Here is a 57,671-nt window from a genome sequence, read left to right as displayed (position 1 = left end):
TAAATAATTTTTGTTCTGAAGGTGCCTCGCAACCTCTCTAGCCTGCCAAAGTGCAAGTGCGGAATTTCTCGTTCCGATTCTAATGCTTTTCATTGAATTCGTTGTTTGGTTGTTCAACTAATATTTCGTGCATTAATTTACTAATTTCTTCGGCTTTTAAAGGGTTGTCAATGATATATTTTGCAAAACGGTTGGTGATTTTCTGGATCATTTTGTCAGAAAGTTCCATGTCCGTGATGTTTATGTATTTATTCTTTCTATAAAAATTATGCATTTCATTGCGTTCCATATTCTTTAAAACTGCTTTGAAATGATGAATATTGGGTGCCAGTTTTCTCTTTTTCTCCCATTCAATAAATTCTTTCATCAGTTCCTTGATGATTTTTTCAGCTTTTGGAATTTCTCTTTCACGCTGTTGAATCGTTTCCTGGATCTGTTTTGAAAGCTCATCCACATCAATCAATGTTACATTTTCATTTTCGGTAACATTTTTTTCAACATTGTGCGGGATGGAAAGGTCGATAATCAGAGTTTCTTTTCCGTTCGGGAAATGGGACTGGTTGACAATAGGATGTTTGGCTCCTGTTGCCACAATAAGAATATCTGTGTTTTTTAATTCCTTGTCAAAATCAGAATAATCAACATGAGGAATATTATATTTCTGGGAAATCTTTTCAGCTTTCTCCTGAGTTCTGTTGGCAATTTTGATTTTTGGCTGATAGACGTGTTTTACCAGATTTTCAACAGTATTCTGTCCAATCTCACCTACCCCCAAAAGAAGAATGTTTTTCTCAGCAATTCTTTTCTGGCTGTTTAAAATATAATGAACCGCCGCATAAGAAACAGAAGCTGCTCCATTGGAAATACCGGTTTCATTTTTTATTCTTTTCGAAATCTGGATCGCTGCATTGATGGCTCTTTCCAGATATGGATTAGAATTTTGTCTCTCTTTTTTGAAACGGCTGTATGCTTTTTTGATCTGACCGATAATTTCAAAATCTCCGATAATCTGACTTTCAAGACCAGCCGCTACTCTGAAAAGATGGATAAGAGCCTCCTCTTTAGTTAAGATATTGGCAAACTGAAGGAAATCCGTAAGATGTACTCCAATGGTTTTACAATACTCTTCAGCCACTAAAAGATAATTGGGAGAAGTGGTATAAATTTCGGTCCTGTTACAGGTAGAAACTACAAATGCATCACCCAGGTCTTCGTTATGGACTCTGGATACAAAGTTTTTAATGTTTTCATCAAAGAATGCAAACTTTCCTCTCGTTTCTACATCGGCTTTCTCGTAGCTTATGGAAAGCACGGCAAAATTCGACGTTTGATGGATGTTGGAATACTGTAACATAAGCAGTCGCAAATTTACGCTTTTTTTAATTAACCATTCTCAGATACTGTATATGATAATTATCGTAAAAAACTATAAGAGGGAAGCAAAGACGTATGGCCGAAATTCAAAATGTAAAATGGTAAAATAAATTACTTTTTAAATTCAATTCGAAATATTTTGCGAGTTTGATTTTGTGCTTATCCCTACTTTTTAAGCTTGAATTTCTCAACTTTTTTTAGCCTTTTTAGCCTTTTGAAACTCCGCTTTTTAGCCCTTTTGATGCCCCATTAATTTTAGTTGAAATCAAACTCTGTAAATGTCTAAACCAAAAGTTAATAAAGAATTATAAATTTTAATAAAATTTTAACCAAATTAAGTTGGTGGGAAATTTCTTTAGTAGTGTTAAATTTATATCTTTGTAAACTTAAAATCAGAAGAAAAATATGAGTTTATTTGATATGTTTACGCAAGAAATTGCGATAGACCTTGGAACTGCTAATACCCTAATCATCCATAATAATAAAATTGTTATTGATCAACCTTCAATTGTTGCAATTGAACGTTCATCGGGTAAGCCGATTGCCGTCGGAGAGCAGGCCAAGCATATGCAGGGTAAAACTCACGAGGATATCAAGACAATCCGTCCTTTGAAAGATGGGGTTATTGCTGATTTCCACGCTTCTGAGCACATGATTAAGGAATTCATCAAGAAAATTCCTGGAATCAAAGGTAAATTCATTCAACCGGCATTACGAATTGTAATCTGTATCCCTTCTGGTATTACTGAAGTTGAAAAAAGAGCGGTAAGAGACTCTGCTCAGAAAGTAAATGCAAAAGAAGTAAGATTGATCTACGAACCAATGGCTGCTGCAATTGGGGTAGGGATAGACGTACAGAAGCCTGAAGGAAATATGATCATCGACATAGGTGGTGGTACTACGGAAATTGCTGTAGTTGCTTTAGGAGGTATCGTATGTGATAAATCTGTGAAGATTGCCGGAGACGTATTTACCAATGATATTGCTTATTACTTAAGAACTCACCATAATCTTTATATCGGAGAAAGAACAGCTGAAAGAATCAAAATTGAAGTAGGTTCTGCAGTAGAAGATCTTGATGTAGATATCGAGGATATCCCGGTACAAGGTAGAGACCTTATTACAGGGAAGCCTAAAGAAATTATGGTTGGATACAAAGAGATCGCACGAGCATTAGACAAATCGATTATCAGAATTGAGGATGCCGTAATGGAAACATTATCTCTTACACCACCGGAATTGGCAGCGGATATTTATAAAACAGGTATTTATCTTGCCGGAGGAGGAGCGTTATTAAGAGGTCTTGCGGACAGAATTCACAAAAAAACAGGTCTTCCTGTATTTGTGGCTGAAGATCCGTTGAGAGCTGTAGTTCGTGGGACAGGTATTGCTCTTAAGAATATGGATAAGTTCAATTTCTTAATTAAATAATTTTAACTTTTTACGACTTTATATCTGAATGGGATTTTTGCTGAGATTATTTTCGAAGAATACTCTTTTCGTCTTCTTTATATTCCTGCAAATTATTGCTCTGGTTTTGATATTCTCCAGAAATGCCATGCAGAAATCCTGGATAGCGGGGCAGACGGCTGCTTTTAATTCCTGGGTTTCCGGATATATTGATGAAGGAGTTTCTTATCTGAAGCTAAAACAGATCAACGAAGATCTTGTAGTTCAGAATAAAGCCCTTATGACTGAACTCTACGGAAAAGACGGAGCAAAAAATCCTGTTTTCAAAAGAGTTCATGATACCATTGGTGGAGGGCAGATCTATACTTTTGTTGATGGAGAAATTGTTTTCAACAGTATCAATAGAAGAAATAACTATTTTACAATCAACCGTGGGCGTAGAGACGGAGTTTTTCCTCAAATGGGGGTAATGGCGCCAAGAGGTATTGCGGGAATTGTAATCAATTCTACAGACAGTTATGCATTAGTTCAGTCAGTCTTAAGTGTAAACAAGATCAGAATTAATGCAGCACTCAAAAACTCAGGATATTTTGGTACTTTAACATGGAATGGAGATAACTCCAGAGTGATGCATCTTGCAGACATTCCAAAATATGTCGCACTGAAAGTAGGAGATTCGGTTGTTACTGACGGTAAATCCGCCATCTTTCCTAAAGGTGTTACCATTGGTACTATTGCCGGATATTCTGTAGATAATAAAACCGGCTTCTGGGATATTTCCGTAGAGCTGAGTGAAAAAATGGGAGCGTTGAATAAAGTGTATGTAGTGAAGAATCTTAAGAAAGCAGAAGTGCAGAAGATTCAGGACACTATGCAGGCTGTAATAAAAAAAGAAAATGATTAGCAGGACTTTATTTACCGATATATTGATCATGATTTTTCTTGTGGCATTACAGATATTTGTTTTGAACAGGATTACGCTTTTCGGGAAATATACTCCGGTATTATATCCTGTATTTGTCATGTTCTATCCATTTTTTAGAAATAAATTTCAGTTTCTGGCATTGAGTTTTCTAATAGGACTTTCTATTGATGGTTTCCTCTATTCGTGGGGGATCAATGCATTTGCCACAACGTTGATTGCTTATTTCAGAACGTTGATCTTCAGGACTTCCACAGATACGTCTACAGACTTTTTCTCTTTTCAGTCCCTTCAATGGGCGCAGTTTTTGCTGTTTTTATTTTCAAGTATTTTCCTGCATCAGCTTTTAGTACAGTATATCGAATTCTTTAAGTTTAGCAGGTTTTTTGAAATATTATTTAATGTGTTGGTAACAAGTGTAATTTCATTTATCTTTATAGTCATCTACGCATTAATATTTAAAATCAAACAAAAAGTTTGAACACACGTTATTTTAAAATTTTTTCCATCCTCGTTACCATCGCCCTTATTTTTGTGGCGAGGCTTGCTTATTTGCAATTGTTTACAGACCGCTACGCCTTAAATGCTGCCAATACCTCCATCAAAACAGAATACATTATTCCGCAGCGTGGAGTGATATTTGACCGCAACGGTAAAATCATGGTAGGAAACCAGCCTGCATATGAAGTTTCTTTTACACAGGCTTTGATGCGCCCTGATTTTGATACGCTGGGATTCTGTAATTTGATGAAGATCACCAAGGCTGATTTTATCAAAAGAATTGAGGTTATTAAAAAGGAGAAGTATTATTCTAAACTTACTCCCATGACATTCTTGAAGGATCTGAGCAGAGAAGACATTGCAAGAGTTCAGGAAATTATTTTTAAATACCCCGCTTTTAATATTGTACAAAGACCTCAACGTCAATATGAAGTTTCCACTTCAGGTAACCTTCTTGGGTATACCAGCGAAGTAAATGAGCGTGAAATTAAAAAAGACTCTACGTACTACTTACCGGGAGATTTTATCGGGAAAACCGGAGTTGAAAAGTCCTATGAAAAAGAACTTCGTGGAATAAAAGGAGTGAAATACATTCAAAAAGATATCAGACTCCGAAATATTGGTTCCTACAAAAACGGATCTTTGGATAAGGATGTGATTACAGGTAAAGATATTACCTTAACCATTGATTATGATCTTCAGAGAACGGCAGAGGAAATGATGATCAATAAACATGGTGCTATTGTTGCCTTAGATCCTAATAATGGAGAAGTATTAGTTGCAGCAACAGGACCGGACATTGATCCGAACCTTTTTACCGGACCTTATAAATCAAAAAACTTATACGCTCTTTCAAAAGATACTCTTTACGAGAATAAACCTACTTTTGACCGTTCTTTACAGGCAGGATATCCCCCGGGATCAACTTTTAAACTATTAACAGCCCTGGCAGCAATGCAGATGGGAGTAATGGATGAAAAGACTATTTTTCCTTGTGGAGGTGGATTTTTCTATAAAGGGAAAAGAATTAAAGGCCATGGTGGAGCAGATCCGCTTATTCCTTCCATTCAGGTTTCCAGTAACTGTTTTTTCACCTATGCATTTATAGCTATTATCAAAAAATATCCGGGAAATCCTTCAAAAGGTGTTGATGAATGGAAGAAGATCATGAGCAGCTTTGGTGTAGGGGAATTTCTGAATAATGACTTTGCTGTAGGGGCGAAAGGAAGAATCCCTTCAGGAGATTTTTACGAAAAAAGATTTAAAGCCATCATGAAAGCCAGTGGTTCTCAAAGAACTGATTTTAAAAACTGGGATGAAATGTCCACCGGTGCTATTTACAATGGGATGGGGCAGGGAGATGTTTTGGTAACGCCTATTCAATTGGCGAATTATGTAGGGGCTATTGCTAACAGAGGATGGTACTACACCCCTCACATTGTAAAAGCGATTGACGGAAAACCCAATCCTGATCCTAGATTTAAAGTTAAACATAAGACTTTGGTCGATCCAAAACATTTCGAACCAGTTCTGAAAGGGATGGAAGCCGTGGTTTTGAGAGGAACAGCAAGAGGTTTGAAATCCAATGATTTTACACAATTAGCGAAAACAGGTACAGCACAGGTTCCACAAGGGAAGGATAACTCTATCTTTGTATTAATTGCTCCCGCTGATAAACCAAAAATTGTTGTCGTTGCTGTAATGGAGCATGCCGGATTCGGAGCTACATGGGCAGGGCCGGCTTGTACAGTAATTGCTGAAAAATATATTACAGGTGATTTGAAAAGAGAAAATCTTTACAAAAAATGATCACTTCGAGTTTCATGCCTGAATACAAAAGACAATGGATTGCAGATTTAAAACGCAAAGGATTATATATTGATCCTAAACCTGATTCAATTAAACAAAAAAGAATAAAGGATAGTCTGGAGCTGGTAAAGCAGCAAAAAGCGAAACTGCAAAAGAAGATAGAAGAGGAAACTAAAAAAAATAATACTGCTAAAAAACCTGTAAAGCAATGAAATGGACAGAAGGAATAGATAAACTGGGCCTTGGGCTGTACTTCCTGCTTTGCATTTTTGCGATTGCAAATATCTACAGTGTTGACCAGAAGTTAGGTGAGAAACAGTTAATCTTTTTCTGTATCTCTTTATTCGTTGGACTTATCATCTTCTTTAGTAGAAGTAAGTTTTTTGAGAATATGGCGGGTATCATTTATATTGGCGGTGTTTTGCTGTTGATAGGACTTTTCCCGTTTGGTAAAGAAATCCTTGGGCAAAAGAACTGGTATAAATTTGGAAGTTTTACCATGCAGCCTGTGGAGTTTGCAAAGATTGGTACAGCATTGATGCTGGCGAATTATGTTTCCGGGCCAGATTTTAATCTTAAAAATAAAAAGTCTCTATGGACGACTTTAGCCATTATTGGTATTCCGGCAGCAGTGGTTCTTGCCATTCCGGATGTAGGTTCCATGCTTGTATTTATTGCATTCTTCATTGCGTTATATAGAGAAGGGCTTAGTGGTCTTTTATTTACTGTTGGTTTTATTTTTGCCGGAGTTTTTCTTGTTTCGTTGGCAATTCCTCCTGTTTATGTGGCAGTAGCTGTTTTAATCATTGCCGGAGTTTTGATTGCTATGAACTATCATAGAATGTCCTGGGATGTGATTACAATTTCAGGAATTTCAGGATCTATTTTGTTGTTGTGCGGACTGGCTTTCGGGTCTCCTTATATTTTAGAAAAATTGCCTAAACACCAGAGAGAAAGAATTGAGGTTCTTTATAAAGGTGAAAAAGCATTCAGAGATACTTCGGGTTACAACTTGTTATATTCCAAAACAGCTATCGGATCCGGAGGAGTCTGGGGGAAAGGGTACCGCGAGGGATCAGTTACCCAAGGGAAATTCGTGCCGGAGCAGGAAACCGACTATATCTTTTGTACCGTAGGAGAAGAATGGGGCTTTGTAGGAAGTGCAGTTCTTATCCTGTGCTACATGATTTATATCGGAAGAATATATTATCTGGCAGAACAGCAGAAATCTACTTTTAACCGCGTATTCGGATATTGCTTTGCGTCGATTCTGCTGATGCACTTTTCGATCAATTTAGGGATGGTTATGGGGCTTTTCCCGACCGTTGGGATTCCGCTTCCGTATTTCAGTTATGGAGGAAGTTCTTTATTGGCCTTCTCGATGATGACTTTTATTTTCTTTAAACTTAATTATTCAGATAAGAATAGCTTAGTGTAAAAGAGGAGGGTTAGAAGCTGGATGATGGAGGCTTGACCAATTTGCAAAATCCACGCAAGAAAAAATCAATTTCATCAATATAATTTTTATGAAACAATCCTATTTCTCAGACGAAAACTTTGAGAACAAAGATTTCACGCAATATCCTTTTGAAAAGTGTGAGTACGAAAACTGTATCTTCAGAAACTGTAATTTCGAATATGCAAATCTATCTGGTTTCATCTTTACAGACTGCGAATTCATCGAATGCAACCTCAGCATGGCAAAGCTTGTAAAGACGGCGTTTCATGATGTAATTTTCAAAGAATGCAAAATGTTTGGACTTCAGTTTAATGACTGTAATCCATTCGGCCTTTCGTTCAAGTTTGAAGGAAGTGCTTTAAATAATTCAGTTTTTTATAAGACCTCCATTAAGAAAACAGTTTTCAAGAATTCTAAATTAATTGAAGTAGACTTTGCTGAATGTGATTTATCAAATGCAGTCTTTAGCAACTGTGATCTGTCGGGCACTGTTTTCGATAGTACAAACCTCGAAAAGGCAGATTTCCGAACTTCGGTTAATTATTCAATAGATCCGGCTTTAAATAAGCTTAAAAAGGCCAGATTTTCACTTTCCGAAATCTATGGACTCTTGTATAAACTGGATATTGACATTGATAAAAACAGCTGATCTCTCCGGCTATTTAATGATCATGTATAAAAATACAGATATTGAATCAATAGGAGCGGGTTTTAACCCGCTTTTTCTTTAAATATATTTCCCATTGGCTTCAGCCGAAACTTAATTTAAATAGTACACATAAAAAAGCCATCAGAATTCTGATGGCTTCATTATTTAAATCAATTATTTATAAAATTAAAAATTTGCGGGTGTAGGAACAGTAGCGGCTGCTAAGTTATTGTAAGCTTCTCCTTCTTCGTTGATCACTCTTTTTGCGAATCTGAATTTAGGCCCCCAATAAGAATCATTCAGTGAAGAAATCATTACTCCTTTTGATGTTGCTGCGTGGATAAATTTAATCTCTCCCTCTTCAGTAACACTTTCTACAATACCTACGTGAGAAATTCTTCTTCCATGAGAAAAGAAGATTAAGTCTCCTTTCTGTAGATCTCCTTTTTCAATTCTTTCACCTTCCTGAGCCTGAGAAGCTGCTACTCTTGGTAAGCTAAGCCCTGCTGCTGCCCCGAATACAGAAAGAACAAAAGCTGAACAATCTATACCGTTTCTGGTTGTCCCTCCGTATCTGTAAGGAGTCCCAAGGTATGTTTCAGCTTCTTCAAGGATACCGTCAATGGTTTTATTATGTTTGATTACTTTCGCAATCTCAGAATTTTTAATTGCTTTTTTAGCACTAGCGATAGATGCAGCCTTTTCAGCCAGGAAAGAGTCGATAAGTTTTTGCTTATCCTGCTCCATTTTTTTGTTATCTATAGAAGCTAGTTTGGCATCTGTTTTGTATTCTTTTGTGTAAGTTGCTGGTTTTGAAACCACATAATTTGTAGCACACGATTGCAATGATACTGTAGTAACTAAAGCAACTAAATAAAACAAAACTCTTTTCTTCATATATATTTGATTATCCGTGTTAAAAAGGAATATTTATTTTCAAAAGCATTACAAAAGTAGAGATTCCAAGCAAAAGAGACCTGTTATGATAATTGTCAGGTTCTTACTTTAACACATTTTAACATATTATTTACATATGTTAAAGAAAAATAAACCGCAACAGCCTATTTTTGGTAAGTGTGCGGTTTTTTTATTAAGATTCTTTAACAAACTTATTTCAGTTTATCCTGAATCAGTACTCTTTTTAAATTTTTAAGTCTAAAAAAGACCTTATAATTTTTGTTAATAAATAGGTGATTATAAGCCTATTTCGGGACTTTAATTCTAATATTCTGCCCATCACGGATTTCTTCTGATGCATTCTTAACGATCACATCGCCAGGAGATACCGGGCCTATAATTGTGGTAGTCTCGCCATTGGCAATCCCTGATGTCACAGGAACCCAATGAGCCGTATTTTTTCAATTTTAATGACGAATACTCCAAGAGTAGAATTAAGCACTGCAGAAGTAGGGACAGACAATGATTTACTGTTTTCGCTTAAAGGAAGAATAACGTTGGCTACCATTCCTGGAAGAAGTCTTTTGTCTTTGTTATAAACATCCATTTCTACCCATTGAGAGCGTAATTTGTTGTCTAAAGCTCCTGCGAATCTTGATACTTTTGCTGTGAAAGTTTCACCAGGAATAGACTGAATAGAGAATTTAATATCTCCGTTTTTATTCAATAATCCGGTATAAGATTCCGGAACATTTACAACCAGACGAAGTCTATCTTGTTGTACAAGACTGAACATCGGAAGATCAGACCCTTTTCCTGAAGGTCCTACATAAGCACCTGCGCTTACATTTCTGATGGCGATATTTCCACTGAAAGGAGCTCTGATCTGCAAATAGTTTTTAACATCTGCTACTTCACGATAGGATGCTTTTGCCGCTTCCAGTTGAGCAAGGTCAGATTTTTGTGCTGCTAAAGCCTGCTCCAGATCAAGTGCTGAAATGGTTCCGGGGGTTTTGCTTGTTTCCTTTAGCCGATTATATTTCGCTTTACTCGCAATATAAAGGGCTTCTTTTGATTTTAAAGCTGATGAGGCAGCGCTTTGCTGAGAATTGATCTCCGGAGCTTCTAAGGTGGCTAATAACTGACCTGCTTTTACTTCGTTTCCAACATCCACGTACAATTTTTTAACAAAACTGCTTACCTTGGCATAAACATCCACTTTCTGGTAAGGCTGTAATTCTCCCGGAATAACAGTGGATGAAGAAAAGTCTTCCTGTTTAGGATTTACGGTTTCAATTTCCGGAGATGATGATTCAGCAGGCTTTTTAGCTTCCTTCTTTTCCTCATGACCACAGCTTTGAAGGCTGAAAATCAATACTGCCGGAATTAAATATTTATATAATTTGTTCATCTTTTATTTTTAATAGCTTAATGTTATTTTACAATTTCAGGAATAAAATGAATGCTTTCTTCATCTTCAGGATCAAGCGAAACACTTTGAGTAGTAGCTTTCCCTTGTCCCCATGCAAATGCAAGCGGAAGGATGAAAAGGGCAGCGAATGTAGAGGCTATCAAACCTCCGATTACCGCTCTTCCCAATGGTGAAACCTGATCTCCGGCTTCTCCAAGTCCTAATGCCATAGGTATCATACCTACAACCATTGCCAATGCGGTCATTACAATAGGTCTTAACCTCAACGCTGCGGCTTCTCTGGCAGAAAGTAAGGCATTTCCATTATGCTTTCTTAATTGTTCCGCATTAGTAATCAACAGGACAGCGTTTGAAATGGAAACTCCAACAGACATGATGATTCCCATGTAAGATTGAAGGTTAAGTGTGGATCCACTGATCATTAATAATGCTAAAGATCCTACCAAAACCGCCGGTGCAGTCACCAATACAACGCCTGAAACTTTGAAAGACTGGAAATTGGCAGCAAGCATTAAGAATATGACAACAATAGCAATGATCAGACTGTATTGTAAGCTGCTTAATGTTTCATTTAAGGTTTGGCTTAAACCAATTAATTGGAGATTGAGCCCTCTCGGAAGTTCTCCGATATGATCAATTACTTTTTGAACATCCTTTGAAGCGGTTCCTAAATCGGTATGATTAAGATTGGCGGTAACAGTAAGGGTTGGCATTGCGCCAAGGTTATCGGTTTCTCCATACGTGAAGCTGTTTTTAATGGTAGCCACATCGCCCAGATTCGGTCTGTTGGCATTTTTCTGCAATGGAATTCCCGCAATTTCTTCTTTGCTGTTCATTTTATTTTCAGGAATCTGAACCTGAACATTATAGCTGTAACCTGCTTTTTCATCTGTCCAGATATTTTTTTCTGTAAATCTTGATGATGAAGTGGATGCTACCAATGAACGCGAAACGTCTGACATATCAATACCCAGCTGAGCGGCACGAATACGGTCAACATTGATGTCAAGCGCAGGGTATTTTATAGACTGACCTATCTGAACATCTCTTAAATAGGGAATCTTTTTAAGTTCGGCTTCTATTTTTTTAGCATAAGCTTCGTTCACACTTTTATCTCTTCCGGATAATCTTACTTCAATGGGAGTAGGAGATCCCTGGCTAAGAATTTTTTCCGTTAATTCAATAGGTTCAAAAGATAATTTCATATCAGGATTAATGCTTTTTGCCTTATCTCTTATCTTGTCTTTCAAATCATCCATATTGGTGTGATAGTCTTCATTTAGACCAACCTGTAAAACAGTTTCGTGAGAACCTGCCATCCAAAGATAAATCGGGCTTACCGAGAAAAGAGTAGGGTGTGTTCCTACATATGCAGAGGTAATTGAAACATTGTCTTTCCCAACAATTTCTTTGATTCCGTCCAATAACTTTAAGGTTTGAAGTTCATTCTTTTCAATCCTTGTTCCGTCAGGAATTCTTGTTCTAACCTGAAATTGATTCCCGTTTACCTGTGGTAAAACATCTCTTCCGATACTGTTCAGGAATAAAGCAACCATGGCCATCATCAGTATAATATAGGAAGAAACCAGGATTTTTCTGTAGGGCATTATTCTGTCTAAAAATTTTAGATAGCGGAACCTGATTTTTTCAAACAAGCTTACTTTTCCGTCGCGGTTGCTGTCTTCGTTTTGCAGCAATATTTCTTTCTGACTCCATGTATCACTTTCATCGCTTAATCCTGCTCTTTGAAGTTCTTCAGAATCTGATAGGATATGACCGTCTTTTGCCTTGTGGTGTTTCACTTTCATAATCCAGTTTGCCATTACAGGAACAAAAGTCTGTGCAAGGAAATAGGAAACAATCATACTGAATCCGATGGCCAGTGCAAGAGGTAGGAACAGGGATCCCGGAATTCCTTCCATGGTAAATGCAGGTGCAAAAACAGCCAGAATACAGAATAGAATTAACAGTTTCGGAAAGGCAATTTCTTTACAGGCATCCCAGACGGCAAGAGATTTGGGTTTTCCCATGTCGAGATGTTGGTGAATATTTTCTATGGTAACGGTACTTTCATCCACGAGAATTCCAATGGCGAGGGCAAGCCCGCTCAATGTCATGATATTAATGGTCTGGCCGAAAAGATTTAAAAATAAAACAGCAGAAATAATAGAGGTAGGAATGGTAAGGATTACAATCAAAGCTCCTCTGATATCACCGAGGAATAAAATAACCATCAATCCGGTGAGTACAGCTCCGATAGTTCCTTCACTCAGTAAACTCTTTACGGAATTGATTACATAGGTAGATTGGTCGAATTCAAAGCTGACTTTCACGTCATCCGGAAGGTTAGACTGAATTTGTGGTAATTGTTTCTTTAAATTCTGAACAACATCCCATGTGGAAGCATCGGCACTTTTAGCAATACTAAGATATACAGAACGGCGGCCGTTTACCAGTGCATAACCGGAGGTCATATCCGCTCCGTCGGTCACAGTGGCGACATCCCTTAAATAAAGATTCTGAACACTGCCTTTGTATAAAGGAATATTCTCAAAATCTTTTACGTTTTTAATCATCGTATTGGTGGGAGTAATATAATATTTGTCTCCAATCCTCACATTTCCGGAAGGTGCAGTCTGGTTGTTCAAACGCAGTGCCTCTACAAGCTGATCAGGCGTCATATTGTGCTGCCGGAGCAAATCTGGATTGGCATTGATAACTACTGTACGGATATTTCCCCCAAACGGAGGAGATGAAACAATCCCCGGAATTGAAGTAAATGTCGAACGGACATAAACGTTGGCTAGATCGAGCAGTTCATTGTTTGATCTTTTATCACTGCTTAATACAAGCTGTCCCACCGGAAGGGTAGAAGCATCAAAACGAATGATAAAAGGAGGGTTGGATCCAGGAGGAAAAGCTGCCTGAATTCTGGTGGAAAATGAGTTTAATTCTGCTGCGGCCTGAGCCATATTGGTTCCGGGATAGAAATTAATTTTCATTAATGTCAGTCCCTGAATATTTTTGGTTTCAATACTTTTAATCCCATTCACAAACAGGAAAATATTAATGTATTGTTTGGCGAAAAATGCTTCCATCTGCTGTGGGGTATACCCGCTGAAAGGGTGCGAAACATAGATCACCGGTAAATCCAGTTTTGGAAAGATATCGACTTTAATAGAGTTCATAGACCGGATTCCGAAGAAAAACAGCCCAGCGACAATCACTAAAATCGTAATGGGTTTTCTTAATGCAAATCTTATTAAGTTCATTGAGATACTATTGATTATAATTGATATTTATCTTACAGTTCGTTTTCAAATACAGAGAAATCGCCCATTGCAGCTGCTTTTAATAATAAAGCATTCCAAACGTTGCTTATGGCAATGTCTCTGTCGGTTTCGGCTCTTACCAAAGCATAAATAGCTTGAGATAAATCAACCAGATCTGTCAATCCGTTTTTGTATAAAACTGATCTTTGGATGTAAGCATCATTGGCAGACTTGAGCTGAACAGGAACCTGATCATAAATCAGGATTGCATTTTTCCATTTATTATCAGATAAATCCAACTGGGCTTTTAACTGTTGCTCTGCAAGATCATATTCATGCTTTAAACCTTGGCTTACATAATCCTGAGCACTAATTTTCTTTGAGAGTCTGTATGTTTGTGTAAAATTCCATGAAACACCAATTCCAAGAAGATAGTTGCTTCTTGTAGGATGAATTCCGTCCCAGTAAGAGGAGGAATAATCGTTCTGATTTTGGGCATAATTGTTTCCAAATCCTGAACCTCTTGACTGAATAATACCTACCATTGAAAATGATGGATAATATTGTGTTCTAAGGAACTGCTTTTCCTGCTCGCTGACATCAATCCTGCTTTTATATAAGGCCAATAATGGATGGCTTTCCAAAGAAGAACTCTTTTCTGTAGGGAAATCTGTCGGAATTCTTTTCAGTAAAGTGCTGTCCAGTACAAATTCCTGAGCAGGAATTCCCAATAGCTGGGCAAGCTTGTTTTCCTGTTCCTGTTCGTTGTCCTTTGCTTTGGTGTAAGTAATCATTGCATTGGCGTAATCTGCTTTTGCAAGAGATAAATCAACACCGGGAACGATGCCGTTTCTTTCTTTAACCTCAACAATTCTTCTGATCGTATCTGTTCTTCCCAGATTTTGGGCGTAAGAAATTTTTAATTTTTGTGCGGCTAGCACATTCAGATAAGCAGCGGTTACTTTTACTTTGTGCTGAAAGATTTCATCAGATAAGTCTTTGGTATCTCTCTGGTTTTTAAATTCAGCAACTTTCACTCTTTGCTTGGCTTTTCCAAAAGAGAAAAACTCCCAGTTGACATTAGCCAGATACAAAGCTCCGAAAGAAGCATTCCAGTTCTGATCAGGGAGAGGAAGTCCGGATGAAGAAACTCCGTATCCTCCGAAACCATACAAAGGACCGTTTTGTCCGTTGACGGTTCCGTAATCCTGTTGAATACTGATGTTAAGATTAGGCAGGTATTGCCGTTTTGCCAATTCTATCGATTCCTTCGATGATAGCCGATAAGATTCTTTGGCTTTGATGGATCCGTAATTTTGAACAGCTGTTTCCAACGCAGATTGAAGGGTGAGAATCTGCTGTGCTTTTGTTGTGTTCGTAAAAAAGACGGATAATAATGCGAGAATAAAAACTCTTGAAAGCATCTAACGTATTTTTCTTTTTTCAAAGTAAAAAATACATTTTGAAGCAAATTTGAAGTTATTAAAAATAATTAAAACGGAGGTTATTTAGCAAAATTTACCATCTGTTCTACGGGCTCAAAAGCTATTGTGTTTTCGGTCAATATTTTTTCAGAAATGGAAGATTCGTGCATGTGGGTATTGTCAAAATAAATGGTAATGCTGTGCCATCCCTCTGTAAAATCATAATGAACAGTAAAGGCATTGACCTCACAAATTTGTTTCACAATAGAAAGCCCAAGTCCGATACTTTCCTGAGACTGGTTGCTTTTTTTGAATCGTTTGAATAACTCCTCTGTCGGAACATGGGGAGGAAGCCCGGTATTGTTGATCTGGAAATAAGTTTGTGTTAAGTTGATTTCAATTTTTCCTCCTTCAAGATTATGGCGGATCGCATTTGAAAGGAGATTGCTCAGTAAAATTTCTGCTAATGTAGGATGGATTTTGACGAAAACACTTTTCTCGCAATTCCTATTTAATGTAATGTTTTTAAGGGCAAGATGATCGGCGTACATGCATAGAGCTTCTCTTTCCACACGGCAGAATTTCAATTCTTCATTGGTAGGAAATTCGTTGTTGTTCAGTCTGGTTAAGAGAATTAATGAGCGGTTTATTCTGCTTAATTTATCAATGGAATTTTGAATATCTGTTAACAGAATAGCTTGGTTTTCATTGATCTCTGTTTCTGCAAGCAGTTCTGTTTTACTTTGAATAATGGCTAAGGGAGTCTGAACTTCATGAGAAGCATTTTCGGAAAATTCTTTTACAGAAGCATAATCTTCCAATGCTTTATCTGTCATAGTTTTCAGAAATTCATTGAGCTTTTTAAACTCTTTGGTACTTGTCTCTGAAAGCTGTAGTCTTTCCTTTTTCTGAATGCTGAATTGCTGGAGCTCATTAATGGCGTGATGAAAAGGTTTTAATATGAATTTAGATAAAATTCTTGCTGTAATAAAAACGATGAGTGTAATTAGTAATAATTTCCAGAAAAGGGCAACCAGCATTCCGCTCATGATCTGCTGTGTGGCAGAAACGTAGCCGTATGAAGAAATTTTATAAATTTTGTCATCAATTTTTGTGTAGGAATTAACCTGAATTTTACATTCATTATTGGAAACACCTTTGTTCTCCAGGCAGGTATGAATAACTTCCGGTTCTGCGGGAATATTTTTTTTAGTCTGTAAACTTATGGAAATTGGAAGTCCCTGAGATGTTTTTGAAGGATCTTCTCCTTGTTTTATTTGATTAATAACGAAGGTGTTGACATGCTTAAGTCGTTCTATTTCAACATTGTCCAGGCGCTTTTTTATGCTGGTGTATGAAATGTACATGCTTACGGGGGTAACGAGTAGTATAATGGCAATAAACCAGACAGATATTTTATTCAATAAATTCATGAACCGCTATATTTTAAAGCATTAAACTTGTAACCCAATCCGTAAATGGTTTCAATGTAGTCGTTGCCACGTGCTGCTCCGATCTTTTTTCTAAGGTTTTTAACGTGCTGATAAACAAAGTCAAAATTAGCTAAATTATCGGTATAATCTCCCCAAAGATGATTGGCAATAGACTGCTTAGATAATACACGGTTTTTGTTCACCAGAAAATAAAGCAGCAATTCAAATTCTTTTTGGGTAATTTCCAGTCTTGTTGTGTGAATGATAACTTCGTAAGTGTCTGTATTTAATGCAATTTCATTGAATTTAACTTCGCTGTAACCATCCATTTTTTTTCTGCGGTATACAGCTCTTAATCTGGCGTGTAACTCCGGTAAATGAAAAGGTTTTGTGATGTAATCGTCGGCACCTTTTTCCAGTCCGTTGATTTTGTCGTCCAATGCGTTTTTAGCGGAAATAATAAGAATTCCGCTGTTGATTTTTTCGGTTTTAATATAATTTAAAATGTTTAATCCGTTTCCGTCAGGCAGCATAATATCCAGTAAAATGCAGTCATACGAATTGAAGCTGAGTCTTTCCAGAGCTTCGTGGTAATGATAGGCACATTCGCAGATATAGCTTTCACCTTCAAGGTAATATTTCATACTTTGGGCAAGCTCATTGTTGTCTTCTATGATCAGGATTTTCATAATGAAAGCAAAAGTAGAATTAAATTCTGTATCAAATTTGAAGTTATAGAAGTCTTTGTCTATTAGTGTTTTAGGTTAAATAAAAAATTCCCCGGTTGTACGGGGAATTTAAACTAATATGGAACTTTACAGGACGTTATTTTGTAAACAACATTTCTCTGTATTTTGTCATCGGCCAAAGCTCATCGTCAACCATCATTTCCAATGCATCAGAAGCTTCTCTGATGGGGTCAAATAATGGTTTTACTTTGTTGCAATAGCTTTCTGCCTGTTTTTGGCTGTCTGATGTATTTTTTGCAATTTCTCTGGCTTTCAGAAGATCTTCAACACCAAGTTTAATTTTAGAAACATTTTCAGAAATGCTTGTAATTAAACTCATTTGTTCTTTTGCTAAAGCTTTGAATTCTTTATCACCAAAGATTTCTTTAAGACCTTTTACGTTTTCAATTAATCTATTCTGATAGTTCAAAGCAGAAGGAATGATGTGGTTTCTTGCGATATCACCTAACACTCTTGATTCAATATCAATAACAGTAGAATATTTCTCTAATTTGATTTCGTTTCTTGCTTCAACTTCTCTATGGTTGAAAATTCCCATCTCTTCATATAGATCTAAGAATTTCTTGTCCATTTCCTGTTTCAACGCTTCAGGAGTAGTTTTAAGGTTGTTCAATCCTCTTTTCTTAGCTTCTTTTGCCCAGTCATCAGAATATCCGTCTCCTTCAAACATAATGTTTTTACACTGCTTGATGTATTCTCTCAATACATTGAAGATCGCTTCGTCCTTCTTAAGTCCAGTTTCAATTAAAGCATCTACTTCTTTCTTGAAATCATTAAGCTGTTTTGCAGCAATAGTGTTCATTACCGTCATAGACTCTGCACAGTTTGCAGAAGAACCTACCGCTCTGATTTCAAATTTATTTCCTGTAAATGCAAATGGAGAAGTTCTGTTTCTATCAGTATTGTCTAATAAAATTTCAGGAATTTTTCCAACTACATTTAATTTTAATTCTGTTTTCTCTTCCGGAGATAATTTTCCGTTCGTTACTTTTTCAAGTTCTTCTAAAACACTGAAAAGCTGGCTTCCGATGAATACGGAAATAATTGCCGGTGGAGCTTCATTGGCACCAAGTCTGTGGTCATTGCTTGCAGAAGCGATACTTGCTCTTAAAAGGTCTGCATATTCGTGAACCGCTTTAATCGTGTTAACAAAGAATGTTAAGAACTGTAAGTTTTTCTTCGGGTTTTTTCCTGGGCTTAAAAGGTTTTCACCAGTATCTGTTGCTAAAGACCAGTTATTGTGTTTTCCGCTTCCGTTTACTCCTGCGAATGGTTTTTCGTGGAAAAGAATGTGGAAGTGGTGCTTGTGAGCTACTCTTGCCATGATGTCCATCAACAAAGAGTTGTGGTCTACAGCAACGTTCACTTCTTCAAACATTGGAGCAAGCTCGAACTGGTTTGGAGCAACCTCATTATGTCTTGTTGTTGCAGGAATTCCCAATTTCATACATTCGATTTCCAACTCTTTCATGAAGTTCATTACTCTGGTAGGAATAGAACCGAAATAGTGGTCATCCAACTGCTGCCCTTTTGCCGGAGAATGTCCTAATAATGTCTTCCCTGTTAATACAAGGTCCGGACGTGATTGATATAATGCTGAATCTACAAGGAAATATTCCTGCTCCCAACCCAAAGTAGGAGTTACCTTCGTTACGTTTTTATCAAAATACTGCATTACATTGGTTGCAGCTTCATCTACAGCGCTCAAAGCTCTTAAAAGAGGTGCTTTATAATCAAGCGTTTCTCCTGTATAAGAGATAAAGATAGAAGGAATACATAGTGTAGTTCCCATAATGAATGCCGGAGATGTAGGATCCCAAGCTGTATACCCTCTTGCTTCAAAAGTATTTCTGATACCTCCATTCGGGAAAGACGATGCGTCAGGCTCTTGCTGGATAAGCATGTTTCCGCTGAATCTTTCGATAGCTCTGCCTCCTTCAATCGGAGTGAAGAAAGAATCGTGCTTTTCTGCAGTAGTACCTGTTAAAGGCTGAAACCAGTGCGTGTAGTGCGTTACACCTTTGCTCATTGCCCAGTCTTTCATCGCTACAGCTACCTGATCTGCGATATGTCTCTGGATTTTAGTTCCTTTTTTAATAGCATCCATAATAGAACTGAATGCTTCTTTTGTTAAATATTCTCTCATTGTTTCTTCTGAGAAAACATTTTTGCAGAATAGCTCTGATAATTTCGCAGGGATCTCAACAGAGTTGTCTTTTCTGAAATCCTTAAATGGAAGGGTTTCTAATGCTTTGAATCTTAAGGTTGACATAATTGGGTTGATTTTTACAGCGCAAATTTACAAAAAAAATGAATTGAAAACATTTTAACCCTAAAAATTTTAGGGGTGTTGTTGAAATTTATATAATTTAAACAATTGTTTGGTGTTTTTTAATAGGGGACAGTGTAATCTCTTTTGAAAAAGCTCATGTCCGATAATAAAATTCTAACTTCTTCTATACAAAAGATATTATATTGGCTATCCCTTAGGTACATGAAATATACCCAAAACTTAAATTAATTTTTAAGATTTTTTCTGAAAATAAATAAAAAGATAGGCAGGAAAATAAAAAATGAATAGAGAAAAGGTTTAAAATAATCCATGTCATAAATATCAAATACATAGAATAAAACATGAGTTCCAAAAGTTATGAGAAGATAAGGTATTACTTTTTTAGAAGAAATAACTGTGTTTACAAAGAACATGACCAGCATTTGAAGGAGAATTACCAGAGGAAACTTATCAAATAATCCATAAATTCCTGCAAAAGGAGATATTAAAATTGATTTAATAATTTGGGGAAGGTCTGGTGTTTCATCAAGCTGAAACAAAAAAATAAAGCTCTAATAGGAAAGTATATAAAGATATGACAAATCCATATTTTCCAAAAAAGAGAAATTCTGCTTAATTTATTTTTCATAAGGTTTGATAATTTTTACAATTTCATTATTCACTGTTCCATCTGAATTTAGTTTGCCCTTAAATCCAGACCATTTTGGTTTATGTTTGTATAAATATAACATTAATAATGGTAAATCTATTCTAAATTGTGAATCTGTTACTTTAGCATTAGGAGTAAAATCATCAAATGCCGGAACAATGTCGTTAAACCAACTAATTGCTTGAGCTCCGGTTCCATGCCATCCCCCCAGAGGGTCTTTGTCTGCCATATTCTGAAATCTGGATATAGTTGAAGAACTTGTTTTTCCATAAATAGGTGGGGCAACAACCCCTTGCTCATGTTGGATAAATTCTTTATCCCAGATGTAAGCTGCGTCACCTTTTAAAGGAGTTTTAGCATACTTGCCATACATAAGCTCATGAAATTTGGTGATTGCAAAATCACATATACCTAAATTTAATTCATTTAGAATAGTTTCAACATCATTTGCTAAAAAACTATTTCCTCCTTCCAGTGAGTTTGATAATGCTTTTACTAATCCTTTAGCTCCTTTGCACCACTTTACATCATGCCCGAAACGATTTTTAATATTCCAGTCTACTCCCTCATAAAAATCATAAATTTGTTTGAAAGGAGCAAGTCTTCCTGGTATTTTGTGCTCAATAATATAAGAATAGGCTCTTCTCCAGGTGTCATTATTTTCTGCCCTGTCTTTTGTCAGCCATGAACCATCCTGTCCTTTCCAGTCTTCTATTTTTATAGCTCTGTTTCGTAAAGCAAGTTTGTATGTTTCATAATCAGGAAATTCTCCTCCAATATATTTTTCTACAGAATTTTTGTTGGTGAGGAAATCATACATCAATTGAGGAAAATTATTGCCAACATAATTTTTGGGAAGAAGTATTTTAATTTTACCTCCATCAATATTAATATATTTTGAATGATGTATGGTAGAATCAAAATATTTTATTTTAGAAGATCCTTCTACAATTTCTATAACAAGTGGATTGATGTTTTGCTCCACATCTTTTACTCCTGCATAATTGAAAAGAATATTGATTACCGGGAATATTTTTCCTACAACAAAAACCCTTTCTTTTGGGAAAATATCTGTAGAATAATCAGATAACTGAATTGGCTTAATATATTTTCTGTAATAATTGGCATTACGAATCTGAAAAAGAGTTTTGACCGTATTAAGTTCTGTTTTATTGAGAAAAAAAACATCTGCTTCCTCTTCCCTGTTTTTTAATGTTAATATTTCCTGTTGCGTAAGATTTGAAATTTTCATAGAAGGATATTGGGTCTGTAATCCTAATCTTTTTGGATAGCTCATTTGTATATGTTTTAATATGATTATGACAAACTTAGCCTTAGCAGACGCCAAATCTCGACGTATTAAAACAAATATTCATCAGTCTGAAGAATATGTTTTTAAGCTACTTATTAAAAGACAGTTAAAATAAAATGGGTAAAGATTTTGTATATTTGTGTGAAATTTATTTTATGACAAATTCTAGAGCAAGAGAAACCACAGAGGCTATTGAAAGACTATACATCTCTATGAGACACCTATTTTATAGAGGATTTTTCAAGCCAGGCGGAGTTTCAGGAGAGAGTATCAGAAGTTTGTTGAAAACCATCAATCCGGAAATCTACGGAACCATGAATATTCCAAGCAAATTGGAACTTGACGGTTTGATGTATGTTTTAGACAGGCTTCCGGAAGGGATTGAGGAATGTGCTTTTATTCATCTTACATCTGATGAAGGGTTTGATAAAGGAAGTTTCGAACCTATTGTACCCAAGAAAAGAAGAAGAAACTGTTATAGAATAGACGAACACCAGATGAATATTGAGGTTCTTTTGGGCCGTTCCGAAATTTATGACATTCTTACCCACCTTACTTTCCTGTTTATAGAAGCTGATAAAATCCGTAACCTGGCATTCATCCAGGACGAAAATTGGAAACCAACACGTGCTTTCAAAATTATTGAAGAAGTAGTGAAAGGTGAAAAGAAATTCAGCAGAAAAGAAAAAGAGGTGGCACTTATTCATCTTTCTTCTTTAATAGGAAGATCTTTTGATGAAACTTTAAGAGCTTACAATACATTTGGTGATGATCATAATCCTGACCGTTTATTCAAAATCATTTACAATTTAGGAAAAGTAAGTCTTGATGATGCAAAAGGAAGCAGAGAAAGAGAAATTCATTTCAGTTCTATATTAAAAGAAAGGGTAGGTCATCATTATTTTGGTGAAAAATGGGCCAACAAAGTGAAAGATGTTTTATTTGAAAACAATCTCCACATGCGTCCGTTACATATTATTTCTGCCAATATGCACTCAGTGAAAAATATGCTGTATGCTAATAATGCCCTTAAAAAGAAACAGCATCATGAAGTGGATTATAAACTATACGAAGAGATCTCTAATAAAAAAGAGCTTCGTGATAAAGTTTCAAAATATGCTTTGGATGAAGGGATGATCCATATTGCAGACAAGAGCGGAAGTAATATCGATGTACAAATCATAGACCTCAGCAAAACAGACCTGAAGAATACACCATTTGCAGACTGCAAGTTCGGAGGAGATGATGTTGTGATGGTGTTTGACTATGCATTTGGAGAGCAGGCTTTCGAAGTAATGGATGAACTGCTTAGACCTTTTGAACATACAGGAGAGATTTACATGATGCATGTGAAATCTGTTTCCATTATGGGGAAAGCAGGTATTCTTACGGGAGAGAAAGGGGATATTATGATTCCTACTTCTCACATCTTTGAAGGTACTGCAGATAATTATCCTTTTGAAAATGCTTTAAAACTGGAAGATTTCAAAGATGATGAATTGAAAGCTTTTGAAGGGCCAATGATTACGGTTTTAGGAACCTCTCTTCAGAATAAAGATATTCTATCATACTTTATGAATACTTCATGGAAGGCCATTGGTCTTGAAATGGAAGGAGCACATTACCAGAAAGCCATTCAGGTAGCTTCTAAGATCAGACATCATATTTCACCGGATCTTTTTGTGATGTATGCTTATTATGCATCAGATAATCCGCTGGAAACAGGAAGTACGTTGTCTTCGGGAGGGCTTGGTCTTACAGGAGTAAAGCCAACATACCTGATCACTTTAAGAATTTTGGAAAAGATTTTAAAGAGTGGTAAGAAAGAAGCTTCTGCTAAAAAATAATGGTAATTTAAAATGATAATATCAGCCTCAGATACTTTTGTATTTGAGGTTTTTTGTAATTAATTAAACACAAATATCACAAATTTATTGGCACAAATTGCACTATTTTATTGTGTTTAAAATAGTGGTTTTCATTGGTGAAATTTGTGTTTAAATAAAAACCTATCTTTAGGAAATATAAATAAAATATCCATGAGCTCAGTTTCACAACTTGCCAAAAGATTCAGAGAAGTTCTACTGGATGGTTTCTGGATCGCCAATACCAATTTTAAAGATCAGCTTTCAGGCATTACCTGGGAACAGGCGGTGACAAAAGTAGATACTTTGAATACCATTGCCATGCTCACTTTTCACATTGATTATTATATTGCAGGAATTGTCAATGTCTTTGAAGGTGGTGATCTTGAGATCAAAGACAAATTTAGCTTTGATCTTCCACCCGTTGAATCTCAGCAGCAATGGGAAGAGCTGTTGAATAAGCTCTGGACAGATTCTGAAAAGTTTGCCACATTACTGGAACAAATGCCCGATTCTAAACTTGATGAGGTTTTTGTTGATGAAAAGTACGGAACCTACCGAAGAAATATCGACGGAATGATTGAACACAGCTACTATCATCTTGGGCAGATTACTTTAATTAAAAAACTCTTAAAAAATCTATAAGAATATCCACAATCATCTGTGAAAATCTGTGCTATCTGTGGTTAAAAAAATCTTTACATTCATCTTCTCAAGAAATCTGCTCACACCATCTGTGGAAAAAGGAATTTAACAATCCAGATTAAAAGCTATCTAAAACCATAACAAACAGAATAAAACCTCAGAATAACTCCTATTTGAGGTTCTTGTTTAAATTACCTACCTTTAAAAAAAATAAAATTTTAAATGAGAAAATCGGCTGCAATCATTTTTGCGTTTATCATTTCACAATTTCAGGCTCAGCAAGGAGCTTATTATCAGCAGGCTGCGAAGTACAAGATGGATATTGATGTCAATGCTGAAAAATTTACCTATCAGGGAAAACAAACTTTAGAATACACCAACAATTCTCCGGATGAGCTGAATGTGGTTTATTTTCATTTATACTGGAATGCTTTCAAGCCTAATTCTATGATGGATCAGAGAGTGGCTTCCCAGGGAAAAAATGGTGATGGAAGACTGCAGAAAGATGGAGTTTCTAGATTAGCTTCCATTCCTAAAGATCAGGAAGGTGCTCAGAATATTCACTGGATTAAGCAAAACGGGAAAGACCTGAAGTTTGAAGTTCAGGAAACCATCATGAAAGTATATCTTGCAGAACCTATCAAACCAAATTCTACCACTACTTTTACGATGGATTGGGATTCTGTAATCCCTCAGCAGATCAGAAGAAGCGGGAGAAACAACAGGGAAGGAGTAGATATGACCATGACGCAATGGTATCCGAAAATTGCAGAGTACGATTATGACGGCTGGGCAACTTTCGATTATCTGGGAAGAGAATTTCATGCACCGTTCTCAGATTTTGATGTTACCATTAAAATCAACAAGGATTATGTAGTAGGAGCAGGAGGAATTCTGGAAAATCCTACAGAAGTAAAAGGCTACGATGCCAATGCTAAAATAAAAACAGATAAAGATAAAAAAGCGGCCTGGAGATGGACGGCAAAGAATATTCTTGATTTTGCATGGAGTGCAGACAGAGATTATTCTGTAGAAAGTTTCAATGTTCCGGAAGGGCCTAAAGTATATCTGGTTTATCAGAAAAATGATAAAACAAAAGCCTGGGGAGAATCACAACCTTATATCACCAAGTATTTCCAGATCATGAATGCTCATTTTGGAAAATATGTATATCCTACCTACGCATTTATCCAAGGAGGAGATGGCGGAATGGAGTACGGAATGTGTACTATGATTTTAGGAGAAGCTAAAAACGTTAAAGATTTAATGGGCTTAATGGCTCACGAAGGATCTCACTCATGGTATCAGCAGATGCTTGCTACGAATGAATCTGTACGCCCGTGGATGGACGAAGGTTTTACAAGCTATGCAGAAGGCTATACCATGTATCAATTATTTCCTGAAGATCTGCCAAATCCTTTTGTGGAAAGGCTTGATGCTTACAGAAACTTTACAAAAAAGGAATCGAAGAACCGGCTGTTTGGTTAGGAGATCACCATGATAACGGTACTTCTTACACTTATGCATCTTATGTAAAAGGTGAGTTATATCTGGTACAGCTTGGATACATTATGGGAGAGCAGAAACTAGCAGAAACCTTAAAACAATACTATGATCAATGGAGTATGAAGCACCCTTCAGATAGAGATTTCCTTCATATTGCTCAGAAAGTTTCCGGGATGGATCTGAAATGGTTTCATAATTATTGGATCAATACAACCAAAACTATCGATTATGGGATTAAGGATGTAAAATACGATGCAAAATCTACTACCATTACCTTAGTTAATAATGGGCTGGTTCCAATGCCAATTGATTTTGGGGTGATGACTACGGATAAGAAGATTATTACTTATCAGATTCCGATGAATATGACACATACATGGAAAGAAAAGGATATTTATGGCGATTTTAAAACAATGCCTTATTGGCCTTGGACACAGAAAGAATATACGCTTACAATTCCTTACACAAAATCTCAATTAACTGCTCTTGGAATTGATTTCAGCCAGAGAATTGCAGATGTGAATATGGAAAACAATTTTGTTGAAGTAAAATAATTATTATCACTTATTATAAATAGAAATCCACAGATAGGTCTGTGGATTTTTTTATTTTATTTCAAATTGCAGTACCATCCAGTGCTGTGGATGATTTTTGATAAGATCCTGCCTCAAGGCTTCATCCTTTGTGTTTAAGTAACTATAAACCTTTAAAGGAATAGAATCGGGATATTCTTTTAATCCATTGGCAATGGTAATTTTTGCTTCCTCCCTTTTTTGCCACTATCTAGGGCTTCCGCTTTAAAAATGTAAATAATTGCCGGGAGTTTTCCATATACTTCTTTTGTTTCGCTTTCCAGAAGATTCATGGTTTCAATCTGAAATACAGGATCTGAATTTTTTCCTTCCGCTACGGTTTGGCTGATATGCTGCTGATACATCAGAAGAAGATAAAGCAGGTGTATATTTTTGGTGTTAGGATCAGAAACTGCTTTTTGAATTCTGTGGGTAAGTTCGGGAGTCACTTCATCATTGTCAGCCTGAAGATTTTTTTGATAAAACTCATCCATGAGATCATAAACTACTTTATCATGAGAGTCAATTTTTGACTGACTTTTTATTTTTTGTAAAACGCTTGCCATTGAGGCATTGGACTGTGCAAAAATAGAGATACTAAGGCATAATAAAGTAACGAGGATCAGTTTTTTCATGAGATGTTTAGAATAATAGTATTGCGCAATTAAATATACTGATTTGTTCTCAGGAAAGAAAAAATAAGTGAGTCATTGCAATTTAGTTGGATAATGACAGGTTCTTTTTCTTAAAATTATTAAATTTATTGCCTCAAAATTAAGCAGAAATTTCAATTATATGTAAGGAATTTCTTCTGAAAAATATGTCAATGAATTCAATTGTAATAAACGTAGGAAACAGCAATATCAGATTTGGTCTTTTCAATGGTGATAATTGTGATATTTCGTGGGTGATCAATACAAAACCTTACAGAACAGCAGATGAACTTTATGTACAAATGCTGATGCTGTATCAAACCTATAAAATTGATCCCAAAGAAATTGATAAGGTCATCATTGGTTCTGTGGTACCTCAGCTTACCAAAGTAATGAGTTCCGGGATAAAAAAAATTCACGGGACGACTCCTGTAATTGTTGATAGATCAACTCCTTCCGGAGTTCAGGCAAAATCCAAACAGATGGGAACGGATATCTATGCAAACCTCGTGGCAGCACACAATTTGTATCCGAACAGAAAGAAGATTGTCATAGATTTCGGAACCGCTCTTACAGCAAGTTGTGTTGCAGAAACAGGAGAAACTTTAGGGGTAATCATTGCTCCGGGCATTGTTACCTCTCTGAATTCATTAATCAATCAAACGGCACAGCTTCCGGACATCGAACTGAAAAAGCCCAAAACTGTTTTGGGACTGGATACGGTAACGTGTATGCAAAGCGGAATGGTGTATGGTTTCCTTGGAATGGTAGAAGGTTTTGTAAGCCGTATCAATGAAGAGGTGAATGATGACTGCTTTGTGGTGGCAACGGGAGGTGTTTCCCATGTCTATAAACCTCTGACCGATAAAATTCATGTAATGGACAGGCTTCATACTTTGAAAGGTCTTTATTTCCTTGGAAAAGATTTATAAATTAAAATGATTAAAGTTGAGGTTGAGACCAGCGAATACTTTAGTTTTAACCCCAAGATTAACCTTACTATCATGGAAAAATTTCCCATTATACAAACCGAAAGGCTCACCCTTTCCCAACTGGAAGAAAAGGATATTCCTTTTATCACTGAATATCTTCAGCATAGGATTTTTTCTGATCTTACCTCTAATATTCCTTACCCATACGTGGAAGATGATGCCAGGTCATGGCTGAAAATGTCAAAAGAAGCTTTTGATAACCATACAGGATATACTTTTGCGATCAGGAATAAGGAAGGGCAGATCATAGGAGCAATCGGGCTGCATGACAGAGATGATGATAAAGCTGAGCTGGGATATTGGATTGGGATTCCTTACTGGAATAAAGGATTTGTAACCGAAGCAGCAAAAGCGATTGTAGATTTTGGATTAAAAAAACTGGCGTTCAATAAAATTTTTGCCACTCACTTTCTTCACAATCCGGCATCAGGAAGAATAATGGAAAAAATAGGAATGGAACAGGAAGCTGTATTAAAACAGGAAATGAAGAAAGACGGAGAATATTTTGATATTGTAAGATATTCCATTTTTAAGGACTGATTCATAAGGAATGTTGACCATTCCTGACTCTATAAAATAAAAGCGCAGAATATTTTCGAGTATTCTGCGCTTTTTTATATGATAATTAAAAGATTATCTTTTGCTTTTAAAAAAATCTTTAACAATTGAAGAGCACTCTGTTTCCATAATTCCGGTTATAATTTCGGTTTTTGGATGCAGAGAAAGATGTTTGTTGATAAACCCTCTTTGTTCGTCCCGTGCACCAATCACCACTTTTGAGATCTGAGACCAGGAAAGTGCACCTGAGCACATCACACAGGGCTCCATCGTTACATAAAGCGTACAGTCTTTTAAGTATTTACCCCCAAGGAAATTAGCGGCTGAGGTGATGGCCTGCATTTCAGCGTGAGCAGTCACATCGTTCAGTGTTTCGGTGAGATTATGGGCTCTTGCTATGATACGATTATTAGAAACGACAACACAGCCAATAGGAACCTCATCTTTTTCTAAAGCGGCTTCTGCTTCCTGCAGCGCCATTTTCATATAATATTCGTCAGTAAACATTTTAATCCGTCATCGTTAAAGTTAAGGGTAGCTTGAAGCTATAGCATATAGGATCTCCTTTTATCATGGCGGGAGAAAATTTTTCTGCCAATAAATAAAGGGCAATTTCTGCCTGACGGTTGAATGTGAAATTATCCCCTTGTGCATGAACGTTGCTCACAGTTCCGTCTTTTTGTACAATAAAAGCAACATCTGTTTTAACCATTTTTTCTTCAGAATATACACCGTCAATATACAGCAGGTTGGCTACTTCCTGTCGCAGAGAATTGATGCCACCAGGGTAATCTGCAGCTTTTTCTGCTGTTGAAATTTTTTGAGATAAGTTGATCTTAGGACTTTTGATGGTTTGAAGATCTTCCAGGTTTCTAACCTTTAATAAAGCTCCAATCAATGCATTGTTTTCAATACTATCCATTTTTTCATGAAAAAAGGAAATCTCCTTTTATTTCGATTTTCTTTACATTATTGGATTCTGCATCAAATTTTTTCTTGAACTCTTTATTCAGCATAGTTCTGTGTTGGTTGTAATAGTTTTTTATAATCCGGAATTCTTCTTTTTGCTGTGACAGTAAAAAGGAAGAAATAAAGCAGCCGATGCCAATGAATAAAGTTTTCAATAAGGGTATATTTATGTAAATATAACAAAAAATATGAAATTTAGTGCTTATGATCAGCTTTCAAGATAACGGTTCAAGGATTCCTGCAAATGATTGCGAATGTCATCAACTAAACCTTTCGGTTCCAGAACGGTAACTTCCTTTCCGAAAGAAAGAATTTCCTGCATAAAGTCATAGGTAGGATGGAGGAAGAACTCAAAAAAGATTTCTTCCGGAGTTTCCTTAGTTTCTTTCTGAGATTGATGAAGAGGGAAGCTTCTGATGTATTCTCCCTGATGACGGCTGCATTTTAATACAATATTCTGCGGTTTCTGCTCTGCCAGATTCATCACTCCGAATGCATTTTTGAAATGTTCTCTGAAGTTGTATTTATATTTTTCTCTGAACTGATTTTTTGCTACATCCAGATAGTTGATCCTGTCCAGCCCGAAAGATTTTAAAACTTTATCTTTTGTATCAATGGCGATCAGATACCATCTGTCTTTGGATTCTTTTAAGGCTAAAGGATGAACTTTTCTGGAGGTCATCAGTTTGTTTTTATAATTGTAATGCTCAAAGCTTACCACTCTTTTATTTCTGATTGCGAAAAACAGATCATAAAAATTCTCCACACCAGTAGGTTTACGGCTTTCGAAGAAGATAAAATCTGAAAAATCAGGATGGGTATTCATAGCATTACTCACCTGAAAAGATTCGAGTAATTTTTGGTTGTACTCATCCACTTCCATAATTGGGCGGCTCTCAATATAGTATCGGTTATCTCCTTTTTTCTTGTTGTGGATAGAAAGATTGAAGAGATCGGAAATTTCGCGGATATCCCTCTGCAGGGTACGGATAGAATAGCTTTTGATTCCTGCATCCTGGAATTCAAAAGAATTTAAAAGATAGTGCTCCAGCTGGGAATAAGTAGCTGGAGAACTTTCTAATTTTTTTATAATTAAGGCATATCTTGTCAGATAAAAATCTTTCTTCATTTCTCTTTTTTTATACTGCAGCAGAACTGCGATTCATGGTAAAGTTTTATAAGACAAATATATGCGGTTAATGCGACAAAACGTGTCGTGTTATATTTCTTTTTTTTAATATCTATTTTTGATCTTCAATAGTAACTACAGTAATATACAAAGGAAACCCTTCTTTGAAACTACTTTTTAGATGATTATAAAAAAGATGGAATTTAGGCTTTAAATTTTTTTGAAATCCTGTTCTTGGAAATCCGTATCATTAATACTATTGTAGTCAATATTATAATGCTTTAAATAATCAATAGCTTTTTCCTTATTTCCTTTTATAATTACTTTTCTCATTAAGAGGTTCATCTGTCTATCAACTTTTTCATAAATGGTAATTTCAAACTTATTTTTCTGATTACTAGAGGTAATTGATAAGGTGTTGTAATATAGTATGTTAATTATTTTGGGATTTGGATTGATATCAATATACTCATTAGAGATTACATGGGTCTTACATAAGAAACTTTTCGAAATCCATGTTTTATCATTATCACAACTGTTACTTAGTATAAAAGAGTTTAAATATGTATTAATATATTTAGTTCCAGAATTATCTTTTTGTGATTGTATCAATAATTTATTTGTGTCAATTTCTAAAAAACTCAAACAATTTTCGTTACCACCCTCATATTGATCAAATTTGAATTTTATATTATATTGATTAGGGAAATCTTCAATTTTTATTTTGTAGTTTTTATTTTCTTTATGCTGAGTTACAAATTTTAAAGGTAAAATATCTGAATGAATATATTCTTTGGGCTTATTATGATAATTGTCTATAGCTTCTTCGAAAGCATCATATAAGGAACCTTGGAAAATATGATTTACTTGTTTTTTAAAATCATATTGAATTATGTTCTGAGCAGAAAATTCTAATGGAATAAATATAAAAAGTATAAATTTAAATAGGGTTTTCATAATTTATTTAAATTTTTGGTAATTTCATTGGCGAAAATAGTCAAAATTTTATCACTAGAATTTTTAATTTCCGAATAATCACCACCATATTTTTTTCCATTGCTCTCATAATAAAATCTATTAAATGTCTACTATAATCCCATAAGTAACCCTGTTCTTGTGTGAAATCTATAAGACCAGACAGGTTTCTATCAGTATGTTGCTCAAATTTAAGTTCAGCAATTGTATTTACCCTTGAAGAGATGCTCTCTCTTATTTTATCCCATTGATATTTAATAAAAGATCTCCTATCAGCATCACCATTCTTAGGATAATCCATGATATTTCAAGGGTTTTCTGCTGAGGAAGTTTCAGATCTCCAATTTGTGGACTGCTTCCTAGAATATCAAAAGTATGCCTTACACCAAAACAATGCCCAATTTCATGCGCTAGAGTCATTGTTTTTCCAATAGCGTTATTAGGAATAATAATCTCTTTAGCATCAAGAAAAGGCATTGCTTCATCACGGGAAGTTGTAGCGGTAGAGGTTGTTGTTATCTTTGTTTCTATGTTATGACATATAAATGCAAAAAGATAATTTATTTTAAACTCATAATGTAAGTATCCATATAATCTATCTTTAATAAAATCATATCTTTTCATAACACTACCTCCTGAATTGAACGGTTTTGTAATATCCAGATCATCTAAGACTCCTTTTATCGAGGATGATGGATCAATTAGTTTTCTTGTAGCAGTTCCATCATTTACATCTGGATTTTTCAATTCGGTTTCAGTATTTATTATAATTTCATTAATTATCTCTTCATAGAATCTGGAAGTTATTATTCTTAGAGCTTTGTTTATATCATTAAGTTCATATGGCTTTCCAGCTCCTTTATTTGTCAAAATATTTGAAATTGGCTGCCCATCATATTTTCCATCCACAAGTTCTTGATCAGTGGCTTTAATAAACATTGTTTTATTTGTTCCTCCAGAAATTAATTTGACAGAAGATTGATTTAAAGCTTTAAGATTTAAATTATTTATCATTGTTGTACAATTGAAGGGAGCTGTCGGAGTAGTAGTATTATAAAAAACATCAATAAAGAAAGGTTTTGCTTTTAATAATTTTTTCTACACAGCTTTTTTTTAAACTTAAACTATATTTTGATTTTCCCATAAAAAATGCCCTAAAAAGTGTCTAACTTTTTGGGGCATGTCCAATTGCTATGGCTTATTTATTATTGATCAAAATATTCTTTCCCTTTTTTATCTACCCATCCTTTTTTGCCTGCTGGAGTTTCAAACCTGGCAAAAGCTCCAATATAAGGTTCAAGTTTTTTATATCTTGGATCAGCGCCTATATTAGGATAGAAGGTAGATAATCCATCTTTTTCCAGATATAAATAATTTTGATAAGGAATAATCCTTTTATAATGAAATGGAATAATTTCTTTTTGTTCTTTGAAGTCCCAAACACCATATCTGTTTTTTAGTTTTGAAATAATGTATGATATCTTTAATGGAGAAAACAGCCTCTCCTCACTATCTCCGTAATCTATAATTTTTTCATTAGATGTACTTTTTCTTTTCAAAGTATATTCAATTTCTAAACTCTTTTTATTATTTAGGAACTTTGGATCTTGTCCATAAGCTGGATATTTAATATTTATAAGTTCATTTTCTGGATCTACAAAAATATTAAATGATTTTCCTGGATTTCATTTTTTTCAATTGTATAAATTTGATAACCATTGTTTTTGTCTTCTTTATATGATTTATCTGATTCTTTTTGTGGGTATAATTGAGAAATATTGGTTATTAATCCATCCTGTGTATAAGTAACCAAAGTTCCATTCTTCAAAATAATTTGTAAAATATCTGGATTTTCAGAATACCTATAGGTTAAAATCTCTTTATCTTTATAGAGTATGGATAGTTTTTGATTATAAATGGTCGTTTCTTCAGCTTTGTGTGTTATAATCAAAATATCAGTAGTTATCTGATCATAAATGGCAGGTAACAATATACTTGTTTGATCTTTCAATCCAAATTTACCATTTTCTTCAAATTTTGCCGGTAATTCTTGTGCAGAAAATAAATTTACTAAAAATATAAGTAAGAAAATAATATGTTTCATTATTTATAATTTTATCTGACTAATATAATCATAATCGACAGACTTTTCTGCCATTTTTGCCATTGCCACTGATAAAAAGATTTATACTCAAACTTATTGTTTCTTGGTGCTGCTTCATTTCCATCTGCTCTCCATATTGGGAATAGTCTAGGAAGTTTTCTAAAGTTTCAGTTTAGGGAAGAACAATTTCTATTTGTTTTTCTTGCCGAGATTTGTTTGCTTGTAAGGCTGTAATCTCGTTTCTACGTGTTTGAATAATTGAATTAAATGTAAGATTGCTTGTTCTCTGCCAATCAAATTGTTTTTCTAAAATAAACAACCGTAAAGCATCTTAACTTTACGGTTGGCATTTTTATGGAATCCGATTATTTATTTTATTTCATAAACGATCATTTTTCCGTATTCCTGATCATCTCTATCATTATATGATTCGTTGAATATAAAAAGTTCAGGTATTTTGTCATTATTAATATCCATACTGTTAAAAGTAATCCAATCTGTAGACTCATAATGACGGATAGGTAATTTTATTTCGCTATATCCTTGTTTTGATAAAAAATAATCTTCACCTTTTTTCCTAATTTGATAATCTTTTGTATCCCAGTTGATTGTTTTGTTAGAATACTTTTTAAAGTTCAAATTCATCAATTCTGACTGGAACTTAAATGTTTTAAACATTTTTGTTGATCCATTTCCTTTAATTAAAGGAAGAATATCTTTGTTATTCTTGAGTAAAATCCCATTTTTCCAAGTTTTAAGATTATTATCATCAATATATATACAAAATAAACTGTCATTCGTATATACTTTTGCATTGTCACCATAAGTTTGTTCTGTGAAAATTTCATTAATTTTCAACCGATTAGGTGTTTCTGAAACCTTTCCTTTTTGGCATGAAGAAAGTGCAAAAAAGAAAATAATAAATAAAATCCAATTTTTAGATTTCAGTGGGGAAGACTTTTTTGATACCACCGTACTCATTAAGTTCAACTTCATAGGTGTGAATTTTTTTCTTACCGGGGTTATTGGGATCCGGAAGTTCAACTTTGTGGCAAGGTGTACCATCTGGGAGATAATGCGGGATTGGTATAATTTCATGTGGTGTAGGTAATTTATTAAGATTTAAACTAAAATATTTTTCAATACGATCTGTATCGTAAATATAAGAAGTATGTTCAAAATCAAATAATCTTTTAACATATATCTTATCTACTTTTTTTGTTTTCTGAAGCCAATAATACTGCCTCGCTGTATACCAAGGTTTGGAATATTTACCTTCATTAATGTTCATATCCATTGTATTCCCCTGACCATGCCAATTATTATATCTTGAAATAGGTTTTGCAGTAAAAATTTTGGTCATCATGAATTCAATACAGCCATTGAGATCACTCCCGTTTTGTTTATCATTGTATTTTGATAAATAGTCCCCATTATCAACATAATCTCTCACTTTTAGACTACTGTTCCATCTATTTGGGAAACTTCCAACTTCGTCACCATATTTATTTATAGACTTACCTTTTGTTAAATAATAATAATGACACTTATACATATAATTAGTACTTCTTCCAGAATAAGCGGAAGATCTGTTCATTATCACTTCAAAATTTTTATTGTTTTGTACTAAATTCAAATATATGTAAGCGATATCCCAAAGTGCTTTTCTTCCATTACTTGTTTCAACCAATACTGCAGACATAAAAATTGCTTTTTGCTCGTCGCTTAAATAGGTGAAAGGCTTTCTAACGGTTGAAATTAAGGACTGGTTCTCGATTTGTGGGTTATCAGAAATATTCACTTCAAAAATATTGCTATATTTTGCTCCCCTATTTGGTCCACTTACTCCGAGATAACATAAAATGGAGTTGATATCTTGATTTTTAATGACTTTGTTTTGGGCTAACTGATTAAAGGGTATATTAATGATAAAATTACTTGATTTTATTTCATAATACCTGTCGATTATTACTTTATCACTCCCTACATTCTTTTGATTTGATTTGGTTTCAAATACAACAACTCTAATAGATTCTGATAATTTGGGATTATAATTAGTGGATATTTCTACTTGTATATAATCATTGAAGTTTTTAGGATAATGCAAAATTTGAATAGTTAAATAAGGTGTTTCTCCTCCATTGTTTAATCCCAAAGCTTTTATTTTAGAGGTTCCAAGTGCTTTTATTGTGCTCATTTTTCTATTTTTAAATGTTATGAGAAATAAAATGGCGGTTAATCCGCCATTTTGTTAAATAAATATTAGCCTAAAGTACTGGTGTCTTTTTCTCCATGCTGTAATTGTGCTTGTTCATCTAATGTGAAACTTGTTTCAAACTCCAATTCTAAAGGATTCTCACAATTTTTAGGATCATTTTCCGGGAAAATCGGTAATGGCTGATTCACCGGAAGTCCCGTAGACTTATCCTGAAGGATGGTAAGGGTAGTAGGAATTCTGGTAATCCAGTATTTACCCTGAGGTTCACCTGTTGGCTGTCTCATTTCGTCCACGATACTCATATACATTGGATCTCCGATTACTGGAACGGATCCGCCATTCCAGATTATTCCTGTTTCAAGGAAGAACTGAACGGCTGCTTCGAAACCTGGTTTTACAGTAACGATAATTCTTGCCATCCCTGCCTGTAAGAAGCTTCTGAATAAAGGATCCATACTTTCACTTATGTAGAACTCCTGCCAGCTCTTACGGTTAGCCCAATAGTATGGGTAGAAAGTGTAATCCATAATTTCCCATTCAAATGCCTGTTCCATAAACTTGGCAAGGGCTGTATATCTGTCCAGATTTTCATTCAGATATACCTGGAAATTATCCATGGTTGTTTTATCATCAGCACCGTTGGTTGTTTCCTGACCTAGTGTATAAAGGTAGTCCTGTAACAAATAAGCGATACAGTTGTGCTTTAAGACATCGTGCTCCATATAACGGTAGAAAGTATCCTGTCTTTCTTTAAGCTGTGCTTCTTTTTCTTTTTGCTCTGCATCCAATCTTGCCTGATCTTCCTGGAATTTTGTATAAGCAGCTTCATAGGCTTTAATAATTTCGTTGAAGCTATCTGTTTTCCATTTGCTGATAAACGCATCGCTCAGTTCGCAATTTACGACTACTTTGATGGTATAGCTTCTTACGTTGTGTCCTTTCACCTGGAAAGTTATATTACCTGTAATATTGAAACCAGATGATCCATCATCAAAGTTAAGATCTCCACCACGTTCAGAACGGCCAATCATATCTCCTTTTAAGTTAGAGAACATTACTTCAGAATAACGTGATCCTGACCATCCGCCACCTCTGTTTCTTGTTGATCTGCAGGCGAAGCTTGCATTTTTTCCGGCATAATTGTCCGGGATGGTAAATTGGGTATGATCAATTCCAAAATCGTCATTTGTTTGAGGAACGCTGGAAGCTGTATGAATAACTTGTTTGGTTGCTTCCGGGAAAGCTTCTAAAGTTACTCCATATTCCTGAGCCCAATGCTGAATCTGTACAATAGTTGCAGATTTTGGATCTGCCATTAACCATGGTTCCGGTGCTTTTCTAGGATCTACAGGAGCTTTAAGTACCTGAGCTTTGGCAACAGTAAGAGCTAAACGGTGTAATCTTGAAGGTTCAGGAACCATAAATTCAAACATGGTACGTTTACCATAGTTGTAAATCTGGTTTTTCATTTTCTTGTCAATCCATCTGTAAACTCCTGTAATATGCTTAGGTTGTGCCGCTTCAGGGTTATCTGTATTGGTTACTTTTCCTCTGTTATCATATTCATGAACATTGGTTTCTGTATATTCTTTGATGATTTTCTGTACTCTTTCTTCTGAAATTTTAGTAAGAACTCTTTCCATTGCTCTTTCCGTGATTTCCTGAGATTTCATTACGGCCTGTCTTGTACTGTCGTGTTGTGCTGAGTTATTGGCGTAGTCTGCTCCAATTTCAAACTTCATTGCACTGTCATTTCCATAGCTGAATCTTGTGTAGGCAGAAATACTTTGTTGCTTCTCAATTTCTTTAGCAACTTCAGTTTGCATATCTGTTCTGGAGGTTTTGGAAGTGTCTGACATCTTCTCAATTTCCTGGGACTTAGATGTAGTATCTGTAACTTCAGAATATTCTCTGGAAACCGAAGATTTGTGTCTTAATTCACTTGCCATAACGTTCTCAATATTGGAAACCTCTCCTGGAACGTAAGCATGAACACTTTGTACTACTTTCATATAATCGGCTACTCCAAGTCTTTTGATCCCGAAATTTTTACGTTTTTGGATGGTACCTGGCTCAGGCGTACCTGGGTTTTCAACTGCTGCACGTTTCAATGTAAGCATTCCTGTAAGGTTCAGGTCTTCTTTTGGATATTGTGTAGCAATCTCTCCATAGGCAATGCTTCCGTTATCAAAAATGATTTCTATTCTAAAGCTAAAGCTGCCTCTGAATCTATCTACCAAAGCTGCAGGTAAAGTAATCTTATTATCTACTACAGAAATGTTGCTGTAGTTTTCTTCGAAAGTTCCGGCTGCGTCTGTTGTAGCAGTAATTTTAGCATTGGCAACACTCCATGAAACATCTTCAACCTCAAAAGAAAAGTTAATAAATCCTCTGCTTCCGGATACTCTATAAGAACTGTGTGCATATAAGCTGTATGCCATTGGTGTTCTGGCCGTATTTTGAATAAGAGGGATTGAAGCTCCTCCGATATTCGCATACTGTTGCTCCGGAAGAGGGCTGTTTTGAAGAGCCATTTCCATAGAAGAAGAAATATTACTTTTTACAACAAGTAAAGCATCCATATAGCTTTCTATCTCGTCATTAAGAGTAATGGTCTGAGCTCCCATTCTCAAAGTGTTATCTGAAAGGATCTGAAGGTTTTCTGTTTCTTCTGCCAGAGAAGCCAGTCCCGTTGTGGACTCTCCGAAAAGTTCAACAAAAAGGTCGAAAGATTCCGGAGAAAGTTTTGCCTGCAAATCTTCTAAATTGATTTCATTTTTGTACGTAAATACAAACGGAGCAACTTCATATTCCTTCAAAGTGCTATAAAGACGTTCTTTTTCTTCTTCAGACATCTCCGGAGTGATTTTGCTGTCTACTTCGGCCAGTTTTCTGTCGTAAAGTTCCAAACGTTCTCTATTTTCTTCCATATATTTGGCATAGTCTTCCTCATAAGCTTGATGACGGGATTTATGGAATTTTTTCTGAAGTTTTTCCAGCTCTGAATTCAGCTTGCTCAAAGATTCTTTTCTGTGGATAGCTTTGCTGGATACAAAAGAAGCTCTTGCTTCTGCTTCTAATCTTTGGATTGTTCTTGCACCCAAAGCTGGTTCCGAACCTTCAGCAGCTCTTGCAGAAACTGAAGACGCCTGTTCAATATCTTCTGAAAATAGAATGGTTGGTAAAATAATTTTCCCATCCAATGCTTTTTCTAATGGTTTTTCTCCATTAATCTTGATGATTTCCTGATCCGTAAGGTCCTGATTGCTGGCAAAACCTAGCTGAATAGCCATTAGAACGTGGCTGATTGCTTCTTTAATATAGAAATCTCCCTGGGTAACAATTTGATGAATATAATTATTCCAAAGCTGGGAAAATATAGCAATTCCTTCTGTATTTAGCTGTCTGTTTGTGTTAATAAGACTTTTGTAATAGTCTGTAACGAGAGCCCAGTCGGCACTCTCTAGTGTTTCTTTTTTAGAAAGCTTTCTTCCAATCACCAGAAGATCTTTAAATGCTCCTTCTTCGATTTTCTTTTCGCTTTCGAACCCTGCATTGTTAAACTCACCCGCAACTCTTTTCATTGCTGCAAATTTTAACGTTTTTGCAGGTCTTCCTGCGACTGCCGTATCAAAAATGCCGGTTACTCCCTTAGGTCTGTGGATAAATCCTAAGTTTTTGTCTTTAGTTTCTGTTAATTGTGGGTTTCTCAGACTTACAAATCTGAAAAGTGATTGCGATGCGTTATTGGTTGTATTCATAGGGTTTGTTTCTTTATAATTAATAATTCCTTCTCCTACTAAGGATTTTCCGACCGTAAATGCGGATTTTGCTGTTGATGTATTGTTCGTTGACATTGTGTGCTTATTTTTTGGTGTATTCAAGGGTTAGAGTAAAGGAATTGATAAGAGAATAATCATAGTCTGGAACATTCAAGAGTTCAATAATTGCTCTTTCTCTTTCGATCGTGATGTAGGCTTTTGTTCGCCATTGATTGCCTGCAAACACGGCTTTAAGGTCATGCCATTCTGTAAACATTTCGTTGGAGATGATGGTTTCAAGATCTGGGAATTCAACCTTAAAATCAATTTCACCTGTTCTTGGAATTTGATCCAGATATAAGGTTTTTTTGTAGACAGGCTTGCCATTGATCCACTTTCCACCCGTTAACTCTTCTTTGGTGCTGTAAGAGTGCTGTTTATCTGCATATTGCTTTTGGATGTAATCATTCTCCTGAGCATTGTCTCCAAAATAAGTTGTAGAACTTAATCCTCTGGGATTTGATACCTGATGTTCTACCATAACAGGTTCATCAGAATTACTACTTACCATAATTCCTTTTCCTTGGGAATGATTAGTAAAGTTCATTAAAGAAGCTCCATTAGTGCTTAAGCTAAGCTTTGAACCATATGCTGTAGCCAATATTCCATATTCTTGGCTGACGTCTAAATTTGATTGTACAGAATTATCTACACTGCCTGATGTAATCAAAACACCACTTGGAAAGAAACCTATCTGGTTTTTAATTCCGTCCTGAGTATTTATTTTATATAGAAGGGATTCAATTTCCGGAGCTTCGGCATTCTCAAATTGGATATGACCGGAAACGGGATTGTTCACTTCTGTTCCTGTGAGAGGGATAGAGTTCTGGAAGTCAGAAAGATTTTTATATCCAAATACATTATTAGTATTTAGAACAGCTACTTTTGTATAAGTGTTATCTGCCAGAGGTGTTCTTTTTGCAGAAACTACAGCATCAAAATCTAATGTTCTTGCAGCAAAGTCTCCACCAATTAAAGGGGTTACAAAATCATGGCGTCTTGCTGCCGGATTGGATTCAATAACCAGTTTATTGAATGTGGAACCTCCTAATGGAGCATTACAACCAATAACAACATTATTATCTCCCCAGACACCCATGGCATGAGTAGTAGAGGCAGCATTATATCCAACAAACGTATTGGAGCCCCATGCACCGGATCCTGTTGCTTTACCATGAATATTTCCGGCAAAAGCACCTAAAAAGTATTTTGAGTTCCATTAGTTAAAGAATAAGCGGCTCCAATACCAAGAGCAGTGTTATTTGTTCCGGTAATATTTTTGTTTCCTGCCTCATCTCCGATATAAGTATTTCCGGTTCCGGTTGTTGTTTCAGTTCCTGCTTGTGTTCCGAAGAAAGAATTGAAATTACCGGTTGTTAGCTTAGTTCCGCTTGAAACACCAGTGGCTGTATTCCATCTTCCTGTGGTGAGTTCATTTAAAGCATAAGAACCGAGTGCTACGTTATTTGAACCTGTGGTTAATTTTGATAACGTATTATAGCCAATTCCTAATCCATAAGCACCTGTATGATCCGTATTCAAATTTCCAAACCAAAAGGAATAAGTGGTAGGATTGAAATTTATTTCACCCGCTCTGCCTTGACTTGGTTGAAAAATAATTGGCTTGGTTGTTCCGTTACCTCTGTCAATGACATTTTGTAAATTATCATTCCCGCTAAATGTTGGTTTATCAGAAAGATCATTATAACTGCCTGTAAGTGCTACTTTTTTCAAAACTACCTTATCCTGGCCTTCCTGAGCCAATGTTACACTTCCATCAGCATTACTGGTTGGAATAATACTGAATTCTGAAAGGTTAATATGAAAGGCAGATCCGTCGCTTTGGGTAATGGTGATGATATTTTGAGCGGCATCATATTCAGCGCTATCAATATGGATATTATTGGTAACTAAAGTACTTAAATCTACAGATTTACTTTGCTGTACACCATTCTCACCTGTATAAAATACAGTTAAGATATTTCCATTCAATTGGGGAGCCTGGATTGATGTAGGAGTTTCTATTTTGTTTTTCCAAAGCTGAACATCCTGCGGACTCAAGTTGGACGCATTTACCTCTGCTTTTTTAGAAAAATCGTAATCTATCTTTTCTAAAGGAAGTTTTTCATCCTTATGCCAGTAGGATTCCTGCCACTCCCAGAATTCTTCTTGAATGGGAATATCTCCGTTTTCGAAATATTTTTTTAATTCTTGTTTTGTTTTCATTTTGTTAAAAATTTTAATTGATAAGTTGTCCTCCAGTTACTGTAACTTCAGGATCAAAAGAATACATATGGTACTTAGTATTTGCGCCTAATACAACCTCTGTCAGTTTGTTGTTTGAAAATGCTCCCGACTCAATATTGAGAACACTGTTGGGAATATGTACAGAAGTAATAAGATTATTTCCGAATGCATAACTCTTGATTTCGGTAACACTTTCAGGTATGATTACAGCTGTAAGTTTATTAGAGCCGAATACAGATTGCTCAAGGGTTTTAAGGGTTTTAGGGAGCGATAAATTTGAAATTTCATTACTTGAAAATGCACCCTCACCAACCTCAGATAGGTTTTCGGGAAGCTGAAGTGAGCTTAATTTATTGGATGAAAATGCATAGCTCTGAATTTCAGTGACGCTATCTGGGATATCTACAGCAGTAATTTTATTAGAACTGAATGCAGATTTTTCAATAACTTTAAGATTTTTTGGGAGTGACAAATCCGAAATTTCATTACCTGCAAATGCAGCGTAACCAATTACGGATAGATTTTCAGGAAGTTGTAGTGTGCTTAGTTTATTACTTGCAAATGCAAAACTCAGAATTTCCGTAACACTATCAGGGATCGTAATAGATTTGATTTGTGAACCTGAAAATGCATTCTCTCCAATGCTTACGATGCCTTGAGGTATTTGTGTCTCGGTGATCATTACACCCATTGTAAAGTTTTTTGGGATTCTTAAAGTTCCGGGAGATATGATTAATTTTCTTTTGGTGAAAAAATCTATTGAGGCATTTTTGTCAGCATCCATTTCTGCATACAGGATATTGAATGTACCATTTTCAAGTCCGGAAACTTTTTGTATATCAATTTTCTCATCTTTATGCCAGTATGAGTTCTGCCATTCCCAAAAGTCTTCCTGTTTTGGGATATCTCCATTTTCAAAATAGAGCTTTAATTCTTCTTTTGTTTTCATGTTATTAATTGTTAGATGTCTGTATAGTATGAGATTGTTGCTGTTGCTGGAATACCTGCATTACTGATATCTAAACCTTGTTTCACAGAAACTTTCTTTAAGGAAGGAATATTAAATGCGTTTTGCCCTACGGATTTAACTGATTTAGGAATATATAATTCAGTAAGAGCTGTACTTCCGGAAAGTTGGAAGGCACTACTATCAATAGTTTCTATCCCATTTTCCAGAATTAATTCCGAAATATTGGCATATCCACTTAAAAAAGCACTTGCCTCAATTGTTTTGCAGGTTCCAGGGATTTTTAAAGAGCCTTTTAAAAACTGATAAGCAAAAGCAAAAGATTTCAATTTTTCTAGTGTTTTAGGAAATTGAACCTCTATAATCGTGTTTTTTGCTGCTCCACTATATATAAATCCGCCCACTGTTTTTATCCCTTCCGGAATAATCATTCTTCTTCCTAAACCTATAATTTCCGTATTGTCTGTGGGGGAAAGTAAAAACTCTTCATAAGCCGGTTGGTCAATGGAAGTACTTTGTAACTTTTCACTCTTATGCCAGTAAGAGTTCTGCCATTCCCAAAAGTCTTCCTGCTTTGGGATATCTCCATTTTCGAAATAGAGTTTGAGTTCTTCTTTTGTTTTCATAAAACTTTGTGTGATTTGTTGGTTAATAAATTGATTGTTGTATCCTCTATTGTAGTGGAGAATGTCACTTTTGTACTATATTTTCAGACATAGTTCTGGCTGTCCAGCATTTTGTGAATGGTGAATTCAAAGGTGTTGAGACTATTTAATGAGATTGCTGTGCGTGTATTATAGAGATTTCAAAGGTAATGGCGGACAGCGTCAGAACTTGTCGTGTTTTTATATTTTTAATTAAAAAGTATCTTCTTCAAGTATTCCTTCTTCAAAATCTTCTCTGAAGAAGTTTTCAATGTCATTGAGATAGTTTTCATAATCCATCTCAGCATTTTCGATGTCGCTCCATTCTATAGTGTAGAGATCTTCATCGAAGAGTATATGGGTATTGTGATTGGGTGTTTCCATGTTTTGTGTTGTAAGGTGTTGGTTATATTTTGAACATATTTCTGGCTGTTCAGCATGAGAGAATGTTGAATTCAAAGGCTTTTAAAAGTTTTTATGGATTGTTGTTTTGTGTCTTTTTGATACTCCAAAGGTAGTAGGGGAGAACGACAAAACTTGACGTGTTTAAAAAATATTTTCCAATTTTAAAATATAATTTCCAGAGCTTATATTGGATATTTATAAGGTAAAAAGCTTATATTTTATTTTTGATGAGTTTCTGAACAATTTGGTTCAATGTTTCTCTGTTATCATCAATATAGCTCAAACCCGCCTGTATCAGGTTTTCAATATTCGATCTTCTTACGTTATCCATTGCTGGAGAAGCATTTTTCAGAGAAGGATTCAGGCGGTAATAGTTCTTCTGGTTTCTAAGTCCCAGGGTTTGAAACATCTGTTCCAGCTGATAATCCACTGTTTCTGCATTGGCAGACATTAAAATGTCGATAATCGGGCTTACCCAACCAATTTTCCCTGCTTTTTCCAGTCTTTTGAAAGGATAAGGTCTTGCTTCAATTCCTGTTCCGATAGATACGATGATCATATCATTTACAGTCGGATGATTGGCTTTCTGATGGTTTTTCAATACTTCTGCAAAAGGAATCTTTCTTGCTTCTGCATAAGCACAAAGAGCAGGATTATTAGCAAACATTCCTCCGTCAATCAGGCTGAAAATCTGTCCGTACATGGATTTGATCTGCACAGGGCTAAAATAGGTAGGAGCTGCTGAAGTCGCTCTGCAGATATCTTTTACAAAGAAGTTATCTGTGCTGAGGTGGGCTTTCCATGAGTTGAAAAGCTTTGCTCTTCGATTCTCAATATCATAACTCGTTATTAAACATGGTTTTATTAATTCTTTTAATTCTAAATTTCCAAAAAAGTCATTTAAGTTTTTTTCAAGAGCTTCCTGTGGAATCTTTTCATTCAATAATCCGAATGGATTGACCAGTTTTTCCCAAAAGGAAACCTGGAAAATGTCGCCACCCTTTTCAGCATATAATTCAAGTCCTTTCTGGATAGAATATTTTGCTTTTCGGGTTTCATCAGGAGATAAAATAATAGAAGCAATCAGACCTCCGGTGCTGCTGCCTGCTACCAGATCAAAATAATCTCCGAGCTTGGCAGTCGGTTTATCATAATACTGAAGCTGCTCTTCTATGTAACGCAGAATAATGCAGGTGATGATTCCCCTTATTCCACCTCCGTCCAAAGAAAGAATGGTTGTCTTTTTCATGTGATATTTTTAATGGTTTGTTAAAAGGACACATGCAATCTTAAATCTACAGAATCCATTGATTTTTCAAAAAATGTTGAGATTCCATACTTGGATTTCATTGCTTTTTTCGTTGTTTTCTTATAAAGCAAAGGTAGGCCGGGGAAGCGACAGAACGTGTCGTATTATATTTAATTTCAAATAAATGATACTAAAAAATAACGTAATTCTGCTGGTCTCTTGGCATCTTCAAAAGCATTCTCCAACTGGTTTTTACAGAGCCTTTTTTAGACGGGATATTCTTTTTTTCGAAGTGGGGAAGGTCCTTAAATGTTTTCCAGTTTCCACCCCAATCCCAGCCATGACGGGCAAAAATTTTCACACATTCGTACCAGTCGGCCACTTTGTCATTGTCCCAGTCTTTTACGGTATCCCAGCTTGCCGTTTTTCCGTCAATCATCAGGCACATGTCTACGGCAAGGCCATAATTATGAATACTCTGTCCTGCCTTTGCATTGGTCACTTTTTTTCCTGAAGTAATTCTTCCGATCGCATACAGCTTTTCCTGTTCTTCAAAAGATCTTAATCCTTGGGTGATTCTTATTTTGGCTCTTCCGGTAAGTGCTTCATCACATTCCTGTATGATTTGTTTTACTTCATCTCTTACCAGCGGGTGAAGTTTTTGAATTCGTTCTAAGGTTACTTTGTCCATATTTCTTATTTTCTTATAGGACAAAAGTATAGCGCGGAAGCGACGAAACTTGACGCATTTTATTTGAATTTTGCTTAAAATTCCATAGTATTCATTCTGAGACAGTAAACCTATTTACATGACTAAAATTAATCTTTCAATATAAAAATGAGAAAAAAAATTGCTTTTAAAAAATAGAAGTAGTAAATATGACAGACAAAAAACACAATATCAAATGCATACAATCTTACCCTTTTTACTTGCTATGGTCGCAGCCATCGTGCTGCTCAATATGTGGGCTACCAAATTAAAAATTGCCTACCCGATTCTGCTTGTTGTATTTGGGCTTCTCATTAGTTTTGTACCAGGTCTTCCGGTAGTAAAAATCAATCCGGATCTTATCTTTTTTATATTCCTGCCTCCTCTTTTATTTGAGGCTGCCTGGTCTATTTCCTTTAAAGAAATGAAACGTTGGTGGCGTATTATCGGAAGCTTTGCCTTTTTAGTGGTGTTTTTTACAGCACTGGCAGTAGCGGTAACGGCTAATTACTTTATTCCCGGATTTACGCTTGCTCTCGGATTTTTGCTCGGAGGGATTGTGTCTCCACCTGATGCTGTAAGTACAGGAGCAATTATGAAGTTTGTAAAAATACCCTCCACAACTTCCGCTATTCTGGAAGGTGAAAGCTTATTGAACGATGCTTCTTCATTAATTATATTCCGTTTTGCTTTAATTGCTGTTGGAACGGGACAGTTTATATGGCAGGAAGCCTCGCTGGATTTTTTATGGATGATTATCGGAGGTGCCGGAATCGGCTTAATATTGGCCTGGATCTTTGTACAGGTTCACAAAAGGCTCCCTACAGAAGCCGCTTCAGATATTGCTTTAACCATTATTGAGCCTTATCTTATGTATTGGATTGCAGAACAGTTTCACGCTTCCGGAGTGTTAGCTGTTGTTGGTGGAGGTCTGTATATGTCAGGTAAACGATTAATATTTCTCAACAGTACTAGCCGTATTATGGGATATAGCGTATGGCAGAGCTTTGTATTTATCCTGAATGGTATTGTATTCCTGATTATCGGGCTTGAACTTCCTGAGATTGTTGGCGGATTACGGTCGGAAGGAATTCCTTTGAAAATTGCCATTCAATATGGAGTAATAGTAACCGGTATTTTGATTGCCGCAAGAATAATAAGTTCCTATGCTGCAATGCTGGCCACATTGATTTTTAGGCCAAGTGTGGCTCCCCGTGCTTCTTCTAACAGAAGGCGTCTGATGATGCCTCTGGTGCTTGGATGGACAGGGATGAGAGGAGTAGTTTCATTGGCTGCAGCACTGGCAATTCCGATTACCCTTGAAAATGGACTTCCTTTTCCGAATAGAAATCTTATCCTGTTTATTACTTTCGTTGTGATTCTGTTGACATTGCTTGTACAGGGGCTTACGCTACCATACCTAATAAAATATGGACATGTGTTTGATGATTTTGCAGAAGACGAGAAAGATAAAAAAGTAAGAGAAGAAATAAAACATAAACTAAAACAGCACGTTTATCACTTTCTTAAAAATAAACATGAGAACGAACTAAACGGTCACGCCGGATTAGAAAGAATGCTGAAACATTGGGAGGAAAAAATACAGACCAATGAGACCGAATGGATGGATGAAAATACAAAAGATATCTTTTTTGAAATGCTGGAAAGTCAGAGACAGTTTCTTTCAGAATTGAATAAAGATATTTCCGTGAATGAAGAAATTATCCGTCATCAGCTTTATCAGATTGACCTTGAGGAAGAACGTTTGAGAATGATCTAATCTGTGTAAAAAACTAATGTTTTTTGAATACAAAATTAAAGCGCTAATGCGACAAAACATGTCGTGTTTAAAAATTTTATTTATTTGTTTTTCAGACTGTTAAATATGATGTTAATTGTAGCCTAAAAGATCATTTTATTCTTTAAAAACTATAATTTTGTATAGATATTTACTATACAATTGTCATGTACGCTCTGGTAGATTGTAACAATTTTTTTGTTTCCTGTGAAAGGACTTTAGATCCTGAACTTGAAGGTAAACCCGTTGTGGTACTTTCCAACAACGATGGATGTGTTGTGTCCAGAAGCAAAGAAGCAAAAGATCTGGGAATTCCTATGGCAGCCCCTGCATTTAAATACAAAGAGCTTTTTCAGAAACATGATGTGAAAAGTTTTTCCGCAAAATTTGAACTGTATAATTATAAAAGCCAGCAGGTCATCAACATTGCTAAATCCTATGTTCTAGACCATGAAGTGTACAGTATTGACGAGCTTTTTCTTGATTTGACAGGATTTAAGTACATTGATATTTACGCATATTGTCTTAAAATCAGAAATGAGATTTATGAGAAAGAAAATATTCCGGTAAGCATAGGAATTGCTCCTACTAAGACCTTATGTAAAGTAGCGAACAGAATTGTAAAAGATTTTCCGGATAATTTTAAAGGAGTATATATCATGGATACTCCTGAAAAAATTGAAAAAGCCCTGAAGTGGCTCAACATAGGAGATGTATGGGGAATAGGGCGAAGACTGGCTGTCAAAATGAATGACAGTGGTATATATAAAGCATGGGATCTTCTTCAGAAACCTGAAATGTGGGTCCGAAAAATGATGGGAATTCACGGAGTAAGAATGATTAATGAATTAAAAGGAATTCGTCAGCTTGAACTGGATGCCCCTTCTCCAAAAAAATCCATAGCGGTTACCCGAAGTTTTATGCAGATGCTCACCAAGAAAGAAGAAGTACGGGAAAGAGTAGAAACTTTTGGAATGTATTGTTCAGAAAGACTGAGAAAGCAGAATACCTGCTGTAAAATGATCACGGTTTTTGTACAGACGAACCGATTCAGAAAAGACCTGCCCGAATATAAAAATGCAATGACCCGCATTCTTTCCAATCCTACCAATTCATCTATTCTGATCGGAAGAGTCGTTAATGAACTTTTCGAAGCCATTTATAGAGAGGGATTTCACTATAAAAGAGCTGGAGTGATGGTGAATGATTTTGTTCCTGAAGATCAGAGACAGATCGGTCTTTTTGAAGAAGATATTCAAAATCAGCACCTTCCTGTGATGAAAGCCATGGATGCTATGAACAGAAAATATGGAAAAGATAAAGTACGCCTGGGAAGCATGAGCGGAGAAAATACTTTTGGTCGTGCAAAGCTGTCCCCGGAATATGAAGCCTTTCTGAAAAAGAATACATTGCCGGAAGCGAACTTCAGATTTCATTAAGAATTATTTTAATTTAAAAGTTCTGTTTATTTTTCAACTTCATTATTTTTATCGAATGGAAAATAAATGTGCTGATATCAACAAATTATTACAAAAACTTTCTCAGGAAGAACTTTCTGGATATGAATTTGTTGATTATTGGGATGCTGATACAACAGCCTTAGGATTGCAGAAAGAGAATATCATTATTTATATTTCAACATTTAATTATACTAACGCAGATAGTTATTATCTCGTTATTGAAGAGCTCGAAACTGGAAATGTTTTGAAGTTGGAAGATAACAGATCATACCATGAACTTATTGAGGATATACAACCTTTTCTGAGATAATCTTTTTCTTCAAAAAATAAAAATTCTTTTAAAATTTACAACAAAATAACACGCTGGTTTTATTTTAAATAGTAAAATTCCGTATTTTGATAATGTAAAATAAAGTATTATTTTATTGTTTATCAGCGGTTTATGTTTTTGTGGTTGATGTAGGGCTATTGTAGGACATATGCTTTTACATTTATCTTTGGCCAAGAATTGTACACGTTTTAAAACCACAAATTACATGAAAAATCTAAGTATTTTGATGAAGGGAATACTTTTTCCTTTGTGCTTTATTATCAGTTATTCAAAAGCGCAGGTAGGTATTAATACTTCAAACCCTCAAACCACTTTCCATGTGGATGGAGCAAAAGATAATCCCTCATCCGGAGCTCCATCTTCTATTCAAATAGCTAATGATGTCGCCATCACTTCTGCCGGGGAAATAGGAATTGGAACGTTAACGCCAGCTGTTAAGATAGACACACGCTCAGTATCAAATTCAGACAACTCAATCGGAATAGGAGAGACCAGCCAAACCGCTTCAGCGGCAGGTGGAGGTGCTGTAAGATATAATCCGCTGAATGGCGGAAAAATGCAATATTCTGATGGTGTAGTATGGCAGGACCTAATCTCTTCCCCTACCAAAGCGGTAGTAGTAGCCAATCTTCAGGCCGCCAACTTTGCAGTTAAAATTCCCTATCAGGTTTCTACAGGGATTGCGGGATGGACGGAGGTTTCCGATCCCACAGGAAATTTTACTCCCGGAACAGGTGTTTTTACAGCGCCAAGAACAGGAGTATATCTTGTTTCTTTTACGTATGACTTTGTAAGAATTCCTATCGTTTCAGGCTATTTTTCAGAAGCAAGATATGTTGTGAATGGAAATACTACCGTAAAGAAATGCGTAAAATCTTATTCCAATATTTCAAAACAGGCACAGGTGGCCGGATCCTGTGTTGCCGGAGTTCAGCTGAATAAAGGGGATATCCTTCAGCCGTATATCTATCAGTCTGTTTATAACGGAAACCTGAGTCTGAGAACAGATACCTCTTCCGCAAGCAATGAATATGGCTTCGTAAATCTTTCTATTTTAGAACAATAACACATTTGATATGAGAAAAAAATTAGGATTGGCTTTCATCATTTGCTTTGGCATAGGGATAAAGGCTCAGATAGGAATCAATATGTCTTCTCCAGAAGCAACAGTACATATAGACGGACAAAAAAACACCACTATTTCTACACCTCCCAGTTATTATGATGATGTAGTTATTACTTCTTCGGGAAATGTGGGGATAGGAACAAAATCTCCCAAAACAAGACTGGATCTGAGATCAGGAGAACGCTTAAACGCAATGGGAATTGGCGGAACTTCACAATCAGCTTCTGCAGCAAAGACCGGGGCGATGAGGTATAATTCCGGAACTCAGGATCTGAGCTATTCTAACGGAACAGCATGGGTAACATTGGCTCATAAAGCTCCCAATGATTTTGTGGATGCAGAAAATGCTTCTACACAAAGTTTCAGCGATGGAGTACAGACAACAGTTATCGGTTGGACTAAGAAAACAGATGTGAATAGCAGTTTCAATGCAGGTACAGGAACTTTTATAGCTTCAAAAACGGGAGTATATATTGTCTCATTTACCTTTTCACTGAGTTCGGGAAGCATTGCGGATGATTCAAGGTATGAAACGCTGATTCAGACCAATTCAACGTCTTCAGCAACCGGTAAAGTATTCAAATGTGTAGGAAGCTACCCGGGAAATAATACCATCGGAAACCGTGTTGCAGGAAACTGTTCCGGGATTTTTAACCTGAATCAAGGGGATAATATTACGGTAAGCCTGAATCAAAAATTAGGAAGTTCAAAAACACTTGATACCGATTCTACACTGACTTCTCTAAGTATTTTCGGATTATAAAAAGAAAAATGATGAAAAAGAATTGTTTACTGATTGTAATGACTTTAAGTTTCCAGTGTGTATTTTCACAGATTGGAATCAATACCCCAAATCCACAAGGTATTCTGCATATTGACGGGCAGAAAGATAATCCTGTTTCAGGATCGACATTTACTCCGGCTCAGCAGGCTAATGATATTCTTGTGAACAGCGCGGGAAAAATAGGAGTGGGAACTTTGAGCCCTACTGTAAAAGTAGACGCCAGAAATTCCGGAAACGGAGCCATTGGTTTTGGAACTTCTACCCTCACGGCAGTTGCAGCAGATGAAGGAGCGATACGCTATAACAACGGAGTGGAGTATTCCAACGGAAATGAATGGCTTCCTTTGCTAACAGCCCAACCCGCCAGTAATAAAGTAATTGTTATTGCAGCTAAAACAACGAATAACGTGAAGCTTGCAAGCCCTGCCACACCAACAGTAACTGCCGGTTTGCAGAACAGAGCAAGTAATTATCTTGTAGACTGGAGCAAAACCTTTGAAAGTAATTCCGGGACGACTTTCAATGCCGGAACAGGTATTTTTACAGCTCCCAGAAACGGAATTTATGTGGCTACGTTCACCACAGACCTGGCTCCAATGGCCATTAATTATACTACAGATCCTTTAAATCCTATTCAGATAGAAGCTATCTGGCAGCTTTATGATAATACCGCAGGATTGACTGCCGCTAATATTGTCAATACCGTAAAATGTGCCAATACCATGTCCTCCAACAGTGTGGGGAATATTGATGCGGGAAGTAACTGTACTGCTTCTTTCTATATGACCGCAGGGCAGAGGCTGATGCCTTACATCTGGTTTAATTTAAATAATTCAAATGTTGCAAATTTTTCGCTCAACAATACGGGTGGCTATAATAATTTGACTATAGCAGAACAGTAATCAGGAGATCTCGTCAAGGGTTTTAATAAAAGCAGACGGATGCATCCCTGTAATCTTTTTAAATTCAAGAGAAAAGGCACTGTGAGATGAATACCCTGTGATTTCAGCAAGGTGATTGATCTTATATTTTCTGTATTGAGGTTCATTTTTCAACTGATTGACAATATAATTGATCCTCAGATGATTGATATATTGGTTGAAATTGAATTTTTTATGTTTCTTAATAACTGTTGAAAGGTATTTTGTGTTGATATTTAGTGTGTTAGCAAGATTGTAACGAGAAATGTTTTTGTTGTTAAACTCAAGGTTTTCTTCAAAAATTTTTAATCCATCTAGTATGTTTTCCTCTACTTCAGGCGAAATTTTTATTTCTGTCGGAGTAGGGGTGTTTTTTGTCTGGATATCCTCAGAAGTTTCCTGTGGATCTTCCTCATACACAACAGGTGAAATTCCTTCTCTGTAGATTTTAGCAACCGCTTCTTTATGTTTCTTACGAAGACGGATGGTGTTGAAAATCACGGCTCCTAAAACAATTAGCAGAGCAAGACATACTATAATAAGCCATTTTGAAGTAGAGTGGCTTTCGTTGAGCTGCTGATGAAAACTTTTCTCTTTTTTAGATAACGTTTTGTTGACAGCCATGGATCTGTTGTAAGCAACGCTGTCTTTTAATTTAAGGTTTTCAATTTTATATTTCTCGGTATTGGACTCGTCATGAAGTTGGGCATATGCTTCTTCAAGATTCTTGGTCACCTCAATCTTTTTTTCATTAAAACCGTACTGATCTACAATGGCGAGAGATTTCTGAAAGTACAGCACCGCACTGTCCGGTTTATTCTGTTTTGAAAAAGAAAATCCAATATCATTAAGAATGTTGGCTCGAAGATAATAATTGCTTTCTCCCACTAAGGAAAGAGCGTTTGCAAAATAATATTTAGCTTCCTTGAATTTTTTTACCTCAGATAAATTATATCCCATATTGGTATAAGCAGAAATCAGTAGTTCATTTCGTCTGTTTACATTTTTAAGCTTCTTAAATTCCTGAATGGCACTTTTAGAATAGTACTCTTTCTCTTTATATTGGTTCTTATTGAGGAGAATCAGAAAAGAATTAAAGATCATTCCTTTCAACTCATGTCCCTCTTCGGTATTATTGTTTTTTACTTCTGCTAAAGCATTTCGGAGACTTGTGGAAGATTCTCTAAGCAGTCCAAGCTTTGCATACTGGGTTCCCTGCATTCTGTACGCCAGTGCTTTTCCAATGCTGTAATTGCTTTGAGTAGATACTTTAAGTGCTTTATCCGCAAAATCAAGGCTTTTTTCAGCATCAGATTTCAAATAACTGTTGAAAGACTTTAAATAATAAGCCTTTGCAAGAAATTCCGGGAGATTTCTCTTTTGTGCAGAATCTATAATCTTATTCAGAACAATTTCCGAGCTGTCAGGATTTTTAGAGGAAAGCATGCGGGCATACTTGTATTGTCCCTCAAAATCAAATGTTTGAGCGAATGTAAAAAATGAAATAATAAGGAAGAAAAAGAGAATAATTTTTTTCTTCATTGTGCGTGTTTTTTATTTTTTCTGGTACTTCCAGTTTCGGCCTTTACCTTCGGCTATCCATTCCAAAGACTGTTCCAGTCTTTTATTTTTGGTAGCTTCTGTTTTGGCCTCGGAAACCCATGCAATATACTCTTTTCTGAAAGATGGTGAAGCTTTTTCAAAAATTTCTTTTGCTTTTGGCTGGGTATTTAAAGCTGACTGAAAATAATCCGGAACATCCATTTCTATTTTGGATGGAGGAGCTTTTTTCATCGTAACTCCCATGTCTGTAAGCTCCATGGCTTCTTGAATAGCTCTTTTCAGCTGAGGTTTGGATGGAAGGTCTTCAAGGCGTGTTATTTTTCCTAAACTGAACATTGAACTTTTTTCAGCAGTTGTTTCTATTTCCTGTAAAGTTTTCATTTCCTGATGCAGCCAGAATCCCAGACTGCAATATTGTTTAAAAGCCGTGATAGAACACAGAATTTTTCCTTTATACATAAATGTAGGAAATTTCCATTTGATCGCTTCTTCTGCATCAGGGCAGGCTTCGTGAATGGTTTCACGAAGATATTCTAAGATCGGTTTTGCAAAATCCGGAGATTTTTCAATATATTCATCAACGTTTACGCTGTGTTTTTCCATGGTATTTATTGAAATAGTTGTACAATTTCATTCACAAAGAATCTGACCTGGTCTGGTCTTCCTCTGTCATTTTTAGGGTTGTTGGAATAGCTTCCGGTTTTTACAATAACGATATTGTGTTCCGGAATCATGATAATATACTGGCCCTGTAATCCCAGGAAATAATAATGTTTGATTGGGTTGTCATGATTGATCCAAAGTCCCATTCCATAGATATTTTCAGACTTTTCAGTAGGAGTTCTCATCTGTTCAATAAAGTCTGTATTGAGGATTTGCTGGTCTCCAACTTTTCCGTTATCCAGAAATAACTGTCCCAGTTTGGCAAAATCTCTTGCATTGGAATGAATACAGCAATAGGTTTTTTCCATGCCGTGATCGTCTGTACTCCATTTAGCATTCTGCTCCATTCCCAAAGGAACCCAGAATTTTTCTGATAAATAGCTTGCCAGCGGCATATTCAGAGCTTTTCGAAGAGCAAAACCAAGAAGCTGTGTGGAACCGCTTTGGTATTCAAATCTGACTCCCGGTTTTTCTTTAAATTTTCGTGAGAATACTGCTTTTACAAGGCTTTTTCCATAATAAGCTTTTGCATTGGGTAGAAACGGATTGTTATAATTTTCATCCCAGTCCAGCCCGGCTTCCATTTGAGCCAGATTTTTAAGGGTTACCTCATTTGCGAAAGGTTTATCTTTAAATTCAGAATAAAAATCAGATAGCTTTTCATCAATATTCGGAATAATGCCTTCTTCCAAAGCTTTCCCCAACAACATCACAGTTACAGCTTTTGCCATCGAAAAAGAATTGGTCTGCGAGAGTTGATTGTAGCCTTCCCAATACTGTTCATGAAGAATTTTTCCATTTTTTATCACTACAAAAGCGGCTGTTTTGGAATGTTTTAAGTTTTCAACTAAATGTTTAGGTAATTCCTTTTTATTGTAATCAAGATCTTCTTCCCAGAGTTTGGGTTCTTCTGTAGCAATAGGATTGCTTGGAAAAAGATTTCCGTCGTCAATGTAAGCACTTGATTTTCCTTTAAGATAGGTTTTGGAAATACCACTAAATAAATAATCATATCCCAGAAAATAAGCTGCCGCAGCACCTGCTACAGCTCCGCCTATCATATACTTTAGTATTCTCATCTTTTCATGAATGGGTCTTTAACAAATTTAGAATAATTTGGTTATAAAAATTAAAATGAATCATCAAATACGCTATTTTTGTTCTTATTTGATGAAAACTATGACCAGAAAATTGATTGTATTGGGATGCTTCCTCTTTTCGATGATAGGAATAGCACAGATTTACAAACCGATAGATACTGCAGATTATATACAGAGAAAAACATTTCTAAAAAACTTTGAAGGAAATAATGAAGCTACTATCAAGAGATTAAAGTCTCAATATTCAGGGAAAACAGGTACAGAATTATCCAAAATTTATAAAGAATTCGGAACAGATTTTGAAAAACAGGTGAAAAATAAGGATTTTATCTTTAAATCTGAATTTGAGGCCAGTATACAATCTATGATTCAACGTCTTAAAAAGAACAATCCTAAAATTCCCCAGGACCTTACAATTCTGATCGCAAAAGACAATACCCCCAATGCCTATTGCCTTGCTGACGGAACTTTTGTAATCAATATGGGGCTCTATAGCTGGCTGAACAATGAGGAACAGATTGCTGCGGTGATTTCTCATGAATTGGGGCACAAAATAAAAGAACATTCCCTAAAGACTTTTTTAAAAATTATTGAGCAGGATAAACTGGATAAAGTGGTTGTTGAGAATATAAAATCTACCACAACCAGCAGAAGCCAGAGTCAGAATCAGAAGGCTTTTGATATTCTGAAAAATACAATATACAAAAAAGGCGTGGAGAGAAGGCAAAGCGAAATGCAGGCAGATTCTCTGGGCTACGTGATCTTTAAAAACAGTGATTTCAAGAAAACAGAATTTGTGAATGCGCTTCAGAGGCTGCAGGATTTTGATACCATTTCACCAAGGACATTAAAAGTTGAAACGTATAAAAAATTATTTAATCTCCCAAAGCAAGCGTTCAATGAAAAATGGATGAAGAAGGAAGACTTTTCTCTGTACAATTATAATTTTTACAAAGAAAAACTGAACAAAGATTCTCTGGCATCACATCCTGAAATTTCCAGAAGAATTGATATGCTTAAAAAGACTTTTGCAGAACTTAAAAATCCTGTTACACAGGAAAAGCCTACAGATTTGTTTATTTTCCTAAGAAAAACGGCCAGAATGGAAATTCTGCCTAATTTTTTTCATTCGGAAGATTACGGATTGGGAATTTATACTGCGATGCAGTTTTTGCAGGATGAAGAGGAAGAAAAATATTATAAAAGCTGGCTGGGAAGATGCTTCTCCAAAATATATGAAGCGAGGAAAAATTATAATCTGAATCGTTATCTGGACCGGATAGAACCCAAAAATCAAAGTGAGAGCTACCAGCAGTTTCTGAATTTCATGTGGAACTTAAGCCTTGATGAAATAAAGAATATTGCCGACTATTATCAGATGAATGAGACTATAGCGAAGGTAAACTGATCTTGATATAAATAGGTTATATATCAATAGGAACGGTATAATCCTGAGCTTTGACGAAGGGAGCCCGTTTTTTAAATAACAAAAATTCCACAGGCTTTACCAAAACTTAAAAAGAAGAATCCTGATCTGCATCAGGATTCTTCTTTTATATTAGTAATTTAATTTCTCCAAACGGATCTTATTGAACTTTTCTTTTTCGTTATACTCACGAAGCAGGATATAACCTTCTTTTCCTACATACGGCGTTACGGCGTAATTGTCTTTTTCAGAAATTGGAATAATCTCCTGTTTGAATTTTCCATCAATAATGGTATTGATAAATAAATTCCATCTTTTCTGTTTGGTTACTTCATCTTTTTGATAGTCGCGGTAGAAGAATACAACGTCTTTTCCACCGTTGAGGTATTGTGAGAAGAGATAATCACTGTTGACCCATTTTGATTTTTCCTTTTCAAAAACCTGTACATTTTTCACTTTGAAATCTTTATCGGTGTAGATATAGACAAGGTCTGTCGTTTTTGGAGCGGAATATTGACCTTCGGGCTTATATTTTTCTGATAAAATACCGACACTTCCATCGTTCATGAAGTACATATCTTTGGTCTGAAGCATGTAGCCGCTTTCTACCATACCATTTTTATTAAGTTTGGGAAGAAATGCAGAGATATTGGGCTGGTAATTGATTGCTTTAGTATCTACTGAAAA

At 35.8% G+C, this 57,671-nt stretch carries 49 protein-coding genes and 2 pseudogenes (2 of these 51 cut by a window edge); 18 read left to right on the top strand and 33 right to left on the bottom strand.

Annotated features, from left to right (window positions below; translation table 11 throughout):
- Positions 1–93, bottom strand: partial view of a hydroxymethylbilane synthase gene (gene hemC / locus BOQ62_RS08860; protein ID WP_129038757.1) — the beginning only. Its footprint begins 816 nt before the window's first position; only the first 93 of its 909 coding nucleotides appear in the window; it begins with the start codon at positions 91–93; its stop codon lies off the left edge, out of view.
- Positions 80–1,354 (bottom strand): glutamyl-tRNA reductase, encoded by a 1,275-nt coding sequence (hemA, locus tag BOQ62_RS08855; protein WP_105700452.1) that lies wholly within the window; start codon positions 1,352–1,354, stop codon positions 80–82. Before hemA ends, hemC begins: the two co-directional genes overlap by 14 nt.
- Before the next feature lie 425 nt (positions 1,355–1,779).
- Between hemA and BOQ62_RS08850 the strand changes: the two genes are divergently transcribed.
- The 6 genes and pseudogenes from BOQ62_RS08850 to BOQ62_RS08825 all read left to right on the top strand — a co-directional run bounded on the left by BOQ62_RS08850 (position 1,780) and on the right by BOQ62_RS08825 (position 8,124).
- Positions 1,780–2,805 carry a rod shape-determining protein gene (locus tag BOQ62_RS08850; RefSeq protein WP_002982450.1) on the top strand — a complete coding sequence of 342 codons (1,026 nt, stop codon included), beginning with the start codon at positions 1,780–1,782 and terminating at the stop codon, positions 2,803–2,805.
- Positions 2,806–2,833: 28 nt separating this feature from the next.
- A complete protein-coding gene (gene mreC, locus BOQ62_RS08845; RefSeq protein WP_129038755.1) occupies positions 2,834–3,688 on the top strand; it encodes a rod shape-determining protein MreC in 855 nt (284 codons plus the stop codon).
- Positions 3,681–4,187: a hypothetical protein gene (locus BOQ62_RS08840; RefSeq protein ID WP_002982456.1), complete on the top strand. Its 507-nt coding sequence runs from the start codon at positions 3,681–3,683 to the stop codon at positions 4,185–4,187. The genes mreC and BOQ62_RS08840 overlap by 8 nt, the downstream gene beginning before the upstream one ends.
- Positions 4,184–6,228 (top strand): annotated as a pseudogene (locus BOQ62_RS08835) (peptidoglycan D,D-transpeptidase FtsI family protein). Before BOQ62_RS08840 ends, BOQ62_RS08835 begins: the two are co-directional and overlap by 4 nt.
- Positions 6,225–7,454: a rod shape-determining protein RodA gene (gene rodA, locus BOQ62_RS08830; RefSeq protein WP_129038753.1), complete on the top strand. Its 1,230-nt coding sequence runs from the start codon at positions 6,225–6,227 to the stop codon at positions 7,452–7,454. The pseudogene BOQ62_RS08835 and the gene rodA overlap by 4 nt, the downstream one beginning before the upstream one ends.
- 88 nt (positions 7,455–7,542) lie before the next feature.
- On the top strand, positions 7,543–8,124 hold the full coding sequence (locus tag BOQ62_RS08825) for a pentapeptide repeat-containing protein (RefSeq protein ID WP_129038751.1): 582 nt from the start codon (positions 7,543–7,545) through the stop codon (positions 8,122–8,124).
- Between the two features lie 186 nt (positions 8,125–8,310).
- On the opposite strand, the gene BOQ62_RS08820 is transcribed toward BOQ62_RS08825, so the two are convergent.
- The 9 genes from BOQ62_RS08820 to BOQ62_RS08785 all read right to left on the bottom strand — a co-directional run bounded on the left by BOQ62_RS08820 (position 8,311) and on the right by BOQ62_RS08785 (position 21,570).
- Positions 8,311–9,021, bottom strand: a complete 711-nt coding sequence (locus BOQ62_RS08820) for a C40 family peptidase (protein WP_129038749.1) — start codon at positions 9,019–9,021, stop codon at positions 8,311–8,313.
- A 305-nt stretch (positions 9,022–9,326) separates the two neighbouring features.
- Positions 9,327–9,458 carry a hypothetical protein gene (locus tag BOQ62_RS23865; protein WP_262708319.1) on the bottom strand — a complete coding sequence of 44 codons (132 nt, stop codon included), beginning with the start codon at positions 9,456–9,458 and terminating at the stop codon, positions 9,327–9,329.
- Positions 9,455–10,432 carry an efflux RND transporter periplasmic adaptor subunit gene (locus tag BOQ62_RS08815; protein ID WP_228413853.1) on the bottom strand — a complete coding sequence of 326 codons (978 nt, stop codon included), beginning with the start codon at positions 10,430–10,432 and terminating at the stop codon, positions 9,455–9,457. The genes BOQ62_RS23865 and BOQ62_RS08815 overlap by 4 nt, the downstream gene beginning before the upstream one ends.
- Positions 10,433–10,455: 23 nt before the next feature.
- Entirely contained in the window at positions 10,456–13,725 is a 3,270-nt protein-coding gene (locus BOQ62_RS08810) for an efflux RND transporter permease subunit (RefSeq protein ID WP_129038748.1), read from the bottom strand.
- A gap of 32 nt (positions 13,726–13,757) precedes the next feature.
- Positions 13,758–15,149, bottom strand: a complete 1,392-nt coding sequence (locus tag BOQ62_RS08805; RefSeq protein ID WP_129038746.1) for a TolC family protein — start codon at positions 15,147–15,149, stop codon at positions 13,758–13,760.
- Positions 15,150–15,229: 80 nt separating this feature from the next.
- Positions 15,230–16,582, bottom strand: a complete 1,353-nt coding sequence (locus BOQ62_RS08800) for a sensor histidine kinase (RefSeq protein WP_129038744.1) — start codon at positions 16,580–16,582, stop codon at positions 15,230–15,232.
- Positions 16,579–17,271, bottom strand: a complete 693-nt coding sequence (locus tag BOQ62_RS08795) for a response regulator transcription factor (protein WP_129038742.1) — start codon at positions 17,269–17,271, stop codon at positions 16,579–16,581. The genes BOQ62_RS08800 and BOQ62_RS08795 overlap by 4 nt, the downstream gene beginning before the upstream one ends.
- A gap of 136 nt (positions 17,272–17,407) precedes the next feature.
- Positions 17,408–19,603, bottom strand: a complete 2,196-nt coding sequence (locus BOQ62_RS08790) for a glutamine synthetase III (RefSeq protein ID WP_129038740.1) — start codon at positions 19,601–19,603, stop codon at positions 17,408–17,410.
- 638 nt (positions 19,604–20,241) lie between these two features.
- Positions 20,242–21,570: a hypothetical protein gene (locus tag BOQ62_RS08785; protein WP_129038739.1), complete on the bottom strand. Its 1,329-nt coding sequence runs from the start codon at positions 21,568–21,570 to the stop codon at positions 20,242–20,244.
- 170 nt (positions 21,571–21,740) lie between these two features.
- Between BOQ62_RS08785 and BOQ62_RS08780 the strand changes: the two genes are divergently transcribed.
- From BOQ62_RS08780 to BOQ62_RS08770, 3 genes and pseudogenes are all read left to right on the top strand, one after another.
- Positions 21,741–23,432, top strand: coding sequence for a DUF6909 family protein (locus BOQ62_RS08780; protein ID WP_129038737.1), 1,692 nt, complete (start codon positions 21,741–21,743; stop codon positions 23,430–23,432).
- A gap of 192 nt (positions 23,433–23,624) precedes the next feature.
- Positions 23,625–24,095 (top strand): DinB family protein, encoded by a 471-nt coding sequence (locus BOQ62_RS08775; RefSeq protein WP_129038735.1) that lies wholly within the window; start codon positions 23,625–23,627, stop codon positions 24,093–24,095.
- Between the two features lie 222 nt (positions 24,096–24,317).
- Positions 24,318–26,155 (top strand): annotated as a pseudogene (locus BOQ62_RS08770) (M1 family metallopeptidase).
- 179 nt (positions 26,156–26,334) lie between these two features.
- Here BOQ62_RS08770 and BOQ62_RS08765 read toward each other — a convergent pair.
- Positions 26,335–26,808, bottom strand: a complete 474-nt coding sequence (locus BOQ62_RS08765; RefSeq protein WP_129038733.1) for a hypothetical protein — start codon at positions 26,806–26,808, stop codon at positions 26,335–26,337.
- Between the two features lie 191 nt (positions 26,809–26,999).
- Here BOQ62_RS08765 and BOQ62_RS08760 point away from each other — a divergent pair, with 191 nt between their 5' ends.
- A complete protein-coding gene (locus BOQ62_RS08760; RefSeq protein WP_129038731.1) occupies positions 27,000–27,758 on the top strand; it encodes a type III pantothenate kinase in 759 nt (252 codons plus the stop codon).
- 72 nt (positions 27,759–27,830) lie between these two features.
- A complete protein-coding gene (locus tag BOQ62_RS08755; protein WP_129038729.1) occupies positions 27,831–28,358 on the top strand; it encodes a GNAT family N-acetyltransferase in 528 nt (175 codons plus the stop codon).
- 93 nt (positions 28,359–28,451) lie between these two features.
- Here BOQ62_RS08755 and BOQ62_RS08750 read toward each other — a convergent pair whose 3' ends face one another.
- The 17 genes from BOQ62_RS08750 to BOQ62_RS08670 all read right to left on the bottom strand — a co-directional run bounded on the left by BOQ62_RS08750 (position 28,452) and on the right by BOQ62_RS08670 (position 45,795).
- The gene (locus BOQ62_RS08750) at positions 28,452–28,883 is read right to left on the bottom strand and encodes a nucleoside deaminase (protein ID WP_129038727.1); all 432 of its coding nucleotides are present in this window, start codon (positions 28,881–28,883) and stop codon (positions 28,452–28,454) included.
- A 1-nt stretch (position 28,884) separates the two neighbouring features.
- Positions 28,885–29,298 carry a hypothetical protein gene (locus BOQ62_RS08745; protein WP_228413851.1) on the bottom strand — a complete coding sequence of 138 codons (414 nt, stop codon included), beginning with the start codon at positions 29,296–29,298 and terminating at the stop codon, positions 28,885–28,887.
- Positions 29,299–29,553: 255 nt separating this feature from the next.
- Entirely contained in the window at positions 29,554–30,474 is a 921-nt protein-coding gene (locus tag BOQ62_RS08740; RefSeq protein ID WP_105700475.1) for a helix-turn-helix transcriptional regulator, read from the bottom strand.
- Positions 30,475–30,684: 210 nt separating this feature from the next.
- On the bottom strand, positions 30,685–31,431 hold the full coding sequence (locus tag BOQ62_RS08735; protein ID WP_129038726.1) for a hypothetical protein: 747 nt from the start codon (positions 31,429–31,431) through the stop codon (positions 30,685–30,687).
- 252 nt (positions 31,432–31,683) lie between these two features.
- Entirely contained in the window at positions 31,684–32,463 is a 780-nt protein-coding gene (locus BOQ62_RS08730) for a hypothetical protein (protein ID WP_129038724.1), read from the bottom strand.
- 191 nt (positions 32,464–32,654) lie between these two features.
- A complete protein-coding gene (locus BOQ62_RS08725; RefSeq protein WP_129038722.1) occupies positions 32,655–33,008 on the bottom strand; it encodes a hypothetical protein in 354 nt (117 codons plus the stop codon).
- A 95-nt stretch (positions 33,009–33,103) separates the two neighbouring features.
- A complete protein-coding gene (locus BOQ62_RS08720) occupies positions 33,104–33,553 on the bottom strand; it encodes a hypothetical protein (RefSeq protein ID WP_129038720.1) in 450 nt (149 codons plus the stop codon).
- Positions 33,554–33,922: 369 nt separating this feature from the next.
- Complete coding sequence (locus BOQ62_RS08715) at positions 33,923–34,549, bottom strand: hypothetical protein (RefSeq protein ID WP_129038718.1); 627 nt, start codon at positions 34,547–34,549, stop codon at positions 33,923–33,925.
- Positions 34,491–35,750 (bottom strand): hypothetical protein, encoded by a 1,260-nt coding sequence (locus tag BOQ62_RS08710; RefSeq protein WP_129038716.1) that lies wholly within the window; start codon positions 35,748–35,750, stop codon positions 34,491–34,493. Before BOQ62_RS08710 ends, BOQ62_RS08715 begins: the two co-directional genes overlap by 59 nt.
- 65 nt (positions 35,751–35,815) lie before the next feature.
- Positions 35,816–39,628, bottom strand: coding sequence for a hypothetical protein (locus tag BOQ62_RS23065; protein ID WP_228413849.1), 3,813 nt, complete (start codon positions 39,626–39,628; stop codon positions 35,816–35,818).
- A gap of 7 nt (positions 39,629–39,635) precedes the next feature.
- Positions 39,636–40,691, bottom strand: coding sequence for a hypothetical protein (locus BOQ62_RS08700; RefSeq protein ID WP_129038714.1), 1,056 nt, complete (start codon positions 40,689–40,691; stop codon positions 39,636–39,638).
- 98 nt (positions 40,692–40,789) lie between these two features.
- Positions 40,790–41,818 carry a hypothetical protein gene (locus tag BOQ62_RS08695; protein ID WP_129038713.1) on the bottom strand — a complete coding sequence of 343 codons (1,029 nt, stop codon included), beginning with the start codon at positions 41,816–41,818 and terminating at the stop codon, positions 40,790–40,792.
- A 13-nt stretch (positions 41,819–41,831) separates the two neighbouring features.
- A complete protein-coding gene (locus tag BOQ62_RS08690; RefSeq protein WP_129038775.1) occupies positions 41,832–42,788 on the bottom strand; it encodes a leucine-rich repeat domain-containing protein in 957 nt (318 codons plus the stop codon).
- Positions 42,789–42,799: 11 nt separating this feature from the next.
- Positions 42,800–43,432 carry a leucine-rich repeat domain-containing protein gene (locus tag BOQ62_RS08685; protein WP_129038773.1) on the bottom strand — a complete coding sequence of 211 codons (633 nt, stop codon included), beginning with the start codon at positions 43,430–43,432 and terminating at the stop codon, positions 42,800–42,802.
- A 231-nt stretch (positions 43,433–43,663) separates the two neighbouring features.
- Positions 43,664–43,909, bottom strand: a complete 246-nt coding sequence (locus BOQ62_RS08680; RefSeq protein ID WP_129038711.1) for a hypothetical protein — start codon at positions 43,907–43,909, stop codon at positions 43,664–43,666.
- A 157-nt stretch (positions 43,910–44,066) separates the two neighbouring features.
- Positions 44,067–45,104 (bottom strand): patatin-like phospholipase family protein, encoded by a 1,038-nt coding sequence (locus tag BOQ62_RS08675; RefSeq protein ID WP_129038709.1) that lies wholly within the window; start codon positions 45,102–45,104, stop codon positions 44,067–44,069.
- A gap of 190 nt (positions 45,105–45,294) precedes the next feature.
- The gene (locus BOQ62_RS08670; protein ID WP_129038707.1) at positions 45,295–45,795 is read right to left on the bottom strand and encodes a M15 family metallopeptidase; all 501 of its coding nucleotides are present in this window, start codon (positions 45,793–45,795) and stop codon (positions 45,295–45,297) included.
- A 214-nt stretch (positions 45,796–46,009) separates the two neighbouring features.
- Between BOQ62_RS08670 and BOQ62_RS08665 the strand changes: the two genes are divergently transcribed.
- The 6 genes from BOQ62_RS08665 (at position 46,010) to BOQ62_RS08640 (ending at position 52,214) form a co-directional block, all read left to right on the top strand.
- Positions 46,010–47,593, top strand: coding sequence for a Na+/H+ antiporter (locus tag BOQ62_RS08665; RefSeq protein ID WP_129038705.1), 1,584 nt, complete (start codon positions 46,010–46,012; stop codon positions 47,591–47,593).
- 185 nt (positions 47,594–47,778) lie between these two features.
- Positions 47,779–49,050 carry a Y-family DNA polymerase gene (locus tag BOQ62_RS08660; RefSeq protein ID WP_129038703.1) on the top strand — a complete coding sequence of 424 codons (1,272 nt, stop codon included), beginning with the start codon at positions 47,779–47,781 and terminating at the stop codon, positions 49,048–49,050.
- 55 nt (positions 49,051–49,105) lie between these two features.
- Positions 49,106–49,381, top strand: coding sequence for a hypothetical protein (locus BOQ62_RS08655; RefSeq protein WP_129038701.1), 276 nt, complete (start codon positions 49,106–49,108; stop codon positions 49,379–49,381).
- A 226-nt stretch (positions 49,382–49,607) separates the two neighbouring features.
- Positions 49,608–50,468: a hypothetical protein gene (locus BOQ62_RS08650; protein ID WP_129038699.1), complete on the top strand. Its 861-nt coding sequence runs from the start codon at positions 49,608–49,610 to the stop codon at positions 50,466–50,468.
- Between the two features lie 10 nt (positions 50,469–50,478).
- Entirely contained in the window at positions 50,479–51,291 is an 813-nt protein-coding gene (locus BOQ62_RS08645) for a hypothetical protein (RefSeq protein ID WP_129038698.1), read from the top strand.
- Between the two features lie 8 nt (positions 51,292–51,299).
- Positions 51,300–52,214, top strand: coding sequence for a hypothetical protein (locus BOQ62_RS08640; RefSeq protein ID WP_129038696.1), 915 nt, complete (start codon positions 51,300–51,302; stop codon positions 52,212–52,214).
- On the opposite strand, the gene BOQ62_RS08635 is transcribed toward BOQ62_RS08640, so the two are convergent.
- From BOQ62_RS08635 to BOQ62_RS08625, 3 genes are read right to left on the bottom strand one after another with little or no spacing between them, the layout of a single operon-like run.
- Positions 52,215–53,774: a helix-turn-helix domain-containing protein gene (locus BOQ62_RS08635; protein WP_129038694.1), complete on the bottom strand. Its 1,560-nt coding sequence runs from the start codon at positions 53,772–53,774 to the stop codon at positions 52,215–52,217.
- Positions 53,775–53,786: 12 nt separating this feature from the next.
- A complete protein-coding gene (locus BOQ62_RS08630; RefSeq protein WP_129038693.1) occupies positions 53,787–54,398 on the bottom strand; it encodes a YdeI/OmpD-associated family protein in 612 nt (203 codons plus the stop codon).
- 5 nt (positions 54,399–54,403) lie between these two features.
- Positions 54,404–55,537 carry a serine hydrolase domain-containing protein gene (locus BOQ62_RS08625; RefSeq protein WP_129038691.1) on the bottom strand — a complete coding sequence of 378 codons (1,134 nt, stop codon included), beginning with the start codon at positions 55,535–55,537 and terminating at the stop codon, positions 54,404–54,406.
- A gap of 100 nt (positions 55,538–55,637) precedes the next feature.
- Here BOQ62_RS08625 and BOQ62_RS08620 point away from each other — a divergent pair, with 100 nt between their 5' ends.
- A complete protein-coding gene (locus BOQ62_RS08620; RefSeq protein ID WP_228413847.1) occupies positions 55,638–56,966 on the top strand; it encodes a M48 family metalloprotease in 1,329 nt (442 codons plus the stop codon).
- A 150-nt stretch (positions 56,967–57,116) separates the two neighbouring features.
- Here BOQ62_RS08620 and BOQ62_RS08615 read toward each other — a convergent pair whose 3' ends face one another.
- Positions 57,117–57,671, bottom strand: the 3' portion of a protein-coding gene (locus BOQ62_RS08615) for a hypothetical protein (RefSeq protein ID WP_129038689.1). 957 nt of this gene lie beyond the right edge of the window; 555 of the gene's 1,512 nt are visible here — the last part of the coding sequence; the start codon falls outside the window, past its right edge — the gene reads right to left on this strand; its stop codon occupies positions 57,117–57,119.

The organism is Chryseobacterium sp. CH21, from assembly GCF_004119445.1.
Classification (GTDB): Bacteria; Bacteroidota; Bacteroidia; order Flavobacteriales; family Weeksellaceae; genus Chryseobacterium.
Note: the sequence above shows the minus strand (reverse complement) of the source record. Positions and strands in the feature narration are given on the sequence as shown.

Excerpts from the sequence above, each read along its gene's own strand:
- BOQ62_RS08630 (WP_129038693.1), bottom strand. The coding sequence starts at position 54,398 with ATGGAAAAACACAGCGTAAACGTTGATGAATATATTGAAAAATCTCCG.
- BOQ62_RS08685 (WP_129038773.1), bottom strand. The coding sequence starts at position 43,432 with ATGAAAACAAAAGAAGAACTCAAACTCTATTTCGAAAATGGAGATATC.
- BOQ62_RS08650 (WP_129038699.1), top strand. The coding sequence starts at position 49,608 with ATGAAAAATCTAAGTATTTTGATGAAGGGAATACTTTTTCCTTTGTGC.
- BOQ62_RS08765 (WP_129038733.1), bottom strand. The coding sequence starts at position 26,808 with ATGAAAAAACTGATCCTCGTTACTTTATTATGCCTTAGTATCTCTATT.
- BOQ62_RS08645 (WP_129038698.1), top strand. The coding sequence starts at position 50,479 with ATGAGAAAAAAATTAGGATTGGCTTTCATCATTTGCTTTGGCATAGGG.
- BOQ62_RS08635 (WP_129038694.1), bottom strand. The coding sequence starts at position 53,774 with ATGAAGAAAAAAATTATTCTCTTTTTCTTCCTTATTATTTCATTTTTT.
- BOQ62_RS08690 (WP_129038775.1), bottom strand. The coding sequence starts at position 42,788 with ATGAAAACAAAAGAAGAATTAAAGCTCTATTTTGAAAATGGAGATATC.
- BOQ62_RS08800 (WP_129038744.1), bottom strand. The coding sequence starts at position 16,582 with ATGAATTTATTGAATAAAATATCTGTCTGGTTTATTGCCATTATACTA.
- BOQ62_RS08740 (WP_105700475.1), bottom strand. The coding sequence starts at position 30,474 with ATGAAGAAAGATTTTTATCTGACAAGATATGCCTTAATTATAAAAAAA.
- BOQ62_RS08745 (WP_228413851.1), bottom strand. The coding sequence starts at position 29,298 with ATGGATAGTATTGAAAACAATGCATTGATTGGAGCTTTATTAAAGGTT.
- BOQ62_RS08775 (WP_129038735.1), top strand. The coding sequence starts at position 23,625 with ATGAGCTCAGTTTCACAACTTGCCAAAAGATTCAGAGAAGTTCTACTG.
- BOQ62_RS08825 (WP_129038751.1), top strand. The coding sequence starts at position 7,543 with ATGAAACAATCCTATTTCTCAGACGAAAACTTTGAGAACAAAGATTTC.
- BOQ62_RS08695 (WP_129038713.1), bottom strand. The coding sequence starts at position 41,818 with ATGAAAACAAAACAAGAATTAAAAAAATATTTCGAAAACGGAGATATT.
- rodA (WP_129038753.1), top strand. The coding sequence starts at position 6,225 with ATGAAATGGACAGAAGGAATAGATAAACTGGGCCTTGGGCTGTACTTC.
- BOQ62_RS08850 (WP_002982450.1), top strand. The coding sequence starts at position 1,780 with ATGAGTTTATTTGATATGTTTACGCAAGAAATTGCGATAGACCTTGGA.
- BOQ62_RS08815 (WP_228413853.1), bottom strand. The coding sequence starts at position 10,432 with ATGAACAAATTATATAAATATTTAATTCCGGCAGTATTGATTTTCAGC.
- BOQ62_RS08780 (WP_129038737.1), top strand. The coding sequence starts at position 21,741 with ATGACAAATTCTAGAGCAAGAGAAACCACAGAGGCTATTGAAAGACTA.
- hemA (WP_105700452.1), bottom strand. The coding sequence starts at position 1,354 with ATGTTACAGTATTCCAACATCCATCAAACGTCGAATTTTGCCGTGCTT.
- BOQ62_RS08795 (WP_129038742.1), bottom strand. The coding sequence starts at position 17,271 with ATGAAAATCCTGATCATAGAAGACAACAATGAGCTTGCCCAAAGTATG.
- BOQ62_RS08735 (WP_129038726.1), bottom strand. The coding sequence starts at position 31,431 with ATGAAAACCCTATTTAAATTTATACTTTTTATATTTATTCCATTAGAA.
- BOQ62_RS08810 (WP_129038748.1), bottom strand. The coding sequence starts at position 13,725 with ATGAACTTAATAAGATTTGCATTAAGAAAACCCATTACGATTTTAGTG.
- BOQ62_RS08715 (WP_129038718.1), bottom strand. The coding sequence starts at position 34,549 with ATGAAGTTGAACTTAATGAGTACGGTGGTATCAAAAAAGTCTTCCCCA.
- BOQ62_RS08730 (WP_129038724.1), bottom strand. The coding sequence starts at position 32,463 with ATGATAAATAATTTAAATCTTAAAGCTTTAAATCAATCTTCTGTCAAA.
- BOQ62_RS08720 (WP_129038720.1), bottom strand. The coding sequence starts at position 33,553 with ATGAAACATATTATTTTCTTACTTATATTTTTAGTAAATTTATTTTCT.
- BOQ62_RS08790 (WP_129038740.1), bottom strand. The coding sequence starts at position 19,603 with ATGTCAACCTTAAGATTCAAAGCATTAGAAACCCTTCCATTTAAGGAT.
- BOQ62_RS08710 (WP_129038716.1), bottom strand. The coding sequence starts at position 35,750 with ATGAGCACAATAAAAGCACTTGGAACCTCTAAAATAAAAGCTTTGGGA.
- BOQ62_RS08700 (WP_129038714.1), bottom strand. The coding sequence starts at position 40,691 with ATGGGTGTCTGGGGAGATAATAATGTTGTTATTGGTTGTAATGCTCCA.
- BOQ62_RS08660 (WP_129038703.1), top strand. The coding sequence starts at position 47,779 with ATGTACGCTCTGGTAGATTGTAACAATTTTTTTGTTTCCTGTGAAAGG.
- BOQ62_RS08640 (WP_129038696.1), top strand. The coding sequence starts at position 51,300 with ATGATGAAAAAGAATTGTTTACTGATTGTAATGACTTTAAGTTTCCAG.
- BOQ62_RS08665 (WP_129038705.1), top strand. The coding sequence starts at position 46,010 with ATGCATACAATCTTACCCTTTTTACTTGCTATGGTCGCAGCCATCGTG.
- BOQ62_RS23065 (WP_228413849.1), bottom strand. The coding sequence starts at position 39,628 with ATGTCAACGAACAATACATCAACAGCAAAATCCGCATTTACGGTCGGA.
- BOQ62_RS08755 (WP_129038729.1), top strand. The coding sequence starts at position 27,831 with ATGGAAAAATTTCCCATTATACAAACCGAAAGGCTCACCCTTTCCCAA.
- mreC (WP_129038755.1), top strand. The coding sequence starts at position 2,834 with ATGGGATTTTTGCTGAGATTATTTTCGAAGAATACTCTTTTCGTCTTC.
- BOQ62_RS08760 (WP_129038731.1), top strand. The coding sequence starts at position 27,000 with ATGAATTCAATTGTAATAAACGTAGGAAACAGCAATATCAGATTTGGT.
- BOQ62_RS08655 (WP_129038701.1), top strand. The coding sequence starts at position 49,106 with ATGGAAAATAAATGTGCTGATATCAACAAATTATTACAAAAACTTTCT.
- BOQ62_RS08785 (WP_129038739.1), bottom strand. The coding sequence starts at position 21,570 with ATGAGCTATCCAAAAAGATTAGGATTACAGACCCAATATCCTTCTATG.
- BOQ62_RS08675 (WP_129038709.1), bottom strand. The coding sequence starts at position 45,104 with ATGAAAAAGACAACCATTCTTTCTTTGGACGGAGGTGGAATAAGGGGA.
- BOQ62_RS08820 (WP_129038749.1), bottom strand. The coding sequence starts at position 9,021 with ATGAAGAAAAGAGTTTTGTTTTATTTAGTTGCTTTAGTTACTACAGTA.
- BOQ62_RS08670 (WP_129038707.1), bottom strand. The coding sequence starts at position 45,795 with ATGGACAAAGTAACCTTAGAACGAATTCAAAAACTTCACCCGCTGGTA.
- BOQ62_RS08840 (WP_002982456.1), top strand. The coding sequence starts at position 3,681 with ATGATTAGCAGGACTTTATTTACCGATATATTGATCATGATTTTTCTT.
- BOQ62_RS08625 (WP_129038691.1), bottom strand. The coding sequence starts at position 55,537 with ATGAGAATACTAAAGTATATGATAGGCGGAGCTGTAGCAGGTGCTGCG.
- BOQ62_RS08805 (WP_129038746.1), bottom strand. The coding sequence starts at position 15,149 with ATGCTTTCAAGAGTTTTTATTCTCGCATTATTATCCGTCTTTTTTACG.
- BOQ62_RS08620 (WP_228413847.1), top strand. The coding sequence starts at position 55,638 with ATGACCAGAAAATTGATTGTATTGGGATGCTTCCTCTTTTCGATGATA.
- BOQ62_RS08750 (WP_129038727.1), bottom strand. The coding sequence starts at position 28,883 with ATGTTTACTGACGAATATTATATGAAAATGGCGCTGCAGGAAGCAGAA.